The sequence below is a fragment of the Fructilactobacillus sp. X7R7C1 genome (assembly GCF_059901065.1).
The window spans coordinates 288,357-346,027 of the sequence record NZ_JBWXVF010000001.1 but is presented as its reverse complement, the minus strand read 5'-3'; the positions used below and the strand labels follow the sequence as shown (position 1 = coordinate 346,027).

General features: G+C 39.4%; 60 protein-coding genes and 1 other annotated feature (2 of these 61 cut by a window edge). Of the genes, 15 read left to right on the top strand and 45 right to left on the bottom strand.

All coding sequences use genetic code 11. The features are described from left to right. The 6 genes from AC6UDC_RS01530 to AC6UDC_RS01505 all read right to left on the bottom strand — a co-directional run. Positions 1-91, bottom strand: the 5' portion of a protein-coding gene (locus AC6UDC_RS01530; protein ID WP_500720989.1) for a xylulokinase. Its footprint begins 1,061 nt before the window's first position; 91 of the gene's 1,152 nt are visible here — the first part of the coding sequence; it begins with the start codon at positions 89-91; its stop codon lies beyond the left edge, outside the window. Positions 92-101: 10 nt separating this feature from the next. After that, positions 102-455: an FGGY family carbohydrate kinase gene (locus AC6UDC_RS01525; RefSeq protein WP_500720987.1), complete on the bottom strand. Its 354-nt coding sequence runs from the start codon at positions 453-455 to the stop codon at positions 102-104. 111 nt (positions 456-566) lie between these two features. After that, positions 567-1,010 carry a helix-turn-helix domain-containing protein gene (locus tag AC6UDC_RS01520; RefSeq protein ID WP_500720986.1) on the bottom strand — a complete coding sequence of 148 codons (444 nt, stop codon included), beginning with the start codon at positions 1,008-1,010 and terminating at the stop codon, positions 567-569. A 13-nt stretch (positions 1,011-1,023) separates the two neighbouring features. Next, positions 1,024-1,407, bottom strand: a complete 384-nt coding sequence (locus AC6UDC_RS01515) for a hypothetical protein (RefSeq protein ID WP_500720984.1) — start codon at positions 1,405-1,407, stop codon at positions 1,024-1,026. A 159-nt stretch (positions 1,408-1,566) separates the two neighbouring features. After that, positions 1,567-2,325: a hypothetical protein gene (locus tag AC6UDC_RS01510; RefSeq protein ID WP_500720982.1), complete on the bottom strand. Its 759-nt coding sequence runs from the start codon at positions 2,323-2,325 to the stop codon at positions 1,567-1,569. 129 nt (positions 2,326-2,454) lie between these two features. Then, positions 2,455-2,952 (bottom strand): methylated-DNA--[protein]-cysteine S-methyltransferase, encoded by a 498-nt coding sequence (locus AC6UDC_RS01505; RefSeq protein WP_500720980.1) that lies wholly within the window; start codon positions 2,950-2,952, stop codon positions 2,455-2,457. A gap of 131 nt (positions 2,953-3,083) precedes the next feature. Here AC6UDC_RS01505 and AC6UDC_RS01500 point away from each other — a divergent pair, with 131 nt between their 5' ends. Beyond that, positions 3,084-4,130 (top strand): zinc-binding alcohol dehydrogenase family protein, encoded by a 1,047-nt coding sequence (locus tag AC6UDC_RS01500; RefSeq protein WP_500707586.1) that lies wholly within the window; start codon positions 3,084-3,086, stop codon positions 4,128-4,130. Beyond that, a complete protein-coding gene (locus tag AC6UDC_RS01495) occupies positions 4,120-4,260 on the top strand; it encodes a hypothetical protein (RefSeq protein WP_500720978.1) in 141 nt (46 codons plus the stop codon). The genes AC6UDC_RS01500 and AC6UDC_RS01495 overlap by 11 nt, the downstream gene beginning before the upstream one ends. Before the next feature lie 52 nt (positions 4,261-4,312). Here AC6UDC_RS01495 and AC6UDC_RS01490 read toward each other — a convergent pair whose 3' ends face one another. From AC6UDC_RS01490 to AC6UDC_RS01470, 5 genes are all read right to left on the bottom strand, one after another. Next, a complete protein-coding gene (locus tag AC6UDC_RS01490; protein ID WP_500720976.1) occupies positions 4,313-6,148 on the bottom strand; it encodes a putative glycosyltransferase family protein in 1,836 nt (611 codons plus the stop codon). 107 nt (positions 6,149-6,255) lie between these two features. After that, positions 6,256-6,516 carry a hypothetical protein gene (locus AC6UDC_RS01485; protein ID WP_500696409.1) on the bottom strand — a complete coding sequence of 87 codons (261 nt, stop codon included), beginning with the start codon at positions 6,514-6,516 and terminating at the stop codon, positions 6,256-6,258. After that, positions 6,516-6,689: a hypothetical protein gene (locus AC6UDC_RS01480; protein WP_500720974.1), complete on the bottom strand. Its 174-nt coding sequence runs from the start codon at positions 6,687-6,689 to the stop codon at positions 6,516-6,518. The genes AC6UDC_RS01485 and AC6UDC_RS01480 overlap by 1 nt, the downstream gene beginning before the upstream one ends. A 61-nt stretch (positions 6,690-6,750) precedes the next feature. Beyond that, positions 6,751-6,900 (bottom strand): hypothetical protein, encoded by a 150-nt coding sequence (locus AC6UDC_RS01475; protein ID WP_500720972.1) that lies wholly within the window; start codon positions 6,898-6,900, stop codon positions 6,751-6,753. Positions 6,901-7,111: 211 nt separating this feature from the next. Continuing rightward, a complete protein-coding gene (locus AC6UDC_RS01470; protein ID WP_500720970.1) occupies positions 7,112-7,567 on the bottom strand; it encodes a hypothetical protein in 456 nt (151 codons plus the stop codon). A 492-nt stretch (positions 7,568-8,059) separates the two neighbouring features. Between AC6UDC_RS01470 and AC6UDC_RS01465 the strand changes: the two genes are divergently transcribed. After that, complete coding sequence (locus AC6UDC_RS01465; RefSeq protein WP_500720968.1) at positions 8,060-9,187, top strand: DUF3290 family protein; 1,128 nt, start codon at positions 8,060-8,062, stop codon at positions 9,185-9,187. A 61-nt stretch (positions 9,188-9,248) separates the two neighbouring features. On the opposite strand, the gene AC6UDC_RS01460 is transcribed toward AC6UDC_RS01465, so the two are convergent. The 18 genes from AC6UDC_RS01460 to AC6UDC_RS01375 form a co-directional block, all read right to left on the bottom strand. Beyond that, positions 9,249-10,295 carry an acyltransferase gene (locus AC6UDC_RS01460; protein WP_500720965.1) on the bottom strand — a complete coding sequence of 349 codons (1,047 nt, stop codon included), beginning with the start codon at positions 10,293-10,295 and terminating at the stop codon, positions 9,249-9,251. A 119-nt stretch (positions 10,296-10,414) separates the two neighbouring features. Beyond that, positions 10,415-11,995 carry a YfhO family protein gene (locus tag AC6UDC_RS01455; protein WP_500720961.1) on the bottom strand — a complete coding sequence of 527 codons (1,581 nt, stop codon included), beginning with the start codon at positions 11,993-11,995 and terminating at the stop codon, positions 10,415-10,417. 897 nt (positions 11,996-12,892) lie between these two features. Next, positions 12,893-13,498, bottom strand: coding sequence for a nitroreductase family protein (locus AC6UDC_RS01450; RefSeq protein ID WP_500720959.1), 606 nt, complete (start codon positions 13,496-13,498; stop codon positions 12,893-12,895). A gap of 18 nt (positions 13,499-13,516) precedes the next feature. Further along, a complete protein-coding gene (locus tag AC6UDC_RS01445; protein WP_500720957.1) occupies positions 13,517-14,506 on the bottom strand; it encodes an NAD(P)-dependent oxidoreductase in 990 nt (329 codons plus the stop codon). Positions 14,507-14,517: 11 nt separating this feature from the next. Then, positions 14,518-15,510, bottom strand: coding sequence for an NAD(P)-dependent oxidoreductase (locus tag AC6UDC_RS01440; RefSeq protein ID WP_500720955.1), 993 nt, complete (start codon positions 15,508-15,510; stop codon positions 14,518-14,520). Between the two features lie 269 nt (positions 15,511-15,779). Further along, on the bottom strand, positions 15,780-16,538 hold the full coding sequence (locus AC6UDC_RS01435) for an NADP-dependent (R)-specific alcohol dehydrogenase (RefSeq protein WP_500720952.1): 759 nt from the start codon (positions 16,536-16,538) through the stop codon (positions 15,780-15,782). A gap of 113 nt (positions 16,539-16,651) precedes the next feature. After that, a complete protein-coding gene (locus tag AC6UDC_RS01430) occupies positions 16,652-17,095 on the bottom strand; it encodes an aggregation-promoting factor C-terminal-like domain-containing protein (protein WP_500693341.1) in 444 nt (147 codons plus the stop codon). Between the two features lie 107 nt (positions 17,096-17,202). Then, the gene (locus AC6UDC_RS01425) at positions 17,203-18,018 is read right to left on the bottom strand and encodes an SDR family oxidoreductase (protein WP_500720950.1); all 816 of its coding nucleotides are present in this window, start codon (positions 18,016-18,018) and stop codon (positions 17,203-17,205) included. A gap of 86 nt (positions 18,019-18,104) precedes the next feature. After that, the gene (locus tag AC6UDC_RS01420) at positions 18,105-19,136 is read right to left on the bottom strand and encodes a glycosyltransferase (protein WP_500720948.1); all 1,032 of its coding nucleotides are present in this window, start codon (positions 19,134-19,136) and stop codon (positions 18,105-18,107) included. Positions 19,137-19,165: 29 nt separating this feature from the next. Continuing rightward, entirely contained in the window at positions 19,166-20,290 is a 1,125-nt protein-coding gene (locus tag AC6UDC_RS01415; RefSeq protein WP_500720945.1) for a glycosyltransferase family 4 protein, read from the bottom strand. A 31-nt stretch (positions 20,291-20,321) separates the two neighbouring features. Next, complete coding sequence (locus AC6UDC_RS01410) at positions 20,322-21,746, bottom strand: flippase (protein ID WP_500720943.1); 1,425 nt, start codon at positions 21,744-21,746, stop codon at positions 20,322-20,324. A gap of 2 nt (positions 21,747-21,748) precedes the next feature. Then, positions 21,749-22,867 (bottom strand): UDP-galactopyranose mutase, encoded by a 1,119-nt coding sequence (glf, locus tag AC6UDC_RS01405; RefSeq protein ID WP_500720941.1) that lies wholly within the window; start codon positions 22,865-22,867, stop codon positions 21,749-21,751. Position 22,868: 1 nt separating this feature from the next. Further along, the gene (locus AC6UDC_RS01400; RefSeq protein ID WP_500720938.1) at positions 22,869-24,179 is read right to left on the bottom strand and encodes a hypothetical protein; all 1,311 of its coding nucleotides are present in this window, start codon (positions 24,177-24,179) and stop codon (positions 22,869-22,871) included. Positions 24,180-24,223: 44 nt separating this feature from the next. Then, on the bottom strand, positions 24,224-25,063 hold the full coding sequence (locus AC6UDC_RS01395) for a GT-D fold domain-containing glycosyltransferase (RefSeq protein WP_500720935.1): 840 nt from the start codon (positions 25,061-25,063) through the stop codon (positions 24,224-24,226). A gap of 9 nt (positions 25,064-25,072) precedes the next feature. Continuing rightward, complete coding sequence (locus AC6UDC_RS01390) at positions 25,073-26,035, bottom strand: glycosyltransferase family 2 protein (protein WP_500720932.1); 963 nt, start codon at positions 26,033-26,035, stop codon at positions 25,073-25,075. Positions 26,036-26,050: 15 nt separating this feature from the next. Beyond that, a complete protein-coding gene (locus tag AC6UDC_RS01385; protein WP_500720930.1) occupies positions 26,051-26,836 on the bottom strand; it encodes a DUF4422 domain-containing protein in 786 nt (261 codons plus the stop codon). 12 nt (positions 26,837-26,848) lie between these two features. Beyond that, positions 26,849-27,514, bottom strand: a complete 666-nt coding sequence (locus AC6UDC_RS01380; protein ID WP_500693331.1) for a sugar transferase — start codon at positions 27,512-27,514, stop codon at positions 26,849-26,851. Between the two features lie 93 nt (positions 27,515-27,607). Next, positions 27,608-28,585 (bottom strand): LCP family protein, encoded by a 978-nt coding sequence (locus AC6UDC_RS01375; protein ID WP_500693330.1) that lies wholly within the window; start codon positions 28,583-28,585, stop codon positions 27,608-27,610. A gap of 193 nt (positions 28,586-28,778) precedes the next feature. Between AC6UDC_RS01375 and AC6UDC_RS01370 the strand changes: the two genes are divergently transcribed. From AC6UDC_RS01370 to AC6UDC_RS01350, 5 genes are all read left to right on the top strand, one after another. Beyond that, positions 28,779-29,246, top strand: a complete 468-nt coding sequence (locus tag AC6UDC_RS01370; RefSeq protein WP_500706345.1) for a GreA/GreB family elongation factor — start codon at positions 28,779-28,781, stop codon at positions 29,244-29,246. Between the two features lie 162 nt (positions 29,247-29,408). Beyond that, positions 29,409-31,550, top strand: a complete 2,142-nt coding sequence (locus AC6UDC_RS01365) for an ATP-dependent Clp protease ATP-binding subunit (protein WP_500708963.1) — start codon at positions 29,409-29,411, stop codon at positions 31,548-31,550. Positions 31,551-31,707: 157 nt separating this feature from the next. Next, positions 31,708-33,624, top strand: coding sequence for an acyltransferase family protein (locus tag AC6UDC_RS01360; RefSeq protein WP_500720928.1), 1,917 nt, complete (start codon positions 31,708-31,710; stop codon positions 33,622-33,624). A gap of 133 nt (positions 33,625-33,757) precedes the next feature. Beyond that, entirely contained in the window at positions 33,758-34,417 is a 660-nt protein-coding gene (locus tag AC6UDC_RS01355) for a TVP38/TMEM64 family protein (protein WP_500696383.1), read from the top strand. An 80-nt stretch (positions 34,418-34,497) separates the two neighbouring features. After that, on the top strand, positions 34,498-35,586 hold the full coding sequence (locus tag AC6UDC_RS01350; protein WP_500720926.1) for a baeRF3 domain-containing protein: 1,089 nt from the start codon (positions 34,498-34,500) through the stop codon (positions 35,584-35,586). A 59-nt stretch (positions 35,587-35,645) separates the two neighbouring features. Here the strand turns inward: AC6UDC_RS01350 and AC6UDC_RS01345 are convergent, their stop codons facing one another. From AC6UDC_RS01345 to AC6UDC_RS01320, 6 genes are all read right to left on the bottom strand, one after another. Next, positions 35,646-35,807 carry a hypothetical protein gene (locus tag AC6UDC_RS01345; RefSeq protein WP_500720924.1) on the bottom strand — a complete coding sequence of 54 codons (162 nt, stop codon included), beginning with the start codon at positions 35,805-35,807 and terminating at the stop codon, positions 35,646-35,648. A gap of 107 nt (positions 35,808-35,914) precedes the next feature. After that, positions 35,915-37,060 (bottom strand): ArgE/DapE family deacylase, encoded by a 1,146-nt coding sequence (locus AC6UDC_RS01340; RefSeq protein ID WP_500720922.1) that lies wholly within the window; start codon positions 37,058-37,060, stop codon positions 35,915-35,917. Positions 37,061-37,091: 31 nt separating this feature from the next. Further along, the gene (locus AC6UDC_RS01335) at positions 37,092-37,796 is read right to left on the bottom strand and encodes a methionine ABC transporter permease (protein ID WP_500695429.1); all 705 of its coding nucleotides are present in this window, start codon (positions 37,794-37,796) and stop codon (positions 37,092-37,094) included. Continuing rightward, entirely contained in the window at positions 37,796-38,851 is a 1,056-nt protein-coding gene (locus AC6UDC_RS01330; RefSeq protein WP_500695430.1) for a methionine ABC transporter ATP-binding protein, read from the bottom strand. Before AC6UDC_RS01330 ends, AC6UDC_RS01335 begins: the two co-directional genes overlap by 1 nt. Before the next feature lie 9 nt (positions 38,852-38,860). Then, entirely contained in the window at positions 38,861-39,700 is an 840-nt protein-coding gene (locus tag AC6UDC_RS01325; RefSeq protein WP_500696375.1) for a MetQ/NlpA family ABC transporter substrate-binding protein, read from the bottom strand. Positions 39,701-39,774: 74 nt separating this feature from the next. Continuing rightward, positions 39,775-40,031: a binding site (T-box leader), on the bottom strand. A 57-nt stretch (positions 40,032-40,088) separates the two neighbouring features. Further along, complete coding sequence (locus AC6UDC_RS01320; protein WP_500720919.1) at positions 40,089-41,438, bottom strand: C1 family peptidase; 1,350 nt, start codon at positions 41,436-41,438, stop codon at positions 40,089-40,091. A gap of 366 nt (positions 41,439-41,804) precedes the next feature. On the opposite strand from AC6UDC_RS01320, the gene AC6UDC_RS01315 reads away from it, so the two are divergent. The 7 genes from AC6UDC_RS01315 (at position 41,805) to AC6UDC_RS01285 (ending at position 48,607) form a co-directional block, all read left to right on the top strand. Beyond that, positions 41,805-43,445, top strand: a complete 1,641-nt coding sequence (locus tag AC6UDC_RS01315) for a peptide ABC transporter substrate-binding protein (RefSeq protein ID WP_500721214.1) — start codon at positions 41,805-41,807, stop codon at positions 43,443-43,445. 16 nt (positions 43,446-43,461) lie between these two features. After that, positions 43,462-44,394: an oligopeptide ABC transporter permease gene (gene opp3b / locus AC6UDC_RS01310; RefSeq protein WP_500707622.1), complete on the top strand. Its 933-nt coding sequence runs from the start codon at positions 43,462-43,464 to the stop codon at positions 44,392-44,394. Next, positions 44,394-45,422, top strand: a complete 1,029-nt coding sequence (locus tag AC6UDC_RS01305; RefSeq protein WP_500693317.1) for an ABC transporter permease — start codon at positions 44,394-44,396, stop codon at positions 45,420-45,422. The genes opp3b and AC6UDC_RS01305 overlap by 1 nt, the downstream gene beginning before the upstream one ends. A 14-nt stretch (positions 45,423-45,436) precedes the next feature. After that, a complete protein-coding gene (locus AC6UDC_RS01300; protein ID WP_500695433.1) occupies positions 45,437-46,486 on the top strand; it encodes an ABC transporter ATP-binding protein in 1,050 nt (349 codons plus the stop codon). Next, on the top strand, positions 46,479-47,393 hold the full coding sequence (locus tag AC6UDC_RS01295; protein ID WP_500698930.1) for an ABC transporter ATP-binding protein: 915 nt from the start codon (positions 46,479-46,481) through the stop codon (positions 47,391-47,393). The genes AC6UDC_RS01300 and AC6UDC_RS01295 overlap by 8 nt, the downstream gene beginning before the upstream one ends. Positions 47,394-47,537: 144 nt before the next feature. Next, positions 47,538-47,930, top strand: a complete 393-nt coding sequence (locus AC6UDC_RS01290; protein WP_500693314.1) for a zinc-ribbon domain-containing protein — start codon at positions 47,538-47,540, stop codon at positions 47,928-47,930. Between the two features lie 17 nt (positions 47,931-47,947). Next, positions 47,948-48,607 carry a zinc-ribbon domain-containing protein gene (locus AC6UDC_RS01285; RefSeq protein ID WP_500720917.1) on the top strand — a complete coding sequence of 220 codons (660 nt, stop codon included), beginning with the start codon at positions 47,948-47,950 and terminating at the stop codon, positions 48,605-48,607. 48 nt (positions 48,608-48,655) lie between these two features. On the opposite strand, the gene AC6UDC_RS01280 is transcribed toward AC6UDC_RS01285, so the two are convergent. From AC6UDC_RS01280 to AC6UDC_RS01235, 10 genes are all read right to left on the bottom strand, one after another. Next, entirely contained in the window at positions 48,656-49,288 is a 633-nt protein-coding gene (locus AC6UDC_RS01280; RefSeq protein ID WP_500720915.1) for a DUF805 domain-containing protein, read from the bottom strand. A 52-nt stretch (positions 49,289-49,340) separates the two neighbouring features. Further along, positions 49,341-49,790 (bottom strand): zinc-ribbon domain-containing protein, encoded by a 450-nt coding sequence (locus AC6UDC_RS01275; RefSeq protein ID WP_500720913.1) that lies wholly within the window; start codon positions 49,788-49,790, stop codon positions 49,341-49,343. 62 nt (positions 49,791-49,852) lie between these two features. After that, positions 49,853-50,626, bottom strand: coding sequence for a (S)-acetoin forming diacetyl reductase (locus AC6UDC_RS01270; protein WP_500706176.1), 774 nt, complete (start codon positions 50,624-50,626; stop codon positions 49,853-49,855). A gap of 175 nt (positions 50,627-50,801) precedes the next feature. Next, complete coding sequence (locus AC6UDC_RS01265) at positions 50,802-51,641, bottom strand: glycosyltransferase family 8 protein (RefSeq protein WP_500706175.1); 840 nt, start codon at positions 51,639-51,641, stop codon at positions 50,802-50,804. A gap of 107 nt (positions 51,642-51,748) precedes the next feature. After that, positions 51,749-53,152 (bottom strand): APC family permease, encoded by a 1,404-nt coding sequence (locus AC6UDC_RS01260; protein ID WP_500693307.1) that lies wholly within the window; start codon positions 53,150-53,152, stop codon positions 51,749-51,751. Positions 53,153-53,285: 133 nt separating this feature from the next. Beyond that, complete coding sequence (locus tag AC6UDC_RS01255) at positions 53,286-54,221, bottom strand: phosphoglycerate dehydrogenase (protein ID WP_500707631.1); 936 nt, start codon at positions 54,219-54,221, stop codon at positions 53,286-53,288. A gap of 19 nt (positions 54,222-54,240) precedes the next feature. Further along, positions 54,241-55,206, bottom strand: a complete 966-nt coding sequence (locus tag AC6UDC_RS01250) for a sugar kinase (RefSeq protein WP_500720910.1) — start codon at positions 55,204-55,206, stop codon at positions 54,241-54,243. Between the two features lie 23 nt (positions 55,207-55,229). Next, positions 55,230-56,516: a Na+/H+ antiporter NhaC family protein gene (locus tag AC6UDC_RS01245; RefSeq protein ID WP_500708981.1), complete on the bottom strand. Its 1,287-nt coding sequence runs from the start codon at positions 56,514-56,516 to the stop codon at positions 55,230-55,232. Beyond that, positions 56,517-57,263, bottom strand: a complete 747-nt coding sequence (locus tag AC6UDC_RS01240; RefSeq protein WP_500720908.1) for a sugar phosphate isomerase/epimerase family protein — start codon at positions 57,261-57,263, stop codon at positions 56,517-56,519. Between the two features lie 167 nt (positions 57,264-57,430). Next, positions 57,431-57,671 carry the final stretch of a LacI family DNA-binding transcriptional regulator gene (locus AC6UDC_RS01235; RefSeq protein WP_500708982.1) on the bottom strand. Its footprint extends 740 nt past the window's final position, so the window shows 241 of its 981 coding nt (coding positions 741-981); the start codon falls outside the window, past its right edge — the gene reads right to left on this strand; it ends in the stop codon at positions 57,431-57,433.

Here is a 57,671-nt window from a genome sequence, read left to right as displayed (position 1 = left end):
TGTCGCGGTACAACTCGGGTTTGTTTTGTTTCAACCACATAATTTTAGTGTAACCGTAGTATGGGTCAGCCAAGTTACCAGTGACGTCCATCAGTTCTGATTTACTGACAAGTTTCAGTGCTTCTTCGGTTTCTTTCGTAGCCCGGCGGATCCATCCAAATTAACGCGGGACCGAGTGGCTGACCACTTCTGTCAATCGGAACTCCAGAACCACCATAGAGACCGTCGATGCCAACGCCAATGATGCGGGTACTATCGACTTTTGGGGCTAATTTTTTAATCAATGACGTCACTGCCTGAAGCCAGTCGTCAGCATTCTCTTGCGCCCATTCTGGATGTGGTGTTTCTAACTGATACGAAGCTTTGTCTTGAGCAATAATTTCACCCGTAGTCGTCATCAAGATGGCCTTGGTGCTTGAGGTGCCGATGTCAATTCCTAAAATGTATTGGGTCATGGGAAGTCTCCTTTGCGAAATAAAGTGAGCTGTTTTGATGACTTAGGTTTAGCTTATTGAGAGTAATTTGTTAATGAGTGAACATAAAACAATGTATCTCAAAAATAAGTATTACAATTCCATCTCAATCGCTAGCTTGTGATTATCATGATGTTCAATCACTAATCTCTCAAAAGCACTCTTGTTCTTAGCCATCTGAAACAGCGCATCCTGTTGGGTACTTTGGACAATGTGATTATTTTCAATTTGGTTCAGTGTTCCATATCCCATCCCCAATGTTTTAGCAAACTCCCTACTAGACAATCCATAACTTTTCCTGAGTTTTCTAACATCTGTTGGCACCATAAACCCCTTTAATTTACGGTAAACATCAAATATCTTATGAATATTTTCGTCTGGATTATTAAAATCTAGCCATTTTTCACCAGCATTATCGACGAGAAAATGTTCGTTAACATTAACATCTACGCCTTTAAAATTGACAGTTTTATTCTCGTAAACATCTCGGTATTGACCAGTTTGGTCTGTTTCTGGATTATATAATAATTTCGTCATTATTTTCTCCTTCCTACTTATAACGATACTGTATTGGATATTCAGCAATATGAATTGAAATCCAATATACTGAATTCTTCTTCAATTGAAATTTTAAATACAAATCATAATTTAATCTAGTTAACCCGAATACCCAAATGTCTCCAGAAATTGGTGGAATGTGGTTATCACTTTCTGGACCACAAACATAATCCTTCCAAGAAAGATTGTCATAAATAAAATTCATGATTCCTACTGAATCCATCTCTAATTTAATTTGAGTTTCCAGGTTTTTAGAACGTCTGCTTACCTGCCAAGTTGATCGATTCTTTTTGATCTCCTTTAAAACACTTTTAGCTTTACACTTAGACGCATTATTCACAGCGTTTATCACCATATCTTCCTTGGCTAATGTCATTATACCATTCGTTTCTAATCAGAAACATAATAATAAATTAACCATAATAAAAAACCATTCAGTTAAACTAATTAACTAAATGGTTTACATCGTGCATATACGCATTAATTACTTATCTTCACAGAGACTTTTTCATAAAAAATACTTTTCTGTTACATCCTACAACTCATACGAATACTTCACATCGTCCGCCTGGGCATCGGACTTAATCAACAAGGTCTCAAATAAATCGGTTAAGCCGACAATTTCGTAAGTGTGAAACGTAATGGTATTTTCTTTTTTATCAATCTCAGTATCAAACGCATTTTCGGTAATGCGCCAGTTCTCGTTGGTCCAGTCTTCCTGATTAAAGGCCTGAAAGGCAATGTAGTTATTAATCAACATCTCACCCTGTTTGGATAACCAAGCGAGCACATTCAAGTCAATTCCCTGAAAGCCTTCCCTTAAGTCTGGTTGCAAAATTTTCTCTGGGTCGTAGGGTTGAAAGACCTCTAAATCAATGTTGTCCTTAATCAAATACTTTTTAGCCCCAATGTAGCCACGTTGAAGTGAGGCAATGGTGGCCTCTTTCATCTTATCATCCATAGGTTGCTCAAATTGACCGTAGACCTCCATGAAAGTTGAAAGGAACTTCTGCTGGTCACGCTGGACGTGGTCGTAAAATTCATCCCCATTGTGGTTCATATCAGCCGCGAGCGCCTCCACCGTCGACGGAATATCATCCCGATTGAAGTCAACGTTGACCATGTACACTCCGATCGCAGCGTTTGACAAATAGTTGTCGACGATTACGTCCCTAATTTGTTGCGGAATCGGTCTGACCTTGTTGAAATCAAACTGATTACTGTTATCGTTGACTCCTGTCGCTACCAATCGTTTAAACACTCGCCCGTTATCTGCCTTAATAATATGTTTCATTTTAAATACTCCATTCATTAATTGATTGTGATTATGACTATACAACATCACACATTTTTACAAAAGTCATTTCACATCAATTTATCGAAAATAAAAGAGACTTCACGACTGAAATCTCGATTTCATTATTTACTTTTTAGGATGCTCAAGATTTACCAAGAAATCACGGGTCATTTCGTTTGTCCGGTATGGATACCGTCCGTTTCGATCCGTCACCCGGTGAAGCGGCAACACGATCCAGATGGGACTTTTTGAAATGGCAGCTTCCACTTTATCCTGACTCACACCAGAACGGTCTGCCAAATCAGAAACCGTGACCAGTTCACCAAACGGGATCTGGGCGATTTCGTTCCAAACCAACCGGTCTTCATCGGAACCGTAGCCCATAAAATCAGTTGGTAAATCAAGACTAGTTGATTTACCTCTCAAATAATTTTTAATTGTTTTACGATACTGCAAGCTGTGCTCACTATTTTTGGCGTACTCAAAATGATCATTCGTATAAAAATCAAGTAGTTGAGACACTCCTTGACCTGGACTGCTTACGAAATTCAATCCATGATCGTCAATCGTGAAGAAGACTTTATCCCCGTTAACATGAACGGAATCCCAATACAATCTTTGCATTTTTTTACCTCATCCCACTCTTTCCATATCATCATTTTATCATAAAATGTGATGGTAACCTAACTCCAGGGAAACAATTATCGCCGTCTGCGTGGTATCCTAGGGGTAGAATACGAAAAAGGAGAACGCTTATGACTAAAGAAATGAATGCCGTTGGTTACACAAAATATCTACCAATTGATGACCCCAAGAGTCTGTTTGATTTCACCACCGAAGTGCCCAAACCGGAACCACACGACCTGTTAGTAAAAGTGGCTGCCGTTTCGGTTAACCCAGTGGACGTTTTCACCCGTGAAGCTCAAAAAGAGCCACTAAAAGAACCGAAAATTATCGGATGGGATGCCGTTGGAATCGTTGAGGCAGTTGGTTCTAAGACCAATCGTTTCAGTGTTGGTGACCGCGTCTTCTACGCCGGTTCACACGTTCGTCCAGGTAGCGATAGTGAGTATCAGGTGGTTGACGAACGCATCGTTGGCATTGCCCCGAAGAAGTTAGACAATGCTCACGCTGCCGCCATGCCACTCACTAGCCTAACGGCGTGGGAGGCCATGTTTGAACAGATGAACATTGACTTTTACGACCGTGACGAACAGAACCACAATAAATCAATCTTAATTATCAATGGTGCTGGTGGAGTTGGTTCAATTGCGACCCAATTGGCCCACCGCGCTAACCTCAAAGTCATTGCCACTGCCGGAAAAGATGAGACGAAACAGTGGGAACTCGATCACGGCGCCGACATCGTTGTTGACTACCACGATGACATCGTTTCAAAGATTCACGACCAGGGCTTCAAATACGTTGACTACATCTTAGATTTACGTAACATCGACGCGTACTGGGACGAAATCTGTGAGTTAATTGCCCCATCTGGCACAATTGTATCAATCACCGGCTCTGGTAAGTCACTCGACATGAGTAAATTAAAGGAAAAACGTGCTCGCTTCGCCTGGGAATACATGTTTACCAAATCCGAATTCCATACTCCTGACATGATCACCCAACACGAAATCCTGGATAAGATTAGTATCATGCTCGATGAGGGAAATTTAGTAAGCACCATGACCAAACAATTTGGTCCCATCAATGCCGAAAACTTACGAAAAGCTACCAAGTTAGTCGAAAGTAAACAAATGATTGGAAAAGTTGTGGTGGCTAATGATGAAAATGAAAAATAATAGTGCCACAAAAGAAACCGAAGACCTAAAAAAGAATGGTCAACTCAAAGAAGCACTTGAGGGACAAAAAGAACAGAATCCTAATCACTATTCTGATATTAGTAAAGGAATTAACTGGAATAATCTTTAACACTAAAAAGGATTGAACCTTTCTCAATGGCTCAATCCTTTTTGTATGTCTATTATTTTTTAATCCTCTTATAAATTCCCCTAACAATCACACATCCGACCGTCACAATCCATGCCAATACCGACAGAGCAACCACTGCCATGAAATGTGCTGGCTTTTGGTATCCAACCGTCAACTGATTCTGACCAGCTTTTTCTTTAACCATTGCTGCTCCAATATCGGAAACGCGATATTGATTACGACTAAGTTTGGCCCCATTCAGTTTAACCGTCGAACTATGGTACAAAATTACCGGAACGGTTCGATAATCATTCTTCGTCTGACTGGTATCAGTGTTCCACTTAACGGTTAAATCACCATTATGGTCCACTTGTTTTTTAAAACCATGATTATTCATGACATCAGCATGGTACTGCGATCCAACCGAATTAAAGTTGGGATTACCAGAATCATTTGGCAAGTAGTCCCCGTTTGACTCAGAAACGTCGCGCAATGGCTTATCAAGGTTGCCACTTATAAAGTCTAAGCGAACCTGTTTCACGCTCAAATCCTTCTTAAATGGACTTTTAGCAGGTGGCAGATACTTGCGTGGCGTCTCCACGTTTGGAAGGGCGCGAATCATGTTACGTTTAATCGGGGAACTCGTCGGGTTATGCCAAACATCTACACCATACTGAACGTTTGAATATGCAAACCAGAGGGCAACAACCGCCATGACAGCTACCACGATTCCCATAAAAATCTTCACGTAGTTGTAGCGAATATCGCCGTGCGATGCGCTGATTTTTTCGTACCAATCACTATTAATCTGACTGATTGACATGAAGAAACCCACCATCAACAAAATGGCCGCGTACGGCAAGAAACGGTACGGGAACTGGATAAAGTTCTGCATGTAGGTCCACTTCTCACCCATTGCGTTCCAGGGTAGCATCGCCGATGATACTAGGAGAAACAAGCCACCCACAATCGTGACCAGAATGTTAGTCAGATTCTTCTTTTTGGCAATAATCATGTAACCCAGTTGGAAGACACAAATCAATGTCAGTACGATTCCAACTTCATTGGGTAAGTTATTATAGAAATTAAAATTAGCCGAATACGTACTCATATCCTTCATCATAAATGGTGGCATGAGTTCGTTTTTCCCAAAAATGTTCAAGAAACCGACGAAGTAATTTCCAGCCAAAATTAACGTTAGGACCACGTTCAACGCAATCTTACCCAGATACTTCCACTTGGATCGAGAACGCCAAAGACCAACGATCGCAAACGGAACTAACATAATGACTGTGAACAAAGCGCTTAGGATGTGCATCTCAAGTAAAATCGCAACGACTAACGCTAATGTCACGTGGATCTTCTTCGGTGAACCGTCCATTAAATTAAGAGCCACCATCACCGCAAAGGGCAGGACGGCTGCGCCCCAAGCTAGGAACTGCGCATCAGTCTGCCAGCCAGTGATGAAGTTTTGTGGCAAATAAATAATGGCGCCGGCTGTGGCAAAAAAACGATTGACTTTAACTCGGCGAAACAAGCCGTACGAACCCAGTCCGGCGATGACATACAGAACAAAACTCGTTACCAGTTGGAAGCTAAACCAACTCTTAGTCGCTAGCAAAACTACGCCCAAAATAAATGCCATGTAAGGTCCATAGACCGCATTGACGATTCGCCCAGTCTGATTGAAGCCGTAGTTAGTCATGAAATAGTTGAAGTTGCCAGTCTGAAGCTGTTTTTCAACGTCATAAATGCGATTAAAATGAAAGAGCGAGTCATTTCCTAGTAGGATACTGTGTGAAAAGTACTGAAGCGCAACTAAGAAAAAGGCCGCCAACAAAATTAAAAGAACCGCTAGCGTCGTTTTAGCATATTTATTTTTCTTCATGATTTCCTCTTATAAGTAATTGTGATTAACTTCTTAATTATCATCGATTATACACTAATTAATTGCCACAAAAAAAGACGGTTACCTATCGTACCGCCATTATCTCGTTATTTTTGATCAGAATTCTGTTGATCGGATTCCTTTTGGAGTTTCTTCTTCTGGTGAATGTAAACTAGCGCCATTACACAAACAATAAACGTCGTAAAGACCACTAGTAACGCCAATAAAATCGTCCAGATTGAGGTTGGTTTAGTTAAAAAGTAAACCACGATAAAGATCACAACCAGCGGCGTTAAGCCCCAGTTGGCAAAGTTATGCAGATTCTTAATCTTTTTGTTTAGTGCTTCCTCTTTACTTTTTGACTCCATTAAAAAGACTCCTTTAGTTTTCCCGTTTTGATATCAAAATCGTGATGATCAGTCGTCCACGTGTTAAAAATTGCTGAATTTTGAGCCGCTTTAAATAAATTATCCTGTTGTTTCGTTTGAACTATTTTATCATTTTCAATCCGATTAAGCATGCTTGAAACAAATTTACTCACAAAAAAAGCGCTTTGTAACTCCTAGATTCACCCTAGTAATTACAAAACACTTCAATAAACTTTATATGGCACCCTTCAAAAGGTTCTCACTAGCACCACGTTGACTGATTAGTTCCATGATCTGACCGGCAATCATAAACAAAGCGACGTTATTAGCGTAAAACATGTGGTCGGTAAAGACCCCTTCGATTAGTGTAATGATAATAATCAAGGCTAAATATGCGGAAATATCATTATCTTTAACAAATACCGATTCTGAAGAATGTAATTAAAGTAGACAACAATCGTTTCACATGCAGCTATTAATTCACTAATCATTTTATTCTTGAACAATATTTTATTAGTTACTAGATAATTTGACAAAGCAATTAACTATAATAATTTATAAAGAAAACACATTTTTTTATAAATTTACTTCGCTATCACTTTTGAGTTACGACACCATTCACATAATTATCATTTAATAATTTCAATTGTTTACTGGAATAACCATCATTAGTATCGAGTGTCCTATGATTTTTATATTTAAAGTCGTACTCATATGATTTTAATTTCACCTTACTACCAACGAATGCATTAGTAATTACAGGTTGCTCAATTACTGTACCACTAAAGGGATGTAAAGGAGGTTGGACATCAACACTTATTGGCTTATCATTCATCGAAATAAAAACTGCTTGATTTCTATTATCTTTATTAAATTTAATTTCATATACATAATTTCCATTTGATTGATCAATATTATCAATAGTTCCGGTTGCGCTAAAATTAACTTTATTAGTTCTTACAATTTCATTCGGATCAATAGCAACTTTCTTAACATATTTGTAAATGACAAAAAAAGGACTATAAATATTACTCCCGAACAGATTAGCCACATACCAGTTTTTTTATGATTGCCCTTTAATCTCCTATTTTTTACATTTTTATTATATAAACTATCTCTAACTAAAAAATAGCCAGTTATTAAAACAATAAAAGCTGCCAGCAATACAAAAATTATTATTATTTTATTAGATAAAAGTTCAGATACTCTATATATAAACCCCTGCGCACTTGAATATTCGATAATAAAACCTCTCCTTACAAAAATATAAAATATAAATGATATAGCTTATAATTATTAATTAATAAAATTCATAAGAATAACCTTATATTACGTATATTATATCACTTTAGATATACGTTAAATTAACTAATTTATAATATAATTTTAAGTCAAAAAATTAACCGTACTTTTGCTTGGAATTATCAATAGTAATTAATGTATTTCAAAATTATAAAAATTAATTTCTTTATAATTTTGAAACACAAACCGCCCGAATTGAGTATAATTGTTACATAACTAATACAGAACTGGAGTGAGAGTAGTGAAGCTTTATTCATATTCATTTATTTCCCACAATTTCAATTTTACCAACTACATCTTTATTGGTTTAATCATTGTGATTGCGTTGGTCATCATTGGAACTGGGATCTTCTATTATCGAAATAGAAGTAATCTAAGATTTCGAAGCCTATTCATCCTAGTTACGATGTTAGGGGCACTGATTATCGCGATGCAGACGGGCCGAGTCTTTCAGCAAAAAAACGCTGATAGTCAAACCACTCAGACCGTCCAAATCATGAAAAACATCAGTAAACAGAAAAAAGTTCCGCTAAACCAGATGTATGCTAGTAGCAATAATCTGGTTGATGGGATGACGATTCAAGCAGGAAAAGACGCCTACGTGGTTCATTTCAATACTGACATGACCAACTACACGGTCACCCCAACTAAATTAGTATCTAAACCCAAGCATATCAACAAGGGTGGCTTCACGTGGAGTAGTAGTGACTCTCAATATTGGACCATCTTCTTGAAGTTCCTGATTGGATTCATCATGATTGTCTTACAGATTAACCTTTCTGGTAAGGGTAACCTGGCTCCGTCAAACGCCGTCGATCAACTCCAGAACTATATTCTTGGTGGAATTATTGGTGGTGTTATTTACAACCAAGACATCACTCCAATTCAATTTGTCATCATTCTGTTAATCTGGTCTGTTATCGTCTTTGCAAGTAAGTTCTTAACCGGAACGAGTAATACGCTGAATAAGCTGATCAATGGAAGTCCGCAGATACTGATTTTAAATGGTGTCGTAAACGTCAACCGTGCACTGCGGAACGGTTTAACTGCTAATCAGCTTGCTTTCAAACTAAGAACTCATGGAGTTAACGACTTCAAGGACGTTAAGAACGCCACCCTTGAAGAAAACGGTCAGTTGACCGTGACGTTAAACGATGAACCTACTATGAACTACCCGATTATTACCGATGGTCAATTAAACGAAAACGTTGCTAAACGTCGTAAATTAAATGACGACCAAGTTGAACAAATGTGTGAGAAACAGGGATGCACCATTCAGGATGTCTACTTAGGTCAATTTGGATCTAAGGGTGATTTAGACCTCGTGTTGTATCCAAGGAAGAGAAAGAGTTTGAAGAAAACTAAATAGATTGTAAATAAATAAGCCCAATCCAGATGGATTGGGCTTATTTTTGTATATATATATATCGTTAAGGCAAAATATCTTTTACAAACGGAACCTTTTTAATTACGTAAACCACTAATCCACAAACTACGTAAGTAAATAATGGCATGACCAGAATATCAAGCCAACTACTAAAGGTTGTTTTTGTCACGTACATAAACAACTTTAAAAAGAAGGGATGCAAGATATAAATTCCTAAACTAACTGAAGCAACTTTAGCTAACAAAGTTTGAAACTTAGGCTTAACAAAGATTTTGTGTGACTCAACAAAATCTTTAATCCAAAGATAAAGTCCAATTACATATATGAACAATAATGGTCCACCATATTCTTTTAAGTTATTGATAACTGGTGGTAATCCCTTAAATATAAGTAATGCAATGACAAAAGAAATGATTAATGATAAAAGTGCAACCCATTTCATAATCTTTAGCCATTTTCGATCGAAGTAACCTACTTTGATTAAATATCCCATAATGAAAAATCCAACATAACTGGTAGAAGCAATTGGGAAAATATATGGAGATAAATCCATATGGAATAAGTTATTATTCAAATATAAAAACAAACTATTAAATAGAAAGTCTAATACTACAATGTAAAATAAAACATTTTTATGATTTTTAGAAAGTACCGATAAAATTGGTGTAAGTAAATACAACGCAATAATGCAGTAAAAGAACCAGAAAGCCCCATTAATGTTTCCAGAGAAAAAGCTCATAATAAAATCACCAATACTAGGATTGGGGTGAACATAATTAACATCTGGAAGCGGATTTTTAAGCATCGAGTCAACGATATAATAGACAATACTCCACACAAGCAATGGAACTACAACCCTAAAAAATCTCTTTTTAAAAAATACTTGCGTGTCATACTTATCACGATACCCAAGTAACGTTGCTCCAGAATTCATTAAAAACAGAAATACAGCTGGCGCAACAATTGCTCTTACCGCTGAATCAAATATTCCTAAGGCACTTGGAGTAAAATCCCAAGATGAATGAATAAATAAAACAAATATAATTGCAATAATATTGATTACATCAATATAAGTTAATCTTTTTTTCATACTATCTCCTAATTATGTAATTTTTAACACAATTACAATGGTATCAGATTTTTAACTAACAAAAAATATAATTTTAATCAAATAAAGGAGTGAAGAAATATTTCTCCACTCCTTTAAAACTAGTTATTCAGTTTATTTCTTCGGTTAACTAAGAAGTTTCTAACAAGTAAAAACAAAAGAAAAATCCATGTGACTAAACTAATCCAAATTGAAACGATTTGTAGAGCTGTCTTCCTATAAATAACCTTAAGATTATTACGTCCCTTGTGTAATTTAACTTGAATCACTTTTTCGGGACTAACCTTAATCGGAACTTCCTTATCATTGTTATAAACATGAAAGCCATTGTAATAAATATTAGGAACTTTGATCCAATCAGTACTATTCTTACTTACTAAATCATAATTAATTTGGTTATATGATGTAGATCTACTTATTTGTTTAATGTGGGACTTCTTACCATTAATCTCAGGAATTGAGTGTTTCAGAAGTGAAGGAACGGAATTTTTAGATTCAGCGGGAAAATAATCATAAACATTATGAAATTCAGAAGTTTCTTTATCAAATGTCTCTTTAGAAACAATAAATGATTGTCCATTCAAACCCGCAGGATCACTTTTAATCTTTTCAGAAGAAGATAACGACAATCCAAGACAAAGTAATAAGAATAAGACCAAAAAAAAGCTTTTATTTCTTAAATTAATATCTACATTTTGAGTTATTAAAACATCATTAATACATTCTCCCCCAACCATGGAAACAAGAAAAACAATAATAAGATAAAATCGATTGGGAAATTGGATCATCCTAAATATCGGCTGTAATGCATGCCAAGGGAATAAATTAGAAGCAATTAAAACAAATATAATACTTTCTACAAACAAATATTTGTAAAATGAATCCATTTTTTTAAAACAAAAAATGGTGAAAATGAAAGCTACAATTGTAATTAATCCTAATCCCATTTGCCAACTTGAAAATCCACCAAAAATCATTGTTTCTAAATTTGGAGCTCTTCCCAATAAATTAATATCTTCTGTTTCTATAAGTAATGGACTATATTGGTGATGATTTATTAATAATGGTAATAAAAATATTGAACTACTAAAAATAGCAATTAGTCCGGAAAAAATAAGGTACAAAAATCTTTTGATCCTGGATTTGTAATTATCAGAATTGAACAAAACTAATCCTAAACTCAAAAAGAGTAACAGACTAACCGTCATAGCAGACACTATGTGTGTCAAAACTACTAACGTCATTCCAATAGATAGAACCCACCATTTTTTATAATCTTTACATAAAATTTGATATAGTCCGTAAAAACATATTGGCAAGAAAATAAAGATCATAACTTCTGAAATATCTTGTCGGAGAAACATATCAAAAGTTCTATATTGAGAGAATACATATATTAATGAGCTTACAATTCCAGCAAATTTACTTCCGCTAATTTTAGCAGAAACTAAATACATAGAAATAAAAGTTGCTAAAGTAATGAAAAATAAAAATATAAAATATGCATTATAAGAGTTAAATCCGATCATCCTAAGCAACAAGTCAGGAATTAACATAAAAGATGGATAAAATAGATTCAATGGATACCCTATTTTCCCACCTGTCTTAGTTAAAATATCGGGAAATAGTTTAGCTAAATTACCATGTTTTATATAACCAAAAGCTTCATTTAATGGTGCCAAATGAAATGGCAAATCCCACGAAACAATTGGTGTGGAACGATACGGAAGTAGAATCAAAATACTCAATAGTATGAATAACAAAATAATAACTAAATTTGGATGTTTTTGAATGATTCTTTTACACTTTGTGATAATAGCACCTCATGGTCAATAAATATTAAATACATATATAATCATATCAGAACTTTTAAAAAAAGGAATAGTATATCAATAAGAGTGAAAAATACAACAGTTAAATCAAAATGTCTAGTTTTGAAAAAATATCATCCAAATCTTGTTTTATAAGTAAAACATCATAATTTAAATAGGAAATATGAGATAACTATGCTAATATTATAATATTGTCGGTGGACATAAAACACTAGCTGGTATTGCCCTGTTTAATGGCAACATTAAACTTAGCATTGGGTGAATTCAGAGAAAACCTAAACATTAGCATGGCAACTCTGAGCTAAGCAGTCAATACTCTGAAATAATTGACTGAAAGTGCAACGACTAACTATTGAGTGAAAACAATAATATAGACACGAGCGCCCAACATCTTTATGCACAACATCTTTATAAAGATGAAGATATAGTCTGAACTTTTTGGAAACAAAAAGAAATCGTGCTTAAATTAACACGATGCTAACACTTTTGGATAGAATGAGAGATCTAGCAGGTAAAGTTCCAGGCTATCCAGCAAGAGACATTACTCATGGCTTAAATAGGACCCTAGATAATTCTAAGCAGTACAAATCTACATTAGGCATTAATGACAAAATGTTTAGATCACTTGAAGGTAAAATCCAGCTATTAAATTTAATTTTAAATAATCATTTGAAATTATTTGTAAAAACAAAATTATCCAACAAAAAGAGCGTGATGATTTTATCTTCACGCTCTTTACGTATTATTCTATTTAAGTACTCTAAATCGCTTGCTATCATCCATGAAATCTTTTTCGCTAGCAAGAGTGTTGATTGAACCGAAGTTCATCTCAGCACGTAACTGCCAGTGATCCGGAATATCAAACGTTGAAGCCACCTGAGCATTAATCAATGGATCATAGTGTTGAATGTTAACACCTAAGCCATTTTCTTCAAGACCGGTCCAAACCGCGAACTGCGCGTTTCCTTGTCCTTCTTCAGACCAGTTGTACATCTCGTATTGATAAGTCTTAAATTGACCCTGCAATTCTTTAACCTTGTCCATATCAGTAAAGAATAAGATTGATGCGTAGGCATCCCTAAAAGTTGAGATTTTTGCCTTGGTGCGAAGGAAGCCATCTGCTGGCACCTTTTCTCTAAGGGCATCTTCAACGATATCCCATAACTTATCGTGATTCTCGTTGAAAAGTACCACAGCTCGAACCGTCTGACCGTTGAAGGCACTTGGTGTGTATTTAATTAATTCCTTGATATAAGTATATAGATCGTCCTGTGAGAAAGGTACATCCTTACCCAAGTCATAGATAGTTCGTCGATTCTTCTCAAGATCTAAGAATTGTTTCTTTAATTCCATGTTCCAAAACTTCTTTCGTCAAATTTGATTCTTGGTCTTTCCCGTTGTCATTGCTTCGTGGAAATTATCATAGCTAACCTTGATCATGTCGACCGTGGCTGGCTTAGTCAGATAACCAATGTGCGGAGTAATAATAACATTTGGATAACGCTTCATCAATTCTAACACGTCTTTATTAGGAAGGTCATCTAATGAGTTGAACTCGTTACCGTCAATCTGATTCTCATCAATAATCACGTCAGCAGCGTAGCCACCAATATTACTACCAGACAATGCAATTGTAACGGCCTTAGTATCAACCAACTCACCACGCGCAGTGTTGACTAAAATAGCGTTCCGTTTCATCTTGGCTAATTCTGGAGCTCCAATCATTTCATCATTTTCACCCGGTACATAAGGAACGTGAAGTGAAACAATGTCAGACTTCTTTAACAACTCATCTTCATCAACGAAGGTTACATCGGGATTGTCATTTGGATGACGTTGATAGCCAAGCACGTTGGCACCAAGATTGTGATACAACTTAGCCTCAGCACTCCCCATGTGACCAACTCCGATAATTCCGACGGTTGCATCATGAATTTCATTACTGAAATACGTTGGCAGAACCCGAAAGTCAGCGTTATTTGTATTTACCGTTGCCTGCGCAACGTGTCTGAATAAGTCCATTCCCATCGTAAGTGCTAATTCGGCAACGGAATATGGTGAATAACTAGGAACGTTAGCAACCATGATTCCGTCCGCCTCAGCAGCATCTAGATCAATGTTGTTGTAACCAACAAAACGGGTAAACAGATACTTAATTCCCATATCCTTGACCTTATCCAAGACATCTTTATCAGCAACACAGGAACCGTCAATCAGGATGGCATCCGTGCCCATTGCCTCGTCAACCGTATCTATCTTTAATGGTCTTTCAACCAAATTTAAATCAAAGTCATATGAATTTAAATCCACAAAGTATTCTTTTTCAAATGGCCTTACGTCATAAGCAGTAATCTTTGCCATTATATCTCTCCTTAGTTTAATGGATGAAGTGGTTTTCCGGTCTCAATCACCTTTTGAAAGTTCTCAAAACTGATGCGAACCATATCCTTATTGGCTTCCTCGGTGAACGAACCCATGTGTGGCGTGACGATCACATTGGGATAGTTCTTCATGAGCTTCTTGTCTTCAGCATTAGGAACATCATCCAAACTATTGAATTCTTTACCCATAATCTGACCTTCATCTAGTAGGACATCGGTTCCATAACCACCAATTTCAAAGTTTTCAACGGCGTCAGCAACGGCGTTGTTATCAACCACGCCGCCCCGAGCTGTATTGACCAGGATGGCATCGTTCTTCATCTGATTGAGTTCGGTCTTGCCAATTAACTTCTCCGTACAAGAAGTGAGTGGAACGTGAATGGAAACAATATCCGATTTTGTAAGTAACTCATCCATGTCAACAAACTTAACGGAATGATTATCGGGATCAGCGTGACGTTGATAAGCTAAGACGTCCGCTCCAACCGCATCATACATCTGGGCTTCAGCCGTTCCAATCCTGCCAGCACCGATGATTCCAACCGTTGAATCGTGAATCTCACGACTAAAGTACAGTGGTAAGATACGAAAATCAGCATCATGCGTGTTGGCGGTTGCTTGAGCAACATGTCTAAAAAGCGTCATTCCAAGGGTAAACGCCAATCCTGCTACCGAATGTGGTGAATAGTCGGGCACGTTAGCAACTTTAATGCCCTTTTCAGTCGCCCGCTTAATGTCAATATTATTAACTCCAACCGAACGAGTAAACAAGTACTCAACGCCATAATCGGCTAAGTGGTCAACGATTGTACCATCAGCGTCGCACATCCCATCAATCAAAACCCCGTTTGATCCCTGAGCCTGACTTACATTGGCCATCGTTAACTTTTCATTGACAAACTTTAAGTCGAATTCTGTTTGATTATAATCTTCAAAGTATTGCTTCTGCATTTCATTAGCATGGTATATTGTTATTTTAAACATTAAACTATCTCCTTATCTTAACAACCCAATTATGAATTAAATCGTGGTTAAAATGCAATTCTTTTCTCTTATTAAATGCTAAAATGTTCATAACCAATCAGAGGAGAATAGTATGGCAAACAAATTTAATAATTTTCACAAAACTCAAGTTAAACGAATCGTAGTAATGGCAGTTGTCATGATCATCTTGGTCATCGCTGGCATTTACGCAATCTTAACGAAATAAAAAGGCGACTCTTTAAAAAAGTCGTCTTTTTTCACGTAAATTTTTATTGAGCCGTGTAGCCACCATCGACCACTAACTCACTACCAGTCGTAAATTCAGATTCATCAGACGCCAAGTAAACTGCTGCGTATGCGATGTCTTCTGGTTTACCTAAGTGTCCCATTGGGGTTTTAGAACGTTGAGACACATATTTAGCAAAATCAGGCTTAATTAGTGGGGTTTGAATGCCACCCGGATGAATTGAATTGACCCGAATGCCATAATCTTTTAGTCCACAATCAATTGCTGCGGATTTCGACATCATCCGAACGCCACCTTTAGCCGCACAGTATGCTCCTAAACCAGGGTCACCAACTAAGCCTTCGATCGATGACATATTCACAATTGAAGCACCAACGTTCTTGTTTTTCATTTGCTTGATGCCTTCACGCATTCCGTAAAAGACTCCGTCAAGATCAATACTTAAAACTTTGTGCCATTCTTCGGTCGTAGTATCTTCAATGGATTTCCCGATAGCAATCCCAGCATTGTTAACTAGGGTAGTTACTTGTCCGAAATCTTTTTCAGTTTCTTCAAACACCTCTGGCCAACGATCTGGGTCAGAAACATCTTGGGTAATAAATTTTACTGAATTAGGATAAATTTTATTAATTTCATCAGCGGCTTGACGGCCTTTATCCTCATTACGTCCGGTAATGGTAACCTTGGCCCCTTCTTTTGCAAACATCTTAGCAATGGCGTAACCAATGCCATGAGTTCCACCAGTAACAACTGCAACTTTGTTCTTTAATCTGTTTGTCATATTTATCCCTCCATTACTTAGTCATTTACCGACTTAACTGTATCATGAACCCTTATAAACGCACACAAAAAGGCTCATGACTTTCATCATGAGCCTTCCGCGCTAAAACTAATTTAGTACCAGTTATTACTTTCCCAATGCTTCTTAGCATTTTGCCATGAACCATAACGATCATGAACGTAGTTGTCAGCCGTACGTTCCTGATTCTCCTTCGAGTAATCCCCGTGAAGGTAAGTCTTAGTCAATTGATACTTTCCATACACTTGTGGATTAGTTGGATTCTCAGCATGATACTCACCACGTGATTCATGATAAGCAATCCAATTCTTAGCTGTCATCTCTGACGGACTTAATTTCGACACTGAACTTTCTGATTTTATAACTTTGACAGGTTTATTGGCGTGTGGTGCTTTTCGAAATTTGACTAGCTTATTAACGGTGGTGTAGCGCGATGAATCAGCATTAACATTAGCGCGTGAGCTATTTGCGACTGCTATGCCCGTGGTAAAAATAGCTGTAACGCTAACTGCTGTAAGAATAATATGTTTCCACTCCATTTTGTTCCTCCTCTCAACAGTCAATACATTAAGGGGAAAAAATTTCAATAATATTAGTAAAATATTACACGGATGTTAAAAAACATTGCAGAAATGGGAATTTAGTATTATATAGTATTCAAAAATTGATTCAATGCTTCTTGCCAAGATGGAATTTTAAAGCCGATATTTTCTGCCTTACTTAAGTCTAAAACCGAATATTTAGGTTTAGGTGCTTGGTAATCCGCTTCCCCAGCTTTAATCAATAACATACCGTAATTCTTATCTTCCAACAGCTTTTTTGCAAAATCATATGGTGTCGCTGTCCCTTGATTAGCCAAATGATAAATGCCATAGGGGGGTCTATTTTGAACTGTATAAAGCATAAATTCAGCTAATGTCTTAGTCCAAGTAGGTCTGCTCAATTGATAAGAATTATTTTTTAGTACTTTATTTATTAAATCATTCCCATACTTACCAAATAACCATGAAGTACGAATTATATAATACTTAGTACATATTTCTTCAATTGCACGTTCCCCCATTCGTTTTTGCTTCCCATATTCGTTAATTGGATTAGGAAAATCATTCGTTTTATATGCAGTTTTCTTTTTACCATCAAAAACTTGATCAGTACTAACGTACACTAAAGTTGCATTTATTTCTCGTGTAGATAGGGCAACATACTCTGTTCCTAGAAAATTTACTTTCTTGTTAATTAACTTTTCTGGACCATTTTCTGCACTATCAATATCCGTATATTCAGCACAATCAAAAACGATTTCAGGATGATGAACTTTAAAATAATCCATCACTTGCTTCTGATTAGTTACATCAACTTCTTTTGACGAAGGTGCATCAAATTCGATTTGTTTCTCGTTTAATAGGTCAACCAATCCATGACCTAGCTTACCTGTTGAACCCAGTACCAATACTTTCATCATAAAATCACTCCCATAAAAAATAACAACGCGATGATCATTAGCTAATAATATTAACTAATAGATTAACACGTCGTTTCTAATTTGTTTTATTTAATTTTCTCAAGCACCTGGTTAAAGGCTTGTTTAGTGTAAAAGCCATCATGAAGTTTTTTTGAAATTTCATGTGCATTATCAACCATTTGGGTAAAATCTTCATTAGTTACTTTTTTAAGTGATGAAGCTAGGTTAGAGATAGAATCCACTGATAACCCAACGTGATGCTGTTTTACAAATTTCGCTACGGCTGATTCTTCCCAGACAATCACTGGCATTCCAGCACTCAGATATGACGATGCCTTATAGGGGTTATTGTAGCGCAAATAGTCGCCAATCTTGCCATCAACAGTATCAACACTATTGCCATCCCACACTAATCCGTAACCATGGCCTAACTTCTTTGATAACACGTCCGGTGACACACTTCCCATGTACTCTAATGAGGAATTCAGTGTATTTGGATCATTAATATTTCCAAAGACTTCGCATTTAACTGCCCTTGAAACGTTTAGATATTTTAAAAAGACTGACTTATTCAAGTTTCCCGCAAACGTCACGTTATCTTTGTATTTTATCCCGTTTTTTTGACTTTGAACGTCAGAAAAATAGTCAAAGATTTCAAGGTCCACACATGGAACGTTTAATCCATTTTCTTTTAACGTATCTGACATCGTACTATTCGGTGAAATAACGGCCGTAAAGTTATTTAAAAACTCGGCTTCTTCCTTGACGGTGGAAAAGGTACTGTTAGGAAAACGTAATGAATCAATATCATGGATCACTGCCACCGTCTTGACGTGACGGTCATTAAGATACTTTAAAAGTGTTTCTTCAAATTGTTTTCCAGAATAAATTGGATACTGAATAACAATTACATCAGTTGATTTAAGGTGATACTTGTCAAGTTTATTAATTCGATAATTGATCAAAAAATGACGATCGAATTTGCCATACTTATATTGCTTTAAGTATGCCATTTGAAAACCATAATCGTTTTCAAGAACTTCATTAATGTCCTCTTTGGGCTTGCCAATCCCGTCATTTGCTTTTGACCGGACCACATCAATAATCAATTTTTTCATCAGTTCCACTAAACTCCTTCAAGGTTTACCTAATCATTAAACTTTCGAGTTAATTCATTGAAGCCGCGTTCCCACGCCCTCCAGTTCAATTTAGTTTCATATAGTTTTCGCGCGTTTTGCGCCATCGCTTCCAACTTTTCTGGTGACTGCGTCAGATCGATCACTGCATCGGCAAAATCCATTGCCGTAGCGTTCTTATTGAGCCGATAGCCACTGTAATCATTAATGACATAAGTGCCAATCCCACCGGTGTCATATGTGATGGAAGGCAGCCCGTATTCAGCGGCTTCCGCAAACGCAATCCCCGCACACTCCGCCTTTGTTGGCAGAACAAACAGGTCACTCTCATTATAGAGTTGAATCATCTTGTTAAGACCGGAATCCGTGTGTTTGGAAACAAAGCCATGAAACTTAATATTGTCTGATAAATCTTGGTCAGCTGGTTGATTAAGACCAATGACATTAATCATAAACTTATCGGGAAATCGTTCGTTCAACTCGTCCATCATGGAACAAATGAGGTCCATTCCCTTTCGTTTCCACTCAACACCCACAAACAATAATCTAATCTTACCGTCTGGATCAGCTTTGTGAGCTACAAATTTATCGGGTAAATTAGCGCCAAAGGGTAACACCTTAACCTTATTGTTATCAACTCCATAAGTGTTGACAGCTCCTTCTTTGGCCCATTCACTGGCCATTAAAATCAAGGAAGCTTTTTCAAAGGTAATTTTATTCATTTGAGTATGAATACTGATTTGTTTTTTAGTTAAATGGAACCAATAATAATCAATCAATTCGGTAAACGTCGCATCATTTAAAAAAACGATTGGTAAGTCAGTTTGCAAAAATTCAACGAGATTATCCTCAGCCGCAACGAAGATAAAATCAATATCAGATTCATGCTTCAATTTCCGCTGTAAAGATTGACCCTCAACCTTTGCAATCCACTCGTCAGAGAAAGCTTTTAAATCAGGCAACTTAAGCCACTTAGTAAACTTTCGAAAAACCTTTCCTAAAAACAGTTTAATACCAGATGGACGAACTGAAACAACTTGGTTTTGTTCATCAATGACATTATAAATGTTACTAGTTGTACCAGACCATACAGAAACATCACTTAATTTGTCCTCACTAATAAAAGCAATTTTCATTGGGCATAACCTCTTACTTTTTAATTATTAATTAAAATCTACTTTTAACAACGTTAACGATATCCTTTGAAACTTTTGTTCTAAACACAAAGATTAAAGATACATACACAACAATTCCAACCATCACTTCGATGATCAGATCAATCCATTTAACATTTAGAGTAATGTCTAGGACAGAAACGATCGCAAACATTATGAGACCAGCAATAAAGTACTTAAAGAATCCGTGGTACAACTTTCTAAAGTCAATTTCATCCTTAACAGCATATAGTTGGACTAGAGTGACAATGGCTTCTGAAAGAACCGTCGCAATCGCGGTTCCCACTGCTCCCCACAGTAAAATTAAGGGAACGTTAGTTACGATGTTAACAATTGCACCAATAATGACCGAATAATTATAGGCCTTGTTTTGGTTGGTCGGAACCAAGTATTGGACTCCAATCGCATTACTCCACGCAATCATGACTACCACAATTGACTCGATCATCATTAGCGGAACAACTGCCATAAATTTCGGACTGAAAAAAAGTGGAACAAAGCTCGGAGCAACAGCCGCAATCCCAAACGCAATGGGAATGGACAACGCCGTCACAAACTCAAAACTCTGATACAAGTAGTCTTTAACCTTCTCGTGTTTTCCTTGCATGAAGGCATTTGCCACGTGCGGAAGCATGACGGTTCCCGTCGCAGTAACGACCGCTAATGATAGCTTGACGATCTTATCCGACTGATCAAAGTAACCAGCTGCCGTAACGGAGGTCATTGCCCCCAGCATCGTCTTATTAACCACTAAATAAATCTGAGTGGCAATTTCTGGAACAAAAAGAACCATCGACGGCCAAAAATGCCTAAACCAGTGAAAGTTTTTCCAGTCCACTTTTCCTAAATATCTTCTTAAACTTGGGAATAAGGTCAGATTTCCAATCAATAGCGACATAGACAGTATAAATATGTATAACCACAAGTCACTATATGACTTGACGAACGCAAAAATACTGAAAAGCGTGATTATTTTAACAACAAAGTTTCTTAAAACGGTCACAGCAAAGTTTTCCACCCCCTGAAAGAACCAGGAGATATCAAACGCAGCCGCAAGCAATGAAAAAGATTGGGCAATGTAATAACTGTGAAAGCGATGCACAAATGCCAAAAAAATAAAGAAGGCAATGTACGCCACTCCAATCGTTACCATTCGCATAAAGAATATTTCATAAAAGGTGTTGGTTAGTTTTTGCTTATTATTTCGCACATACGCAATCTGCCGATTACCATAGAGTGCGACCCCAACACTTCCAAAGATAATGAAATATTGAATATTAGCATTTGTATACGAATTAATACCAACCCCTTGTGGTCCCAAAACACGGGACAAGTATGGAGTGGTGATTAAAGGAACTATCAACACAAATAGTTGATAGGACGCATTATACAAATAATTCTTAATTACTTTACCCAAATTTATTCACCAAATTCGTTTTTAACTAGTCTCAAAGCTGACATGATGGTCTGATCCATGTTGTAGTAACGGTACTGACCTAACCGGCCACCAAAGACAACGTTTGGCGCATCTTTTTCAGCTAATTCTACGTAATTCTTGTACAAAGAACGATTCTTTTTATCATCGATTGGGTAGTATGGTTCATCCCCACGGTGCCATGTCTTTGGATACTCATGGGTGATGACGGTCTTATTCTTATTACCCTTACCGAACTCAAAGTGTTTGTGTTCAATAACTCTGGTGTAAGGCGTCTCAGCATCGGTATAGTTGACTACCGCGTTCCCTTGGTAGTTATCAACGTCTTTCACTTCAGTATCAAACTTCAAGCTACGGTACTCCAGAGCTCCCAATTCATATTCAAAGAACTGGTCAATCATTCCGGTAAAGATGATACGCTTACCAGACTTCAAATATTCATCCTTTTTATCAAAGAAGTCAGTGTTAGTTTTAACATCGATTAAGTCACTAGCAAGCATCTTTTCGATAATTTGAGTGTATCCACCAATGGGAATTCCCTGGTATGGATCGCTAAAGTAGTTGTTATCATAAATGAATCGGACTGGGATTCTTCTAATGATAAAGGCTGGGAGATCAGTGGCTTTTCTGCCCCACTGTTTCTCAGTGTATCCCTTTACCAATTTTTCGTACAAGTCAGGACCAACCAGTGAGATAGCCTGTTCTTCCAAGTTAGTTGGCTTATCCGGAATATTAGCACTCCGCTTTTGTTCCTCAATCTTAGCCTTAGCTTCTTCTGGTGTTCTAACACCCCATAGTTTATTAAAAGTGTTCATGTTGAACGGCATGTTATAGATTTCACCGTGATAGTTAGCAATCGGACTGTTAACATAATTGTTAAAGTCCGCAAATTGATGCACATAATTCCAGATGTCCTTCATTTTGGTATGAAAAATATGAGCTCCATATTCGTGAACTTGGATGCCCTCTACTTCTTTGGTATAGATATTGCCACCAACGTGATCACGCTTCTCAATCACCTCAACGTGATTGCCGCGTTTAGCAGCTTCATATGCAAAGGTTGATCCAAATAATCCAGAACCAACCACTAAATAATCAGTCATGTTATCCTCCAAAATGTAATAGTTTATTAGGGCGAGCCCCACTTAAATTGTTTTGGGTTCCACCCGTCAAGTATAAATAGCTTACTAAATAAATTGATAAAAAGAAATATAATTCTACTTCATTAACAATAGTAAAAAACAATAATACTAGCAATAGTGAAGATACAATTATAGTATTTAAGTCTTTTTTAACAATAGAATAAATCAAAGGAACGAGATAAATTAGTAAAAGTACGATTCCCCCATATGCAAGTACTTGCATTAATCCAGCTGAAAAGCCATCATTTCCACCCGCTTTTAGTCTGGATGCAGACATAAATTTCTTTAATATATCAAAGTTACCAATTCCATTTCCAATAATTGGATGGAGCATAAAAGCATGGAAACCAGCTGAAATATCATTACTTCTAATGGTAGTAGAACTCTTCATTGACTGCATCTTACTAGAAATTACAAATCCAGCAAAAAAACAAGCAAAAGCAACCAAGAAAAATCCAATAATATATCTATCAAACTTTGAAATTTTCTTGACAATCCCTTTCCATTCTACCGCAAAAATATAAATCACTAATGATAATAATGAAATAATGATTCCTGTAGTAGAAGTAGTGGTAATGATTGTCATATAAAGAATTACCAACTTTAATTTTCGTTGTTTAAGGTCTGGACATAAAAATAAGGTAAAGATAATTGCACTAGATAACACAAATGAGAACATCGGAGCTTCAATGAATAAGCCTGTATTTCTCACTAGATTAATACCTAAAAATGGAACAGAACCTTGAGTCACAAATTGAAAAATAAAATAACCAGGAACTTTAATATCATGTCCCCATTGGGCAATAAATTCAGTATTAGTGGGAATATCAAACTCAGAAAGTAACCAAAAGAACAACGACATTACTGATAGACAGGTAACAATATTAATAAAGTAAACAATTACATTTTGCTTTTCATAAATCACAATACAACTATATAAGTAAAGAATTATTGGTAGATATAAACAAAAAAATATAATTCTAGGCAATGAGTACTGATAAACAAAAAAATTACAAATCAAAAAGATACTCATAAATACTATAAAAATAACCAGAGGTACTTTTACTCTTTTAAACCGCTCCATGATAGTATCACGATAATAAAAAACATATTCAAAAACGATTAATAATGGTAAAAAAAACGCTCCAATTTTAACAATTTTAAAAGGTTGATACGTCGAAACCCAAAACACACTCTTACAACTTAATACTAAGAAAAATATAAACACATAATTTATGACCTTAAACCATCGCCGATTATTAATTTGGCCCATTAAAAACAACTCCTACATTTTACAAATACGATAATCAGATAATTTTAATTACTTTTAACTTCATTAACGGCTTTCCCATCAATTTTGGTTCTCTTCTTATCTCCGTTTAAAAACCAAGTATACTCCACATCAAAGTGACCAATATCAAGAACCTGTTTGTTTAACGTTTTAGTCAGGTCATACGAAAGAATGGTAGCCGTTGGGCCCAGTGCGGCCAGGACTAAATCTGGATTTTCTTTTACAATTAAATCTTTAGATCGAATTAAAATGTCATCATACTGTTCAAAAGCATTATGACTTGGACATTCCAGCCGAAGTATCCCCCTTGCACTTTCTAATAGGTCGTTCCCTTCACCAAAGTGCGTCTGGTCACCCTCAATTACTAAAACCTTTTTATTTGAAACGTATTTCTTAAACTCATCAAAAACGTACTTAGTAATATTCTTGTCTTTTAAATCCATGTAAATGCGGGTAACGCTGGCATTATAATAAATTCGATTTTGATCTAAATTTTTAAGCCACTCAGAACCAAATTTCCCCATTTCACGTTCCCAGTACATGTCAGCGTTCATGATACTTGGATCTCTAAAAGCTTGAGGAAGTCCAATCTCATGACCATTAAGATTTGAGTGCAGCACTTCTAAAAGCCGTTCGCTCAATTCTTTTGAATCGCGTTCAAACGATTTCTGACCCGTCATGTTAATCCATTTAAACTCGCCATCACCAAATCGGCTAAGGGAAATATGATCGCCAGTAATCGCGTCGATGGTTTGTTCAATGGATTTAACTTTCAAAGCTTGAAATTGTTTCTTATATTTAATTTGATAGATTGGAATATAAAGAGCATCGTTAAACGCCTTATACACAAAAGACTTTAAGTTCAAATCTATTTCTCACTTTCGTTTTGAATACAACTTAATGTAAGTCTTTGGCATCATGAAAGCCAAAACAATTGCAACAACATACTTCTTGCTCAATTCCTTTAAAGCGGACGAACTAATTAAAGGCCGCAAGATCAAACGCTGCGATTGAGCGTCCCAATTCGGATTATTCAAGATGTTGCGGTGAACGTAAAACAAGTCAATCCGCGCCTTGAAGCTTCTGAAGTATTTCGCTAATTCTGGGTGGTTAGCGATTAATTTATCGACCTTATCAATGTACTCATTACACTTATCAAGTAATTGAGGATCATACGTATTCGTAGTTGATCCCTCATGCTTATACAACAAATACATCGGTTGATTAATGTAGCCAATCTGTTCCCAATTAATCGACAACAGGTATTGAAGTACAAACAAACTGTCTTCAAAGAAGTTTTTGTTGCTCATCTTAATCTGATGTTCCTCAATAATGGCTTTAACAAAAATCTTATTCCAAAGGCCGACGTCCATTTCTTGATTTTTAGTAAGGTAATCCCCAAGCAGCTGAGCATCACTAGTAGCATCCTCCATTACCGAATGATCCTCAACCTCGACCCGACCATTCGGAAATTTCTTCTCGATTCCCGCAATTACTAGTTGCATGTCTTGAATCTTCTCACCCATCGTTTGAATGTATCCGGGTAAATATTCATCATCATCATCAGAAAACATGATGTATTTCCCAGCAGCATGACTGAGCCCCTTGTTTCTGGCCTCAGCTTGATACTGATGGTCAGTATAAAAAAGTTGGATGCTCTTGTGATGGAGCATCCGTGACTTGATAATATTTACAGTGTCGTCGGAGGATCCATCATCAATAATTAAAAGCTCAAAGCTAAAATCGGTTTTCTGATTGAAAATCGAATCAATGGCGTTTCCAATTGATTTTTCCGAATTAAAACTGGGCATGATGATACTAATGTCATAGTCAGTCATTAATGGCTCCTCTTTCTAGTAGTGCGTTTCGTCTTTTCCGACGTTACTGGAGAACTTTCGTTTTACAAAGCCCCACGCCTTTTTAACTAAATGACGATCACCGATTTGAATCCAGTTGCATTCGGTATATTTAACGTGATTTTTATTAATCCAAACGTCCATCAAAACTTCGGATAAATAACCGAAGACCCGCGCCTCTTGAACCGAATAATTGGAAATGTCAATTTGTTTTTCGACGTTAAAAAGAATGTTAAAGAGCCATTTACAATAGTCGTCAAAGTAATTTGTTTTCATGATGAACATGTTAAACATGTGGGCTGAACGACTGTGCATGACCTGGTCAAAACTGGCTAAGTAATCGGGATCGATTTCTGAAATGGCCTTACGAGTCTCCTCTAACGGCTCTTTGTAGTGAGAGTGTACATAATGCGAATAAATGGTTTCAACGACGTAGTACCGCTTTCGTGGTAACACGACTGGAGCCTTTTCTAGCATCTTTTCGGCTTGCTCATTAGTCAGCACCTTATCAAGCGAACGATCAAGGTGTTTGCTAAAAAGACGACGATAGTGAACCAGCCCAATGGCATCGACATCATGTAAGTTCTTCCATGCCCAGTAAACGGCAGTTAGTTCATTGTAATTGGGATTTTTGGCCGAGATGTTGTCACCTTGATTATCCAGTTGAAAACCCTTTTGGCCCTTATAATTTTTGTCAGCACCAACTAAAACTGGTCGGTACAAATCTTGATCTTTTGGCATCGGCGCATCTTTATGGGACGCCACCAGAATTGCAATTTTCATCCTTCAACCTCTTTAATAAGCAGCGTTTGGAACCACCATAATCTGAACCGTCTTGCATATGATCTTCAGATCAAACCAGAAACCACTGTTCATAATGTAGACGATGTCCAAATAAACCATGTCATCAAAACCGACGTTATTTCTCCCCGTCACCTGCCACAAACCAGTACAGCCAGGTTTGACTAACAGTCTCTGGCGATCATAGTCCGTGTATTCGGCGACTTCTTTTGGAAGCGGTGGACGTGGCCCAACCAGTGACATTTCACCAATCAAGACGTTCACTAACTGAGGCAGTTCGTCTAAACTATACTTTCGAATGAAACGCCCGACCTTGGTAACTCGGGGGTCATCCTTCATCTTAAACATGGCCCCATCAACTTCATTAAATTTTTTAAGTTCAGCTAATTTTTTGTCAGCGTTAGGGATCATCGACCGAAACTTATACATGTTGAAAACGTCCCCATTACAACCAACTCGTTTTTGCGTGTAAAAAACCTTACCATGCGACCCATCACACTTGATTAGAATGCTAAGCACTAAGAATAAAGGACTTAGTAAGATAAGCCCAATTAGACTGGCAGTGATGTCAAATATTCTTTTACACGTAAAGTAGACTGGGCGATTCTGGACTTTTTTGGGATCAAGCCAGATCGTCTTTCTCTTTAGGTTCTCTTCCATTCATCATGACTCCCTCATACTTAGTTCTAATTACCCTTTACGCTAAAATGTTCTCCTCATAAACTTAGGAGAACATCTCGTTGCTATTTAAATCTAGTGATAAGCTGCGGTTCCAGTCTTAGCGGCAGGCAAACCTAGATTCTTCCGAATGAAGTTGGTAGTCTGTTGCAATTGACTTTCCGTTGGCACCTGCATTGCTGAGTTCTCAATCATCTGGTTTTCACCCTGAAGATGATTATCAACAAAGTCACCGTGTTCACGGTAACTAGTAGCAAGTTTCGTCAAATCACTTGAGTCCAAATCAGTCTGACTGGACTTGGCAATTGAACTAATGAAGTCGTTGTTCATGAGATGTGATACCGAACCACCTTTAGCTGCAATTGCTTGAAGAACCTGACGTTGCCGCATTGTTCTTCCGTAATCACCAGCTGGGTCAGAATATCTCATTCTTGAATAAGAAAGTGCTTCTTTTCCGTCCATCTTAGTTGGTTGACCCTTCTTGAAGTTATAGCCTTCATAACTAAAGGACAACGTTGGTGTGATAGTGACTCCACCTACTTGGTCAACGATTTCCTTTAAGCCACCCATGTTAATTAAGACATAGAAATCAATTGGAACGTTTAACAGTTTTTCAACGGTCTTAATGGCGGTCCCAGCACTTCCGTAAGTGTAAGCGGCATTAATCTTAGATGGTGAATACTGTGGGTATCCGGGAATATTAACGGCAGTATCACGTGGGATACTTGTGAGCGTCATTTTCTTGGTCTCTGGATTAAGGGTGGCAACCATTAAAGTATCGGTTCGACCTTTATAATCACGATCAAGAGCACCCGTATCAGTCCCAAGTAATAGGATTGAAATTGGTTTTTTATGATTTAACAGCGCGTCAGTATCTCGTTGTTTCTTGATTCCTGCACTCTTATAAGCTTTGTTAATTTCATTTGATGCAGATTTATACTTGTAAGCACCATATCCTAAAAACGCTAAAACAATCGCTACAATCACGATCACAACTAGAATAATGATGTTACGAGTCTTATGAGATTTCTTCTCCATGTGACGGCTTCTCATATTATTTCTCCTTAGAATAAAATCGATTTTGAATTAATCATAGTGTAATAATATCATAAGCTGCTAACGATGAAAACTTTATAAGGCAATAAGTTACCTTTTGTTACCATTATTTAAACTACATTATGTTAAAATTTGGTCGAAAATAGGAAAAAGACTGAGGTGAACTAAGTTGGCGACATACTTTAATAAAATGACACGCAACGGCTACAAACAGATTCAAAATGAAATCAAAAAGCTGCAAAAAAATCGTCCGGGAAAAATCCAAGCCTTACACGATGCCGCTGCTCTGGGTGACCGTTCTGAAAACGCGGAATACAGTACCTCTAAAAGAGAACTCCATCGATTAGAAAGTCGCTTGCGTTATTTTAGAAAACAGGAACAATATGCTGAGATTGTTAGAAAACCTGATAATGACCGAATCGGCATTGGTAGCGAGGTTAAAGTGCAATTTTTAGAAGACGGTGATTTAGATTCCTTCCTTATTGTGGGGAAACAAGAAGCTGAATTCTCTAAATTAGATGAAAACAAAATTTTTTACGATTCTCCACTTGGAAAATCATTACTAGGTCATCATCTTAATGAAACAATTTCAGTAAAAGCCCCTGAAGTAAACTATAAATTAAAAATCTTGCAAATCGGCACCAGTCAAGGGAAATAGTTTGACCAACGTTGACCAAACCCGGTAGATATGAGCTAATTACTATGCATTCAATTCAAAACTGGTATAATTAGAATTGGAACTTGAGATATGTTCCTATTGTTTATCTTATGTAGTTATAAACTCACCAAGTGGTGAAAATAGGAAAGAGGGAAATTGCACATGGCAGACAATTTTGGAAATGATCCATTCGGAAACGGAATGGACGATTTATTTAATAGTCTAATGAATGGAGGAATGGGTCAAAACCCTAATGCTCGTTACGTTGTTAACGGTCACGAACTTACTCCTGAAGAAGTTGAAGCAATGAGAAAATCAGGTCAAATCCCTGGTCGTCGTGGTAGAAACGGCGGAGGCAACAACGCCAAGCAACAAAAGAAAGCTGAAAGTTACTTGGACAAAGTTGGTCGAAACCTAACTGATGAAGCTAAACAAGGTTTACTTGACCCAGTTATTGGACGTGACAAAGAAATCCAAGAAACCGCTGAAATTTTGAGTCGTCGCATCAAAAACAACCCAATTTTAGTTGGTGACGCTGGTGTTGGTAAGACTGCCATCGTTGAAGGTTTAGCTCAAAAGATCGTTAAGGGTGATGTCCCTGGCGCAATCAAAGACAAGCAAATCATTTCAATCGATTTATCTTCTCTTGAAGCCGGTACTCAATACCGTGGTTCATACGAAGAAAATATTCAAAAATTAATCAAAGAAGTTGAAGAACGTAAAAACGTTATCCTATTCTTTGATGAAATTCATCAAATCGTCGGTGCCGGTGCTTCTGGTGACGAATCTGGAAGCAAAGGGTTAGCTGACATGATCAAACCAGCTTTGAGCCGTGGTGAAATCTCAGTTATTGGTGCCACTACTCAAGACGAATACAGAAACACCATTATGAAAGACTCTGCACTTGCACGTCGTTTCAATGACGTTACTGTTGACGCTCCAAGTAAAGCTACTACCCTTGAAATCTTGAAGGGCATCAAGAAAGCTTACGAAGACCATCACCAAGTTACCTTACCTGACGATGTTTTAAAAGCTGCCGTTGACTACTCAGTTCAATACATCCCTCAACGTTCATTACCTGACAAGGCCATTGACTTGATCGATATGACCGCTGCTCACTTAGCCGCAAAGCACCCTGTTACTGACAAGGTTACCCTTGAAAGTGAATTAAAGGACGCTAAGAAGGAAAAAGAAGACGCAGCTAAAGCTGAAAAGTACGAAGATGCAGCTAAAGCAAAGACTAAGATCGAAGATATCGAAAAGAAACTTAAGAGTGACGACACTAACACTGACCGTCCTGTTGCAAAGGTATCAGACATTGCTGACTCAGTTGAAAGATTAACTGGTATTCCAGTTTCACAAATGAGTGCTAACGACCTTGAAAGATTGAAAGGTATGGATACTCGTCTTAAGGGCCGTGTCATTGGTCAAGACCAAGCTGTTGACCTAGTTGTTAACGCTATCCGTAGAAACCGTGCCGGTTTTGACGAGGGTAACCGTCCAATTGGTTCATTCTTATTCGTTGGACCTACTGGTGTTGGTAAGACTGAATTAGTTAAGCAATTGGCTAAAGACATGTTCAACGATGAAAACTCAATCATCAGACTTGATATGTCAGAATACCAAGATGTAACTGCTGTATCCAAGATGATTGGTACTTCAGCTGGTTACGTTGGTTACGGTGACAATGGTAATACCCTTACTGAACAAGTAAGAAGAAACCCATACTCAATCGTATTGCTTGATGAAATTGAAAAGGCTAACCCACAAGTAATTACCCTATTACTTCAAGTTATGGACGATGGTCGTTTGACTGATGGTCAAGGTAACGTGGTCGACTTTAAGAACACCGTTATCATTGCTACTTCAAACGCCGGATTCGGAAACGATTCAATGAGCAAGAACAACAAGAAGGACATGTCAATTATGGACCGTTTGGCTCCATACTTCAGACCTGAATTCTTGAACCGATTCAATGCCATTGTTGAGTTCTCACACTTGACTAAGGACGACTTAAGCAAGATTGTTGACCTGATGATCGGTAACTTAAACGACACCTTAGCTCAAAAAGACATGGAACTTTACGTAACTCCAGATGCTAAGAAATGGTTGATGGATCAAGGTTACGACGAAGCCATGGGTGCTCGTCCATTACGTCGAGTAATCGAACAACAATTAAGAGATAAGATTGCGATGTACTACTTGGATCACCAAGATGTTAAACATCTTAAGGCTGACCTTAGAAAAGACACTATCGAAATCACTAAGAATACTGACAAGACTAAACTTGCTAGTGGTGACTAATTAAGTTAGTTATATTTTTAAAAACATCTACCAATTATGGTAGATGTTTTTTTGTGCCCAAAATCTTTTTCTTAAGATTTGCTGAAACCCGTATACAGTGCGGTCTTTGCGTGCTAGACTGGCTATTATACAAACTAATAATTAGGGATCCAATAATATGAATAATAAAACTACAAAACGTCGGTTTATTACCGGCTTCACCGGCTTACGGGCACTTGCCGTTATCTGTGTCATCTTATATCACCTGTCACCTAGCGTATTTACTGGAGGATACCTAGGGGTTCCGGTGTTTTTGACGTTGTCAGGATATTTGGTTACCGATCATCTGATTACCGAGTACCATGAAACGAACCATTTCCGCTACGGCTACTTTTGGTCAAAACGATTAAAGCGGCTGTATCCCACCCTCATTACGATGTTATTTGCGACCGCTGCATACATAACATTGTTTCAACGTAATCTACTCGCGAATCTATGGCAGAGCGTCGTATCTAACTTAGCTTACGTATATAACTGGTGGGAAATCATGAATGGTCAATCGTACTTCCAGAACTTTGCTGGAAGTGCTTCCCCATTTACTCACCTTTGGACCCTTGCGATTGAAGGTCAATTCTACCTAGTTTGGCCCCTGATTGCCTACTTCTTACTTAAGAAATTTCACGGAAACAAACATCCCATTTTCTACACTGCCATTCTACTATCAGTTCTTTCAGTCATTTTAATGGCCGTTCTGTATCATCCTGGTAGTGATCCTAGTCGAGTTTACTACGGGACTGACACCCGGATGTTCTCAATTCTTTTTGGTGCTGCCCTGGCCGTCTTCTGGCCGAGTACCCAGAAACGCGATCATGACAACCAAAAATCGTTTTTACTGGACGTCTTTGGTCTAATCGGAATGGTAGGAATGGGTTGGATCATCGTTACCACTGGTTCACAATCACCGTTTTTGTATCGTGGTGGCATGGCACTGTTCTCGATCTTTACCATAATGGCCATGATGGCGGTTGTTCATCCTAATAGTCACTGGAACCGCATCCTAACCAACAAGTTATTTGATTGGATTGGTTCTAGAAGTTATGAAATCTATGTTTATCAGTTCCCTGTTTTTGTTTTCTTTGCCGACAAATTTAAAGATGTAGCTGATCATCAATGGTTGTACGCTCTTATCGAAATTGCGATTATCATCATTATCTCAGAATTATCGTACCGCTTCATTGAGGTTCCGCTCGCAAAATACGATTACCATCGGGTCCCTGAATTCTTCAAGACCCTCTTCAACGTTTACAAGATGAGTCTTGACCAGATTAAAGATTGGCTGACCTCGTGCTTTAAGCACCACATGGTCCTAAAGGTCCTAGCAATTATTGTATTAACCATTGGCACGGTTGGTATCTTCCAATCAACCACGGTTAATCCGAAGGCCGCCAATCACACGCAACTGGCCACCCGAATTCAAAAGAACTCTAAGGCGCAAGATAAGCACAACGAAAAACTAGCCAAAGAAATCAAATCCGGTAAAAAATCAAAGAACACGAAAGTCAATAAGAAGCTGGAAAAAGACGGACTAACCAAGCAACAACTCCAAGAAGCTCAGAACCTCTCTGGAAGTGCCATTGGTGACTCAGTCATGCTATCTGGACGCGATAATCTGCAAAAGATCTTTCCAAAACTGTACATTGATGCTGCCACCTCGCGTCACCCTCAAGATGGAGTTGCCATCATGAAGAGTATGCAACAACAAGGTTTGTTGGGTAAAAACGTCATTATCGGCCTTGGAACTAACGGTGCCATTAGTGATGAGACAATGAAACAGTATATGGAAATTGCGGGAAAGAACCGGCACGTCTTCTGGATTAACACCTACGTTCCGACCCAGCCATGGCAGAACCAGGTTAATTCGTTTCTAAAGAAGGCTCAAAAGAAGTATAAGAACCTGTATGTGATCGACTGGTATGATTATGCTAAGTCACATCCACAGTACCTCTATCAAGACCAGACGCACCCTAACGTGCAAGGAACGCCAAAGTATGCTTCCTTCATCGCTCAAAACGTTTTGAAGCACGCCGAAAAATAATCAATAAACCAACCGTTTAGGGGTTGGTTTATTTTTTTCGAAAGAATAGACGTGGCTAAGATTTTCTTATAAGATATAGCTATAACATTTGGAGGAGTCTTTTATCATCGTAGAATTCATTAAAGAACATCGCATGGACATTTTAAAATACCTTGGCATTGTCATCGCTGTCCTCTTCTTTTACATCCTATTCATGGATTACTGGCCAGAGATTAAGATGATGTTCAATCCCGCTACCCGCGGCACGGCGATTCAAGAAATCCGTGACCACGGTCTAATTGATGCTGTCTTATTGATCTTCTTGTTGTACATCTTGACCATGATTCCAGGAGCACCAGTCGCAGTTGTCGGTGTCATCACTGGGATTTGTTTTGGGAAATGGCTTGGCATTATCATCAACGTGATTGGACTTTCGGCTGGTAACTTCGGGACGACTAAGATTGTTTCATCATTTAAAGGGATTGCTAGAAAATACGAGAACAATAAGTACGCCAAACACTTTAAACACTTAAAACATCCCCTCCTCGGTCTGATTATCGGATATTCGATCCCTTTTATCCCGACGTTTCTAGTCAGTTTTCAGGCCAATCAGGATAAGAAACGGTTTCCAGACAAGAAAGTGAAGATTGCGACGATTCTAGGAAGCATCCCCATCTCAATCATCTATTCACTTGGTGGTGACACGATTTTGCAGGGGAGTTTCAAGAAACTGATGGTGCTAATCGGTATCATCGTCGTTTTTGCCCTCATTGTGTTCTTTTTAATTAAACGACTGGTAACCGATAAACTCTAATCGAGGTACCCGTTTCCAATTGTTTTTAAAAATGGTAATATAGTAGAGTATAGTAACAATTTATTAATGGAGGTTTTACCATGGCTAAGCATGACAAAAAAGATCAAATTAAAAACTTGCTTGACTTGGAATCCGATAACGGCCCAGTTTTAACAATCACTGTACCCTTGGATCCTAAGGAAGACAATACTCGTAGAGACAACACCCAAATCAACAGTTTGGTTGACACTGCTAAAAAAGCATTTCAAAAACAATACAAACCAGAACTTTGGAACGCCTATGATTTTCAAATTAAGAACTACCTAAAGACTTTACAACCTAAGGCAACCATTGCTAAGGGGATCATCATGTACGTAACTAACGATTCCATCGAAGTTGCTCAATTGAACTACGCTCCACAAACAGCATTCTCATTCTCAGACAGACTCCAAATCTTACCAATCGTAAGACAATACCAATTTGTTCCTGACTTTGACATGTTGTTCTTACAACGTGACGACTTCAAAGTATTCCACGTTAACGACTTGAGCGTTGTTGATGACGATACCGATACTCCAGATCCATTTGACTCAGACAAGACTGAGACTGAGACCCAAGATGATCCTAGAAAGAACGGAGCTAAGTGGGACACTCACGAATACTACGAATTGGTTGACAAATATGTTCAAAAACATGTTTCAAACAAGGACCACAATCCATTAGTAGTTGTTGCAAACGCTGAAGACGAAGGTCGTTTCAACCGTGCTACTCACAACCCATACGTGGTTGAAGACAAGCACGTTGAAATGGATGCTGCTGTTAAAAACGCTGGCGAAAACGTTCAAGAAATTGCTCAAACCATCCATGATAACTTCGTTTCAGATGGTGAGAAATCAATGAAAGACGTCTATGACAAAGCCGACGGTGCTAAGAAAACCACTGATGACTACGATGAAATCTTGAAGGCTGCCATTGACGACCGGATTGCTAACTTAATCATCCAACAAGATGCTTACGTTCAAAGCAAGGACAACGGTGAAGACGTTGAAGTTAACGCCGAAGGTTCACGTCCAGCTAACGAATTAAACTCATTAGCATTGACGGTTCTTGGCCTTGATGGTGATGTTACTGTATTGCCTGCTGACGATATGCCAACTGACAAGAAAGTTGCGGCTATCTTAAGATGGTAATTTAAAATAGTAAAAAAAGAAGTCTCTTATGAGGCTTCTTTTTTTATACCATTAAATTATTATATTTTAGAAAGCATTTTCAATGCTTTGATCACTTCTGGATTCTTGACGATACTTTTATTGGCCTCTTCGTCGAATTTTTCTCTTGTTTTAGGATCCACCAAATGTTTATATACTTTTTGTGCCTTTATAATTTCTGACTTTGATATTTTATCATTCATCTAAGAAACCTCCATATCTTTACATTGGTATTAGTTTACCACTTCTAAAATATAACTAACCACACAAAAAGGGCCTTGAACTCCACAGTTCAAGGCCTTTATTTTTACTACTTTTCAAAGAAATCGTTCGCAATATCCTGATAAGCATTAATCGTATCAAGATAACTCGAAAGTGTCGTATACTCGTTAATCTGGTGTGACGTGTTGTTCTTATTGGGACCTAACAAGATCACGGCCATTTTGTCGTTTTCCTGAACGTAAACACTCGCATCAGTCGCACCGTTATTGACAATCAACTCGGGCTTGCGATTCTGATAGTCCTTTTTAGTAACCTCGTAAGCATCCTGGACGAACTGATTGTCCTTATCGGTTTCAATTGGATAAAAGTTGTGAACCAACTTAAATTCGAGGTGATATGGGGTCTCGTCGTTCACTTTATCAACGATTGTTTGAATCAATTCAATCACGTTGTCGTTATTAAATGAAGGGGTCGGACGGACATTTCCAAGCAAACTAGCCGAACCAGGAATGATATTAACCTGTTCCCCACCGTTAATGACGGTGATACTGTGTTGGACTTTGCCAAGCACTGGATCAACTGGTAAATCGTTGAAGAAATCCGGCTCAGCTTGAATGTATTTAACCAAACCAGTAATGGCGTTCAATCCCAAGTCAGGAGTCGAACTGTGCGCTGGTTTTCCAGTACTAGTAATCTGATAGTTCAAACTTCCAGAGTGGGCATAGGTGACATCCCCATCGGAGGGTTCACCGACAATCATAGCATCCACATCGTCAATATACTTTGGTTCAATCTTATAAGCACCAGGTGCACCGAATTCTTCTCCTGAAGTCGCAATCAAACGAATCTTTCCATCAGGAACCTCGCCCTTATCAGCTAGTTCACAGAGCGCAATCACCTCGGCCGCTAGCCCACTCTTCATGTCAGCGGCACCACGACCGTAGATCTTATCACCCACGATTTCACCCTTAAACGGATCGTGTTTCCAATTTTCCGGATGAGCAACTGCCACCGTATCTTGGTGTCCCTCTAAAGCCAGTACTTTCCCAGATTCACCAGTTCCAAGTTCAGCAATCAAGTTGGCACGACCGTCGCCAAACGGAAAAATCTTACTGTCAATACCGTGCTTTTTCAGCAGCTTTGACAAGTACTCTGAGATCTCAATTTCATTACCGTTGACGGACTTAATCTGAATTAAATCCTGTAAAATTTTGATTTTCTCTGCTTTTTCCATTCTTAAACACCCTTCTTTAAATTCTTATTTATTAACCGCGATCGGCGTGGTTAGCGAACTTGGCCCAGACATCACCAACAACTTGAATAATCAGAACCATGATAACAACTAGGATCGTTGCGACCAAGGTCGTGTCGTTTGCGAAACGGTTGTACCCGTATGAGATGGCCATGTTACCAAGGCCACCAGCACCAATGGCACCGGCCATTGCGGTTAAACCAACTAAACTAATCAAAGTTACGGTTGATACTCGAATCAACTCTGAACGCGCTTCACTAAGGTACACGCCGAAGATTAAGTCCCAGTTCGTGGCCCCTAGTGATTCCGCTGATTCAATGATGCCATGATCGACACTTTCAAGGGCGACTTGGACCTGCCGCGCATAAAACGGAAAGACTCCGACTGATAGAGGTACTAAAGCGGCCGTCGTCCCGATTTGGGTTCCAACGATCTTTTGCGTCACTGGGGCAATGAAGGCCAGTAAGATGATAAATGGAACGGCTCGGAATAGCGAAACAACTTTGTCGATAATCCAGAACAGTGGATGACATGGCATAATCCCGTTATCCGCAAATATTACTAAACAAACTCCGAAGATGATCCCCGCAATGCCACCAAAGATTGCGGACCAAAACGTCATGTAAATTGTCTGATTAACGGCTGTGATCCAGCCTTCTTCACCATTTAATCCCTGCGAAACCACGTTGGGAAAATGAGTTGCAAACCAAGCTCCCATTATTCTGCCTCCTTCAATTCAGTGACCTTGATGTCTTGACCATTAAGGTATTTAACCGCTGCTTCTTGATCCTCTTGACTTCCAAGTAAATCAACAATCAACGTTCCAACGACCTGCTCACCCAATTTTTCAATATTACTGTAGATGATACTTGCAGAAATATGGAACTTCTCGTACAGGCTAACGATGATTGGATCGCTAATGTCATCTGATAGATACGTCAACTGAACTAGATTTCGCTTGTTAACGTCAATGTTCATCGACTTCAAAATTTCAAGTGCGTTAAAACTGTTTCCAACAATCTTTCTGGTAGTTGGATTCTTCGAATCAACGAAGATATCAAGTAGATTGCCAACATCAACCACTTTTCCTTGACTCATGATGGCAACTTCCTGACAAATCCGTTTGATGGCTTCCATTTCATGGGTGATCAGAATAATCGTTAAGCCATATTTCTCGTTCAATTCTTTCAGTAAATCCAAGATTTGATCGGTGTTCTTGGGGTCAAGTGCAGATGTGGCTTCGTCAGAGATCAAAATCTTGGGATCATTAGCGAGCGCTCTAGCAATCGCTACTCGTTGCTGTTGACCACCAGAGAGTTGGGATGGATAGGCTTTTAAGTAATCACCCAAACCAACAATGTCGAGCATCTTCTTGGCTTTGGCCTCACGTTCTTTTTCCTTTAAACCACTGTGCTTCAATCCGAACTCAACGTTGCGTTGGACGTTTTGTTCTTCTAGCAGATTAAAATGCTGAAAAATCATTCCAATTTGACGCCGTTCATCACGCAACTCTTTAGTATTAATTGAAGAAACTTGGTCGCCTTCTTTTTTATAGAAGGTTTTCCCAAACACATCGACTTCCCCGTCGGTTGGTTTTTGTAGCAGGTTAATGGTTCGAACTAACGTCGATTTACCGGCACCGGAGTAGCCAGCAATTCCGAAGATTTCACCTTTGGGAATTTTCAACGATACGTCTGAAACGGCGTGAATCACATTCTTTTTTTGTTTGAACGTAACTGAGACGTCCTTGAATTGAACAATATTATTACTCATTAGTTCCTCCTAAAATTTACGATTCCAAGCAGGAATTTCGGTGTTTCCATAATACTTCTTGACCAGTTGCTCGGTCTTCTTGGTCTGGAATGATTTTACAACGTCTTTGTAGTTCTTGTTATTCTTCTGGTCCTTGTTAGCAGCAATCAAATTGATCCACTGTTTCGAATCATTGTTGAGTGGTTCGGTAAAGATCGTTTCCTTATCACCTAAGTGAGCGGGAACAGCGTAGGTGTTATTAATAACAGCACCATCGACACTGTTTAGTACTCGTGGGGTTTGTGATGCGTCCACTTCCTTAAAATTCAAGTGCTTGGGATTACTCTGAATGGCGTTTAATCCTAAAAAGCCCTTCTGGTTTTTCAAAGTGATAAGTCCCGCGTTCTTAAGGAGGTAAAGCGAACGACTCTCATTGGAAGTATCGTTTGGAACGGCAATCGTCCCACCATCCGGAATATCCTTAACGTTCTTGTACTTCTTTGAATAAAGTCTGATAGGAGCGATGTAAGTGTTACCAACGGAAACAATGTCAGAATGATTTTGCTTATTCCAGTTATCTAAGAAGGCATAATGTTGAAATGAGTTCAAATCAATCTCGTGTTGAGTCAAAGCCTTGTTCGGTTGCGTGTAATCAGTGAAGTGGGTGAACTTAATGTTAACCCCATACTTCTTCTTGGCAGTCTCAGCGACTGACTTCCAAATCTCATCGTCTGATTTAGAGCCGCTCATTAGACCGACGTTAACGGTCTTTTTACTCTCAGCCGAGTGTCTGGCAAAACTAAACCAACCTAACCCAACGATCACAACCACAATGATAATTCCAATAATCCACTTAGTACTTCTCCTCATGATGTCCACTTCCTAATTTTTATTTGATTGCTTAATTCATTAAATTAAATAAAAAAAGCATCCGCCCTTTAATTAAAAAGGACGAATGCTTTCGTGTTACCACCTTAGTTTACAGTTACCCTTTCAAGTAACTGCCTCAAAGACTACTCTAGTCGACGTCTGAACTAGAAGAGCCTTGCGATGATATCGGTAGCAACCCCGTCACTGGTTCGAAACTCTTGCCAGTAAATGATTAAAAGTCCATATTCCCCGAATTCATCTCATCCCTTCACACCGACCAGAGACTCTCTTAGAAAATTCAACGGGTACTCAGCTTTTCCATCTCGTTTATTTAATTTGTTGTAAGTATACTAATCCGTCGACCAATATCTGTCAACAAAAATTTTAATTATTTTTTAAAACTAGCTAGTGAACCCATTGGGTCCCAAGGTTCAAGCATCTTAGGTGCCTGTTTTTGTTCCTCAAGTTGCTTGTCAGACATGTACTTCTTGTTGATAACGGTCTGGTAAACAAATTCGTTGAACCAGTCGTCACTCATGACAAAGTAACCTTTTTCACCGACCTTTTCACCCCAGCTGTTTTCAACCTTCCACTTGGTTGGTTGATCATCGACTAGGTCAACGCCGGTAATCACCATGGCGTGAGTCATCATGCTTTCCTTGTAGTCAAGTCTTGCACCCTTACTCATCTTCAGGTCAGTGCTGAACAAAGCATCCTTGTGGTACAAGTGCGTATCCATGATGCCCTTTTTACGGTCAGAATCTTGGACAACGTCACAGCCGAACCAAACCGCTTCGCCGTTCTTTAACTGTTTTACGGCTAAGTCTTTCAATTCATCAATCTTCAGGTTTAAATGCTTAACCTGTCTGCCACCAACCACGTTGCCTAACATTTCAATCGTATAGGTCTGGTCAAAGGGCTTGTCACCAGTTGGTGAGTTAATCAATGAAACGTAGTCTTCCAGGTTGATGTTGACGTATTTATCAAAGAACTCTTTCGGAGTCAGATCTTTGTCTATGTGGTACTTGTTGTCAGTGTCGCGATACTCGAAATCAAAGCGCTTCGTTGGACGGCCCAGCGAGTATGCCAAAATGCGGTAAACATCGTTTAGCATCTCACTCTTAGTTGATTCAAGCTTTTCTTCGGTCGCACCGTCCTTCACCATTTTACGCAATTCTTCCGCATCCCGACGTAATTTCAGGTTTAAAGTCTGATTCAATTCGTCAGAACGATTACTATTGTAAGTTTCAACCATGGTTGAACTTGGAACAACTCCGTACTTTTCAATGATGGCGCACAACATGTCCCATTGGCCCCCGTCTTGTTGTGGGGTTTCCATTAAGAAGTCGATCTTGCGTGAACCTAAGGGTTGATCAGCGGTTTTAATCACGTTTTCTAAGAAGTAGTTTGATTTTTCAAACTTATCCCAGAAGTTAACATAGTTTTGTGATAATTCAAATTTTGGTGAAACCTTGTAGTTTTCGGCAATCTTAAAACGCATGGTGTTAAGTGCTGAAAACATCCAGCACCTTCCACTTTGTTTCTGATCAGCAACGTGTTGTTCGGGAACTTCGACTGAGAAAACTCGTTTCATTTTTTCATCAGCCTTGTAATCAGCAGCACTGTTGTTAATCCCATTATGAGAAACGGCCCGTTCTAAGACCAGACTGTCGTCTTTGTCTTCATAACTTTTTTCATACCATTCCAGGTCTTGCGGATTAATTGCTTTCTTATCCAAAATGATCACTCCTTAATATTTTTCTTGTCAGTATTGTATCACTTGTCCTCTCCTTTGAGACACTTTTAACTTGACCAATCCTAATCAAATCTCAATTTCAATCGTTAATCAAAAACTTGCATAACCAAACCCCATCACAAAGGGATTCTCATCCGCTAAAAGTTACATAATCAAAGATATGTATCATTTTCATTATTTAGCTCCCCTTACTCATGTCACAAGTTTTGTAACGTCAAGCAAAAACGTTGATATAACGTCACTTGCTTTAAAGATTTATTAAGATTCTTAAGAAAAATATAAAAAACGTATTTACTTTTGTGAAACACGCGCGTATATTCGACAAAAAGCAAAACAGCAAACATGGAGGTGTTTCATTTGAACCATAAGAAGATATTTTCAGTAGCATTCATTGGTGCCGCTTTAGCGCTAATGCTTACTGGTTGTTCTTCTGGAAGTAGTAAATCGGGGAGTAAGGACATGGCAGTCAACTCCAGCGATATTATTTCTACGATGGACTCAAGTATGGTAACGGATAGTATTGGAGCGCAAAACCTAAACAACACGATGGAAGGTCTTTACCGCTACAATAACCGCAAGATTGAACCTGGCATTGCGACCAAAGTCGTTACCCCAACCAAAGGTGGAACTCAGTATAATTTCGATCTGAGAAACGCCAAATGGTCAAATGGAGACCCCGTGACCGCGTATGACTTTGTCTACGCATGGAGAAGAATCGTTGCTCCAAAGACGGCTTCTCAATACTCCTACATTTTTGAGGGAGTTAAAAACGCTGACAAGATTACCAACGGGAAGGCTTCACCAAAGACCTTAGGCGTTAAGGCCATTGGTCCCCATAAGTTACAAGTTAACCTGTCGCAACCAATTCCCTACTTCAACGCCCTATTAACCGGAGCATCATACTTGCCACTTAATCAGAAGGTCGTTGAAAAAGCGGGAAGTCAGTATGGATTAAACAGTAAGGACATGGTATTCGATGGACCATTCAAGTTAGATAAATGGCAGGTTGGAAACACCGCCTGGACCGAGAGCAAGAATAACTCGTACTGGAACCAAAAGAACATTAGATTGAACGCCGTTAAATACTACGTTGTTAAAGATCCCAATACCGGACTTAACTTGTACTCTAGTCACGTAATTGACCAGTACAACGGCCTAACCGGTGATTCAGCTAACCAACTGAAAAACGAAAAAGACTTCTCAACGAAACCAACTTCAAGTACTTTCTACATTGAGATGAACGAGAAGAAGGATCCGTTCTTCAAGAACACCAAGATTAGACAGGCCATTGGTCATTCCATCAATCGCCAACTCCTCTCTAACCAAGTGTTAGGTAAGACTGCTACACCGGATTCAAGTGTCGTTCCAGCTAAGATGAGTTGGAACAAACAAACGGGAGTTGATTTCAAAAACGAAGCCCAAAGTAAACAGGACGCAAGTTATAACGACTACAATCCCAAGTTAGCTAAAAAGCTTTGGACTGAGGGTCTAAAAGAGACTGGGAAGAAGAACCTCAACTTAACCTTGTTAGGTGACGATACCGATTCGTCCCTAAAGCAATCCGAATTCTTGCAGGCTGAACTACAGAAACTACCTGGATTGAAGGTCACCCTTTCAAACGTTCCGTTTAAGAACCGACTTCAACGTTCATCTAGTGGTGACTTCGACATGGTTGTCTCAGCTTGGAACGCCGACTTCCCAGATCCAGTGACTTTCTTGAACCTCTTTGAAACCGGTGGCGCTATGAACGATGGTCACTGGTCCAACAAAGCGTTCGACCAACAGATCAAACAAGCATCTGATAAAAACGCCGGTAACTATCAAGCTCGTTGGCAGAACCTCCTGAACGCCCAGACCATCTTGACTAAGCAAGAGGGAGTCGTTCCGCTTTATCAACAAAACACCGCAGCTCTTACCAGAAGCGACGTTCACAATTACAACCTGTCACCAAACGGGAATTTCAATCTCGCGGCTACCTACAAGAAATAAAGAGAGGTAAATTAAAATGACTAAATACATCATCCGTCGAATTTTCTACCTAATCCTCACTTTATTCATTGTTGCTTCGGTTACCTTCTTCCTGATGAAATTTTTACCCGGTACGCCTTACTCAAACCAGGCAAAACTCCAGCCAAGTCAAATCGCAATAATGAACCAAAAGTACGGATTAAACAAATCACTTTGGGATCAGTACTTAATCTACATGGGAAATTTACTCCACGGAAATCTAGGTACTTCATTTCAATTTAACAACCAACCAGTTACTCAATTGATTGCCCATGACATTGGTCCTTCAATGCAAATTGGTACCCAAGCCATGGTCGTTGGTTCAGTTCTTGGAATCATCCTTGGTGCCGTTGCCGCCATCAAGAAAAATACCTGGGTTGATTCAAGTGCCACCTTCATCTCAATCCTTGGGATCTCAATCCCAAGTTTCGTTTTAGCCGTTCTGCTTCAGTACTACTTCGGTTACAAACTACAATGGTTCCCAGTTGCCCTCTGGCAGAACTTCAGTTCCAGTATCCTACCGACGCTAGCGCTTGCGGCCTTTCCACTTGCAAATGTCGCCCGGTTCATGAGAACTGAAATGGTTGATGTCTTAGACAGTGACTACATTGAACTGGCAAAAGCCAAGGGTGATTCGGAAAGAAAGACGATTACGCATCATGCGCTAAGAAACTCACTGATTCCCGTTATAACCATCGTTGGTCCCATGGCCGTTTCAATCATGACGGGTTCACTAGTTGTTGAAAACATCTTCTCAATTCCTGGAATTGGTAATCAATTCGTTCAGTCCATTCTGACGAACGATTACCCCACCATCATGGGACTCACAATCTTCTACTCATTCTTATTAGTTGTCATTATCTTAGTTGTCGATATTCTTTACGGAATCATCGATCCACGAATCAGACTAGGAAACGGAGGTAAAGAATAATGGCCGAAAACTTACCACCACTTGAAGATCAGTTCCAGTTCGCAAGTGACGACCTTTCAAACTTGGACACTGAATCGGAATCAATTAACACCCCATCTTTAACGTACTTTCAAGACGTTAAACGAAGACTAGTTCGAAATAAAGTTGCCATGACTTCTTTGATTCTCTTAGTCATTATCGCCCTAGTCGCAATCTTCGCCCCGATTCTTTCACCACACGATCCAAACGCTCAAAACGTTTTGTACGCCAACCTCCCACCAAAGTGGGGTTCACTTAACATCCCCGGTTTAAACGGTATTCACGAAGCCGGTGGCCACATGGTCAACGCATATCAAGCAGAACACGTTCCAAAGGGAACCTACTACATCATGGGGACCGACTACTTAGGACGTGACCTCTTCTCAAGAATTCTCTACGGGACTCGGTTATCACTGTTTATCGCGGTCGTTGCGACAGCAGTTGACCTCTTAGTCGGTGTTCCTTACGGTTTAATCTCTGGTTGGGTCGGTGGTGCCGTTGACACCTTCATGCAGAGAATCGTTGAAATCCTCTCATCAATTCCTAACCTAATCGTCGTTGTTTTATTACTACTAATCCTTAAACCCGGAATCACTTCAATCATCATCGCCATTGCCTTTACCGGATGGATCACCATGTCACGTTTAGTTCGTGCTCAGACCTTTAAACTAAAGGAATCCGAATACGTCCTAGCCGCCAGAACCCTTGGTGAATCACCATTCAAGATTGCGATGAAACACCTGATTCCAAACCTCAGTTCTACTATCATTATTCAAACCATGTTTACCATTCCATCGGCCATCTTCTTTGAAGCCTTCCTAAGTTTCATTGGGATTGGGATCCCAGCACCAAACGCATCCCTTGGTACACTTCTAAACGATGGTCAGAAGGCCTTTCATTTCTTGCCATATCAAATGTGGGTTCCAGCAATCGTACTGTCAGTCATTATGATTACGACCAACCTGCTTGGAGATGGATTAAGAGATGCGTTCGATCCAAAATCTAAGTAAAGGAGACAGATAAGATGGCTCAAAAAGTTTTAGACGTTAAAAACCTGTCAATTGATTTTGCTACCTTAAACGGAACCGTGAAGGCCATTCGTGACGTTAGCTTTCACCTTGACAAGGGAGAAACGTTAGCGCTCGTTGGTGAATCTGGCTCAGGTAAGTCAATCACCGTGAGAACGATCATGCGTCTCCTAGCTGATAACGAAACCATCACCAACGGTACAATTGATTTTGAAGGCAAAGATATTTTAAAAGAATCCAAAAAACAAATGGACAAGATTCGTGGTGGCAAGATTGCCATGATTTCTCAGGATCCCATGACCTCACTGGACCCCACCATGAACATTGGTAATCAAGTGGCCGAACCACTACGAGTTCACGAGGGGATGTCCAAAGGAAAAGCCTTAAAGCGGGCGGCTGAGGTACTAGAAGAAGTCGGCATTCCCAACGCGAGAGAACGGATGCGCGACTATCCCCACCAATTTTCTGGTGGTCAACGACAAAGAATCGTGATTGCAATGGCTATTATTGACCATCCTGATGTTCTAATCGCCGACGAACCGACTACCGCATTGGACGTTACGGTTCAAGCTCAAATCATTAAGCTACTAAGAGAGTTAAAGGACAGAATTGGAACGTCGATTATCTTCATCACTCATGACTTAGGAGTGGTTGCCAACATCGCCGATCGAGTAGCCGTCATGTACGCCGGTAAGATTGTCGAGTATGGAACCGTTGACGACATTTTCTACAATCCACAACATCCCTACACGTGGGGACTACTTGATTCCATGCCAACTTTATCCATGAAGAGTGATCGATTAAACACGATTCCGGGTACCCCACCAAACTTGATTAATCCACCAAAGGGTGACGCTTTCTATGCCCGTAACAAGTACGCTTTAAAGATTGACCATGAACAACAACCACCCTTCTTCAAGGTCAGTGACAGTCACTACGCCGCCACCTGGTTGTTAGATAAGCGAGCTCCAAAGGTTACTCCACCAGAATCAATTCAAAAGCGTCAGGCTGAATTTAAGAAACGAGGTGAAAACGACCATGACTAAAAAGGACCCAATTGTTTCAGTTAAACATTTAAAACAATACTTTAACGTCGGTAAGCCCGACGAAGTTAAGGCCGTTGACGACATCTCATTCAACATTTATCCTGGCGAAACGCTAGGTTTGGTTGGTGAATCTGGTTCTGGTAAAAGTACGACCGGAAGAGACATCATTCGTTTATACGACCCAACTGATGGTGAAATTGACTTTGAGGGGCAAAACATCTCGAAGCTAAAACGCAAACAGATGAAAAACCTCCGAAGTCAGATGCAGATGATCTTTCAGGATCCGTATGCCTCACTGAACCCCCGAATGAAAGTGGAGGATATCATCGCCGAAGGCCTTGATATCAATCACCTGGTTAAAGATTCTGATGAACGAGATAACCGAGTTCGAGAGCTCCTTCACCTCGTTAACCTAAACGAAGAACATGCCAGTCGTTACCCCTACGAGTTCTCTGGTGGTCAGAGACAACGAATTGGAATCGCTAGAGCCCTAGCGGTTAAGCCGAAGTTCATCATCGCTGATGAACCAATTTCCGCCCTGGACGTTTCCGTTCAGGCTCAGGTCGTAAACCTAATGCAGGACATTCAAGAAAAAGAGGGTCTAACGTACCTATTCATCGCTCATGACCTTTCAATGGTGAAGTACATTAGTGACCGAATCGCCGTCATGTACGCTGGTAAAATCGTGGAAATGGCTGATACCGATGAGTTATACAACCATCCACTTCACAAGTACACCCAAAGCTTGTTGTCAGCAGTGCCAGTTCCTGACCCACACTCAGAGAAACAGCACAAGATTATCAAGTTCGACCACAGTCAACCATTTAAAGAAGACCAATACCTTCAGGAAGTCCGTCCTGGTCACTGGCTCTACTGTAGTGATGAGGAAGCCAAACAATACAAATAGCCGTTTCAAAAACGTTCGATTGAAAATAAATTCAGTCGAACGTTTTTTATTTCTCTTAATTCAGCCTTCAATTGCGGGAGTAACAAGGGAATGGTATTATTAATGTGAATAATGAATTCAATCACAAGATGGAGGCTTATCTCAATGAATAACACTAACGAAAAATTCTGCGTTAAATGTGGCAAGAAGATCCCAAAGGAAACAAAGTTCTGTCAGTATTGTGGTGCCAAACAACCAGAAATCAATTCGACCCCGCATAATGAGTCACAACCAAGTCCAGCAAGCATGCAACCCCAGACTACTAGCAATCAGGGCAATCCTGAAACCATCAGTACCCTTCTACTGGTGTTCGGTTGGATTTCCGCCGTTTTGTCGACCCTCTTTGTCCCCATCGTGTTTGGAATTATTGGAATTGTGCTTGGCGCAATCGAACTTAAATACCACCAAAATGCTGGAATTATTTTGATAATTGCGTCAGTCGTTTTGATGATCATTGGAATTATTTTCGGGATGGTCATGGGTTCACAAGTATTTTGAAAGTAGGATGAAATCTAATGAATAATACAAAGTTTTGTGTCAACTGTGGTAAAAAGATCAAAAAAGACGCGAGCTTTTGTCCGTATTGTGGAGTTGAGCAGCCCAAGACTACCCAGCAACAAACCAAAACCGCTCCGACTGAGAATTATCCCCAAAACAATAAAAGTAACTTGAAGAAACTGCTAGGTGGGATTGGAACCATTATCCTTGCCGTTATTTTCGGTTTGAATTTCTACTTTAGGGCGCGCCATGTTTTCCCTAATCAGGATACGAATGCTAATAGCGTGATTAAGTCGATTAATCACACAGCCCGTCCCGACAACGATGCACCAAATGGATTTTCATTAAGTGATGAACTTAGTGAAGCACATGCCACGTTAATGTATAATACGAAAGACAAATCATATAAATTTTACATAAAGCATCCAAACGATAAAAAGAATGCAAATTATGGTAGCTTCTACTTGATCAAGGCCAAATTACCACACCAAAATCAGTCATTTTACATGTATAAAGTTCTAAACAATGACGATTCTAACGAAGATCCTAAAAAACTCCCCTTACAATTAGCTAGTAGTCTCACTGATACTTTCCACCTAACTAAAACCGCTATTAATATCAATTGGGGAAATAATATGAAATCGGGAAAACACTTTGTTATGGGTCCACAACAATAATAGTTAGTAAAAAAAACACTGCCCATTAAGCAGTGTTTTTTTTACTAACTATTTTAATTTCTTCAAGTAGCTAACATCTGGTCCACCAAAGCGATTGCCTTCGTCCACAGAACTAAACAGCATGAAAATGAAAACAATGATACTTCCAACAAATGGAATCAGTTGTAACCACCAGAAACCAGCTGAATAATTGATGTCATGAAATCTACGACAGGTAGAAGTGATTTGTGCAATACCCGCGGCAACACCAAAAACAAGAAATGCAATTCCAATCAATATTGTAATCGCGTATGCCACCGAAGAATCTATACTACCGAACACAAACATCAAGAAATAAAAAGCAACTGTAATTAAACATACATCTAAGTATGACCACCAATACGACGCCCTGCTCATTCTTCCAGAAATATGAAACATGTTCCCAAATAAATCCTTAAACGATGTAATCATGTTAGGTGATGAATATTCAGAACGAATATCCGCTCCATTATCAGATTCTGGACGATAAGTCTGCTGCTCATTATTAGTTTCTTGATAACCATAATTAGCCTGTTGATTATCAGTGCTTTGATTACTTTGGGCATCAGCCATCTCGGGTTGAGCTTGACCGCAATAAGGACAGAATTTAACATCCGCCTTTAACAACTTGCCACAATTGGGACAGTGCTTGGTGTCATCCATCGTAAAACCTCCATAGTATGTATTTAAATCGATGTTAATGTAACATCTACTTTTATTTTACACTATTTGCCATATCAAAATAGGCGAAAATGAACATTTTTGAACTATCTCCGTCAATCTGAGTCTGAATTGCCAAGTTAAAGGCACCATCACAATTATTTTCTTTCACAATATCTCTAATTTTATTAAAAGCTTCCTGTTGAAAATCCCGCAAAATCTGATCATCATCTGGAATATAGTGGTCACTTAATGCCACTGACCCGTTTTGATTGAATTCATATCCATCAGGAATTGCACCAGCTGAAACAGGAATCACAATTTCAGGTTGACCCTCGTCTTGTTTTTCATTTGGGTCAACCTCAACAGTAGTTGTTTCCTCTTCCTGATTCATTTCTTCCAACTCATCAATAGTAGGTTGTTTGTACCCACATTTCGTACAGAACTTCACGTCAACTGGAATTTCAGCTCCACAGTTAGGACAAAACCTTGTTTTTAATACCATTTTTCTTTCACCTTTTCGTATGTATTAAAAGAACTCCAGCTAAAGCTAGAGTTCCGATCTATTTAGTTAAATACCATTCCACCATCAATTAACAATGACTGACCAGTCATGTAGTTAGAGTCAGGACCAGCTAAGAATGAAACACAGCCAGCCACGTCTTCAGGTTTTGAAAGTCGTTTCAAGGCAATGTTTTTTGCAAACTGTTCCATTCCCCATTCAAATGGTTTCCCGGCTTCATCAGCCACATTTTGGGCAATATCATTCATCATGGGAGTGACCACAATGCCAGGGCAGTATGCATTAACGGTAATCCCGTCATCGGCAAGTTCCTTGGCGGTTGTTTCAGTAATTCCTCTGATAGCGAACTTAGTTGAACCATAAACGGTCAAGTTCTCATTACCGGTCATCCCAGCTTGAGATGAAGCATTAATAATCTTACCGCAATGACCAAGTTCTTTGAATTTCTTAGCGGCAGCCTGAATTCCCCAAATAGTACCACCCACGTTAATTTTTTCGGCTTGTTCCAAGACCTCTGGAGTAACGGTCTGAATTGGTGTGGTTGGCGCAATTCCAGCGTTGTTCACAATCACGTTGAAGTCACCAAAATGTTTAGCGGCCTTTTCAACGGCTGCAAAAACTTCGTCACGATTGGCAACGTCAGCTTTAATGGCAATGGCGTCCCCATTGTCACTTTGAATCTCTTTAGCAACCTCTTCCACCTTATCCAAATGACGACCAACCAGTGCCACGGAAAAGCCATCTTTACTCAATCGTTTGGCAATAGCCTCTCCGATTCCTTGTCCAGCACCTGTCACTAGAGCCACTTTCTTATCCATCGTTCAATTTCCTCACTTACTATAATAATCAATCTTTATGTTAATTTTATCACAGCTAAATGCTTCTAAGATATAAAAAACGGAAAACTATTCTTAGTTTTCCATTCTTACTTATTAAATGCCAGTTCAAAAATAAATCATGATTACCCAGTATATAATCTATATATTTTGTATTTTAATTTAATTGATTGGTAACAATTTGTTGGTAATTAAGCCAAAGTGCTGTATACGGAGAATTACTATTAAGCTGCCATGGTTTGGGTTTACCACAGAAATGAATTATAACCGTATTTTTCATAACCCAATCAAGGTCTTCTTTTCCCCCACTACGAGTTAAATAATTTAAAGATTGACGCGCATCAAAATTCCAGATATCTTCAGAGATTTCCTTGGTATCATTGCCATATAAATAATTTAGAATATCTTGATCTGGTAAAATTAGATAATCATTGTACTTTTTAATAGTATCAATAATGTCTTGAAGCCTAATTTTTTTACGCATTTGATCCAAATCCATCACCATAACTCCTGAATTATAATAACCCCCATCGGTATCAAGACGTAGATTATTAATAGATCTCATCATGTCAGTGAGCCCTTTATGAACTGCAGCCGCAAACATTTTTCCATCTAAGGGGAGATTCCAAAGAGGTTGAATGTCGTTAATAACTAAAAGATCAGGATCCAAATAAATTACTTTTTTTAAATCTTTTGGTAGAACATTACCACATAACAATCTAAAATACATTTCTTTTGGATAATGATAAACACTTAAAAAAGAATCTGGAATTTTTAAATTTTGACCCGTTTGGATTGATTGAAGTTCCATATGTAGTTCACCAGCATAATTAATAAGTTGTTGATCATTTTCTGGTGTAAAATCAGCTTGTAAAACCCAAATTCTAAAATTAACATCTGGATTGTTAAGTCTAAGTGAATATAACATAATTTTTAATGGATTAATGTACCCTTGATTGATAGTTACAAGAATTTCAATTGGTTGTTTTGTAGTCATATTTTACTCCCATAATTTATTTGATATTATTTCACCACATTTGAATATATTTCTCAACAATTATGTATAAATAATGGGAAGCCATCTCACGGCTTCCCATTTATCAATTATTCTTCATTTTGCAATCGAGAATGATGAATCCCGTAGACAAAGTAGATCACAATTCCCAGTGCTAACCAACCAATTACCGCAATCTTGGTCACGTTCGGTAACATGATAATGAAGTAGATACTCATCAGTCCGGCTAGAATTGGCAGGTATGGGTAAAGTGGCATCTTGTAACCAGTATTCTTGATGTCCTTTCTTCGTCTCAATGGAATGATCCCAAATGAGATAAAAGCAAACGCAACCAAAGTTCCAGCGTTAATCAATGAAACTAGTTGAGTCAATGGAACAACTCCAGCAAAGATGGCCTGAATGATAACAGCCAACCAAACCGCGTAGGTTGGAATTCCAGTCTTGTGGTTAATCTTCCCCATTTTCTTAGAAATTAGTCCGTCACGTCCAAGCGAGTAAACCAGTCGGGAACTCCCGATGACCATGGTAACCATGGCGGTGAAGATTCCAAATAGCGCTCCAATCGTGATAGCCTTGTTCATAAAGTTCAGGTGCACCATGGAGAATGCCAAAGCGGCTGGATCGTCAACGTTTAGTAGTGAGTAATGAACCATTCCGGTCAGGACCAAAGAGAACCCGACGTATAGGACGGCCGCAATCAAAACGGTTCCAAGGATTCCCTTGGCCATATTCTTATTAGGATTAATGGTTTCAGCAGAGTTCGATGCCAACGCGTCAAAGCCCATGAAGGCAAAAAATACGGTCGCAGCGGCGGTCGAAATTCCACCTAAACCAAACGGTGGGGTGTGAAATTGCTTCGGGTAAAACGGAACGTAGTTACTTGACTTGATGTAAAAAACACCCACAACGATAAACAAAACAATGATGCCAATCTTGACCAGCACGGCAACGTTCTCAATCTTCTTGGAAAAATTAGTTCCCATTAAAGCGAGTAATCCAACTAACAGGGTAATGACAACGGCACTGATGTTGACGATGCCACCTTCCATTGGCCCACTTTGAAGAAACTTCGGAATGTTAATCCCAATGGCGGCTAAAATATTGTTATTAAAGTACGAAGCAAATCCAGTGGCCTCAGCGGAGACTGCCAAGAAGTACTCTAGGATTAGTCCCCAACCAAGAATCCACCCGATAATCTCGCCGTAAACGACGCTTCCAAAGGAGTATGCTGAACCAGCAACGGGCATCGCCGACGAAAACTCGGCATACGCCATACCCACGACCCCAGCTAAGATGGCAGCAAGCAAGAATGCCAGTGCGACTGCTGGTCCTGCGTGTAAAGCTGCTTCGTGTCCTGGAAGAATAAAGATCCCAGTTCCGACAACGGCTCCGACGCCCAGACCGATTAGATCTTTAGCGGTCAGTGTTCGCTTTAAGCCAGCATCGGCTTTGACGAAACTAGCAACCGATTCTTTCTTGAACATATTATGCATATGCATCACTCCTTTTCATTTGTATTGCATTGAATTGTACCGTGAAAAAAAGATGATGACAATTACTTTTTAAAGATTTTCTTAAATAAAAAAGAACTGAGACCATTGCATCCCAGTTCTTAATTAATTTTTTTTACTTTTTAACCGCCCACTGTGGTTGTTCACCCTTTAGGACTTTTACAATTTCACTGGCAGCGTCATGCGCCATCCGGTTCATGCATTCCACCGTGTTAGAGGCAATGTGCGGTGTCAACAAGACGTTATCCAGCTTGTAGAGTGGACTGTCCATTGGTAGCGGTTCAGAATCAAACACATCCAGGGCAGCGGCCTTAATTTCGTGACTCTTTAAAGCGTCGATTAGATCATTCGTATTAATGAGTGCTCCACGAGCCAAATTAATGAGAACCGCCGAGTTGTCCATCATCTCAAATTCACGTTTACCAACGCTTTGTTTAGTAGAGGGTAGCACTGGCATGTGTAAAGTGACGATATCTGAATCAGTAAAGATGGCATCGCGATTAACCGCTTTACCGTATTCAGAGTCTTCAGCATGTGGTGAATTGTAGATGACATTCATCCCCAGTCCACTCACCTTCTTAGCGACCATCTTGCCGATTCGGCCATAACCGAGAATTCCGAGGACCTTGCCTTCTAAATCAAAACCCATATGATCTTTCTTGTAGTTCCAGTTCCCCTTACGCATCTCGTGCGAATCATTGGTAACGTTCTTTGATACGTCAAAGATTTCGGCTAACGTCGTCTCCGCAACCGTTGAGGCATTGGCGAGCGGCGTAATTGTTACATATATGCCATGTTGTAACATAAAGGGAACATCGATATTGTCATAACCCACACCGTTTCTAGCAATGATTTTTAAGTTCGGCATCTTTTCAATGGTGTCATTTGGAAACGGGGTCGTGCCAATCAGGATGCCATAAGCATCGGCGGCCATGTCTAGCAACGTTGAAATCTTCTTGTCAGGTAATTCCACAACATCAAAGCCACTGTCTTTCAGTAGCTGTTTTCCATCTGGAGCCAAACTTGCTTGTACTGCAACTTTTTTAGCCATCATAATCTCTCCCATCTACTTACGATTCACTAACGTGTTCTTTTTTATAAAATTCATTTAATTCACTTGGAGTAGGATAGCCGTCGTTATCACCGGGCGTCTGAACTTGAAGCGCCCCAACGGCATTTCCCCGCATGACCGCACTCTTTAGATTTTTGCCCTCTAATAGTGCGGTAATTACCCCGAGTGCAAACCCATCACCGGCACCAACCGTGTCAACGACGTGATCGACCTTAAAACCGGAGACCGTGTATGAATCACCATCCTTGGTCTTCACATACGCACCATCAGGGCCCAACTTAATGAGCACCGCGTTCGTGCGTTCGCCATTTTGGAGGTAAAAGTCAGCGATTTTTTCCGGGTCATCACTTCCCATGAGGACCTTGCCCTCGTTTACACCTGGCATCACAATGTCAGCATTTTTAGCCAATTCGTTAATCGTCTTAATCATTCGATCATGATCACCCCACAGTCCGGGACGCAGGTTTGGATCAAACGTTATCTTGATTTCATTATTAATCAATCGGTCCATTAATGCACGATATGAGCCTTCCGCTTCAGCTGACAAAGCCGGGAAGATCCCCGTTAGATGAGCCATTTTAACATCGTCAAGATTAATCTCGTCAATTACATCTTGATTTAGATGAGAAGCGGCCGATCCCGTGCGATAGTTGAACGTCTGGGGATCACCGTGCGTCACCATCTGTTTCAATTGATGACCCGTCCAGTGATCGGGATCGTCTTTAACGTAGTCAATGCCAACACCGTGGTCGATAATCACGTCTTTGGCGTATTTACCCAGCGGATCGGTTCCTACCTGAGACACATACTGGGTGGAATGTCCCAGTCGTTTAGCACCAATGGCCACGTTTAGTTCTGCCCCTCCGAGGATTTTTAGATAGTGGGTCGAATCAGCTAAAGTAGCGTCAGGATCGGTTGAGGCGAACGTTACCACTGGTTCACCAATTGTCAGAAATTCACTCATAATTTTCACCTTTCTTTAATCATCTATCCGAAGAATAAGTACACTAATATTTCGTTTAAAATGGAGACAATCCACATGACCGGAACTCCCAGTTTCAACAGTTGCTGAGGACGAACCTTCATGTAGTCAAGACCCCAGACGTTCCATGACTGAGTGATATCAGTTGAAACCGCCATCAGGGTTGGAACGTACATTAATGGTAAGAGGAACATGTCGTTAAACATTCCAGTGGCGGAAAGGACGGCAGCCGTCGCAGCTCCTGCACCCCAGACTTGAAGTGGTCCTCTAAACAATGCTAAGGGAGCAAGAACTCCGATTCCAAGTGCTAGCAGTAAGTGACTGTTTGGCAGGATGGCGCTGAAGATTCCCTTGAAACGACCAGCGTTTAACTGAGCCGCCCCGGCAAACATAACCAGTGCCATCAAGAACATGATTAAGCCCGAAATGTCGTTAATGGACTGTTTAATCGTGGTATTAAGAAATTCTTTGAATTTTTTGTAGCCGTTCATCTTACCAGTCACAAGCATCGCTAGGATACTAGAAAGGATCAAGGCTGGAATGGCATCCCAGCCGAGCGCCATGTTCAAAATAACGGGAACAACTGGGATGGCGTACGCAATGTACGGAATCTTGTCGACGTCTCCTGGATCAGTTGCCCCGATTTTCTTCAGGTTGGCCTCGGCATTCTTTGGATTGAACGTGTGGCGTTTCATCACTAGGAACAAGATCACCGCGATTAGTTGCACCGCCATAGCAGCCCATCCAAACTCGAGGTAGTGCAGATTGTACTGAGCTTTGGGAAAGAAGGCCTTGATTTGGTTGAACAACACGACGTTAACGTACATGGCCGAACCAATCGACAAGGCAAACGTCGTTAGGGCCACATCTCGAGGAATCCCCAATGACAAGAGGATTGGTAACAAAATGACACCGATGGCAATGACCGAACCCACTCCGTAGGAACTAACAAACAGCAGGGCCGTAACTAAGACAATCAGGATGGCGGCTAGTAAGGGATGCGATTTTCCAACCTTATTCGTTTTCTGCGAAATCGATGGCGCAATGCCACTGTCAACCAGCACTCGTCCGAACCACGAACCAAAGACGATGTAGATAATCGTCGAACCGTACTTCAAGGCGGGCGTTGAGAAGACCGCCGTCAAAGCGGTGTGATATGGGATCAGACCAATGACGGTCCAAAGAATCGCCATGACAAAGAACCCAATGGTCAGGTCCCCACCCTTAACAATGTAAAAGATAAAGCCAGCAAAGGTAATCAGTAACAGAATTGCAATAATGGTATTCATCAGCTACATCACCTCATCTCTCAGCAACTTAACCTGACGTTCAACGTGTTCATCATCTTCCATCGGGAATTCAAGCGCCAAATCCGCCGTTTTCGGTAACTCGTTCAGGATGTTTTTCCAATCAAACATGCCGTCGTTTAGATCGTCCGCGGTCTGTAAGTCATCTTCGTCAAACTGGTTGACGTTCTTTAGATGAATGTAATCGGTATACTGGTACAAAGAATCAGCCGCATAGTCCGCACTTTGATGGGTAAACGCCCAGTTGCCAAGGTCGTACACGTACTTAATGGGCAGCCCATTCTTTTTCGCTTGGTTTAAAAAGTGTTTAACATTAGCCATTTTGCCACTCAATTTGGTTTGATCGTTTTCCACGTTCATTTGAATCTGATCGAGTGATAAACCATCAAACGCGTGAGCTAAGTCACCATGAAAAGCCCTGAAGTTTCCCACGTTAAATTTAATTTTAGTAATTCCCATTCGTTGCCCCTCGTTGAAGTACTGCTTCAATTTCGGATTAACCGAACCATCCTTTAAAAACAGCTCATCGGGAACACTATAATTAACAAGGAGTCCCGTTCTCAATCTGGCATTATCAATCTCATCTAGTTCCTTTGAAAAATCCTTGATGTATTCTCGTCGAACTTCAATTCCGTCAACGTTCATTTGTTTCACGCGCGGGAATAACGCTGCCTGACTCGTACCGGCCTCGATGTCATTTACAAAGATCCATGTGTTTAAAAATAATCGCATCAGTATCCACTCCTTTGTCTATTTGATAACGCTTTCATATTGATATTTATGGTAAACGTTTACATAAAAGTAGTCAATACTGTTTGGCAATCTTTTTTCTAAAAATATGTAATCGTTTTCCATGACGCCATAAAAAAAGACTAGCCTCACTAGGCTAGCCTCGAGACTTAAAATTGGGCTGGAATCTCAATTTTTTTCGCAATCGGTTGGGAATCACTCTCAATCCCTTCAATCAGGATCTGAGCGGCATTCACCCCAATCTGAAACGGATCCTGATTAATAACCTTGATTCCTGGGTCAATATTATCTACCAGTGAAGTGTCAGAAAATCCCGTCATGTGCACCCCATCGGACTTCCGAATTACCCCATCCCGAATCAACTTGGGCAAAAACTTCAAGAGCCACCGT

Bases quoted from the DNA above. Each gene is read 5' to 3' on its own strand.
- opp3b (WP_500707622.1), top strand. From the start codon at position 43,462: ATGACTAAATACATCATCCGTCGAATTTTCTACCTAATCCTCACTTTA.
- AC6UDC_RS01510 (WP_500720982.1), bottom strand. From the start codon at position 2,325: ATGAAACATATTATTAAGGCAGATAACGGGCGAGTGTTTAAACGATTG.
- AC6UDC_RS01290 (WP_500693314.1), top strand. From the start codon at position 47,538: ATGAATAACACTAACGAAAAATTCTGCGTTAAATGTGGCAAGAAGATC.
- AC6UDC_RS01495 (WP_500720978.1), top strand. From the start codon at position 4,120: ATGAAAAATAATAGTGCCACAAAAGAAACCGAAGACCTAAAAAAGAAT.
- AC6UDC_RS01275 (WP_500720913.1), bottom strand. From the start codon at position 49,790: ATGGTATTAAAAACAAGGTTTTGTCCTAACTGTGGAGCTGAAATTCCA.
- AC6UDC_RS01350 (WP_500720926.1), top strand. From the start codon at position 34,498: ATGGCTAAGCATGACAAAAAAGATCAAATTAAAAACTTGCTTGACTTG.
- AC6UDC_RS01260 (WP_500693307.1), bottom strand. From the start codon at position 53,152: ATGCATAATATGTTCAAGAAAGAATCGGTTGCTAGTTTCGTCAAAGCC.
- AC6UDC_RS01450 (WP_500720959.1), bottom strand. From the start codon at position 13,498: ATGGAATTAAAGAAACAATTCTTAGATCTTGAGAAGAATCGACGAACT.
- AC6UDC_RS01295 (WP_500698930.1), top strand. From the start codon at position 46,479: ATGACTAAAAAGGACCCAATTGTTTCAGTTAAACATTTAAAACAATAC.
- AC6UDC_RS01415 (WP_500720945.1), bottom strand. From the start codon at position 20,290: ATGAAAATTGCTTTTATTAGTGAGGACAAATTAAGTGATGTTTCTGTA.
- AC6UDC_RS01515 (WP_500720984.1), bottom strand. From the start codon at position 1,407: ATGACATTAGCCAAGGAAGATATGGTGATAAACGCTGTGAATAATGCG.
- AC6UDC_RS01445 (WP_500720957.1), bottom strand. From the start codon at position 14,506: ATGGCAAAGATTACTGCTTATGACGTAAGGCCATTTGAAAAAGAATAC.
- AC6UDC_RS01520 (WP_500720986.1), bottom strand. From the start codon at position 1,010: ATGACGAAATTATTATATAATCCAGAAACAGACCAAACTGGTCAATAC.
- AC6UDC_RS01375 (WP_500693330.1), bottom strand. From the start codon at position 28,585: ATGAGAAGCCGTCACATGGAGAAGAAATCTCATAAGACTCGTAACATC.
- AC6UDC_RS01425 (WP_500720950.1), bottom strand. From the start codon at position 18,018: ATGATGAAAGTATTGGTACTGGGTTCAACAGGTAAGCTAGGTCATGGA.
- AC6UDC_RS01325 (WP_500696375.1), bottom strand. From the start codon at position 39,700: ATGAGGAGAAGTACTAAGTGGATTATTGGAATTATCATTGTGGTTGTG.
- AC6UDC_RS01360 (WP_500720928.1), top strand. From the start codon at position 31,708: ATGAATAATAAAACTACAAAACGTCGGTTTATTACCGGCTTCACCGGC.
- AC6UDC_RS01345 (WP_500720924.1), bottom strand. From the start codon at position 35,807: ATGAATGATAAAATATCAAAGTCAGAAATTATAAAGGCACAAAAAGTA.
- AC6UDC_RS01330 (WP_500695430.1), bottom strand. From the start codon at position 38,851: ATGAGTAATAATATTGTTCAATTCAAGGACGTCTCAGTTACGTTCAAA.
- AC6UDC_RS01280 (WP_500720915.1), bottom strand. From the start codon at position 49,288: ATGGATGACACCAAGCACTGTCCCAATTGTGGCAAGTTGTTAAAGGCG.
- AC6UDC_RS01435 (WP_500720952.1), bottom strand. From the start codon at position 16,538: ATGACAAACAGATTAAAGAACAAAGTTGCAGTTGTTACTGGTGGAACT.
- AC6UDC_RS01370 (WP_500706345.1), top strand. From the start codon at position 28,779: ATGACACGCAACGGCTACAAACAGATTCAAAATGAAATCAAAAAGCTG.
- AC6UDC_RS01305 (WP_500693317.1), top strand. From the start codon at position 44,394: ATGGCCGAAAACTTACCACCACTTGAAGATCAGTTCCAGTTCGCAAGT.
- AC6UDC_RS01265 (WP_500706175.1), bottom strand. From the start codon at position 51,641: ATGACTACAAAACAACCAATTGAAATTCTTGTAACTATCAATCAAGGG.
- AC6UDC_RS01460 (WP_500720965.1), bottom strand. From the start codon at position 10,295: ATGAAAAAAAGATTAACTTATATTGATGTAATCAATATTATTGCAATT.
- AC6UDC_RS01505 (WP_500720980.1), bottom strand. From the start codon at position 2,952: ATGCAAAGATTGTATTGGGATTCCGTTCATGTTAACGGGGATAAAGTC.
- AC6UDC_RS01250 (WP_500720910.1), bottom strand. From the start codon at position 55,206: ATGAGTGAATTTCTGACAATTGGTGAACCAGTGGTAACGTTCGCCTCA.
- AC6UDC_RS01335 (WP_500695429.1), bottom strand. From the start codon at position 37,796: ATGGGAGCTTGGTTTGCAACTCATTTTCCCAACGTGGTTTCGCAGGGA.
- AC6UDC_RS01270 (WP_500706176.1), bottom strand. From the start codon at position 50,626: ATGGATAAGAAAGTGGCTCTAGTGACAGGTGCTGGACAAGGAATCGGA.
- AC6UDC_RS01285 (WP_500720917.1), top strand. From the start codon at position 47,948: ATGAATAATACAAAGTTTTGTGTCAACTGTGGTAAAAAGATCAAAAAA.
- AC6UDC_RS01385 (WP_500720930.1), bottom strand. From the start codon at position 26,836: ATGAAAATTGCAATTCTGGTGGCGTCCCATAAAGATGCGCCGATGCCA.
- AC6UDC_RS01300 (WP_500695433.1), top strand. From the start codon at position 45,437: ATGGCTCAAAAAGTTTTAGACGTTAAAAACCTGTCAATTGATTTTGCT.
- AC6UDC_RS01420 (WP_500720948.1), bottom strand. From the start codon at position 19,136: ATGAAAAAATTGATTATTGATGTGGTCCGGTCAAAAGCAAATGACGGG.
- AC6UDC_RS01390 (WP_500720932.1), bottom strand. From the start codon at position 26,035: ATGACTGACTATGACATTAGTATCATCATGCCCAGTTTTAATTCGGAA.
- AC6UDC_RS01240 (WP_500720908.1), bottom strand. From the start codon at position 57,263: ATGCGATTATTTTTAAACACATGGATCTTTGTAAATGACATCGAGGCC.
- AC6UDC_RS01500 (WP_500707586.1), top strand. From the start codon at position 3,084: ATGACTAAAGAAATGAATGCCGTTGGTTACACAAAATATCTACCAATT.
- AC6UDC_RS01400 (WP_500720938.1), bottom strand. From the start codon at position 24,179: ATGGGCCAAATTAATAATCGGCGATGGTTTAAGGTCATAAATTATGTG.
- AC6UDC_RS01525 (WP_500720987.1), bottom strand. From the start codon at position 455: ATGACCCAATACATTTTAGGAATTGACATCGGCACCTCAAGCACCAAG.
- AC6UDC_RS01430 (WP_500693341.1), bottom strand. From the start codon at position 17,095: ATGGAGTGGAAACATATTATTCTTACAGCAGTTAGCGTTACAGCTATT.
- AC6UDC_RS01355 (WP_500696383.1), top strand. From the start codon at position 33,758: ATGGACATTTTAAAATACCTTGGCATTGTCATCGCTGTCCTCTTCTTT.
- AC6UDC_RS01440 (WP_500720955.1), bottom strand. From the start codon at position 15,510: ATGTTTAAAATAACAATATACCATGCTAATGAAATGCAGAAGCAATAC.
- glf (WP_500720941.1), bottom strand. From the start codon at position 22,867: ATGACTGATTATTTAGTGGTTGGTTCTGGATTATTTGGATCAACCTTT.
- AC6UDC_RS01490 (WP_500720976.1), bottom strand. From the start codon at position 6,148: ATGAAGAAAAATAAATATGCTAAAACGACGCTAGCGGTTCTTTTAATT.
- AC6UDC_RS01485 (WP_500696409.1), bottom strand. From the start codon at position 6,516: ATGGAGTCAAAAAGTAAAGAGGAAGCACTAAACAAAAAGATTAAGAAT.
- AC6UDC_RS01340 (WP_500720922.1), bottom strand. From the start codon at position 37,060: ATGGAAAAAGCAGAGAAAATCAAAATTTTACAGGATTTAATTCAGATT.
- AC6UDC_RS01255 (WP_500707631.1), bottom strand. From the start codon at position 54,221: ATGGCTAAAAAAGTTGCAGTACAAGCAAGTTTGGCTCCAGATGGAAAA.
- AC6UDC_RS01365 (WP_500708963.1), top strand. From the start codon at position 29,409: ATGGCAGACAATTTTGGAAATGATCCATTCGGAAACGGAATGGACGAT.
- AC6UDC_RS01380 (WP_500693331.1), bottom strand. From the start codon at position 27,514: ATGGAAGAGAACCTAAAGAGAAAGACGATCTGGCTTGATCCCAAAAAA.